Origin of the sequence: Longimicrobium sp., assembly GCA_036377595.1 — a bacterium.
Taxonomy (GTDB): Bacteria; Gemmatimonadota; Gemmatimonadetes; order Longimicrobiales; family Longimicrobiaceae; genus Longimicrobium.
In genome coordinates, this window is record DASUYB010000037.1 from 1 (window position 1) to 56859 (window position 56859).

Genomic DNA, 56859 nt, shown 5'->3' on the forward strand with positions numbered 1-56859 from the left:
GGTGAAGAAGGGGCGCTTCTCGGGGAAGAAGGTCTCGTACTGGCTGAGGTTGACCTGGCTGGGATCGGCCTCCACCTGCCCGAAGTCGGGGTTCACGGTGGCGTCGAGCGTCAGGTCGCTGGTGAGGCCGTACTTGAGGTCCAGCCCCATCGACCCGCGGAGGTCCGTCGCGCGGTAGAAGGGGTCGCCCCCGCTCCCCGGCGCGCGGGTGGCGCCGGTGACGGCGTAGGGGAGGAGTTCCAGGCGGCGCGGCGACGGAAGGCCCCGCATCCCCCGCAGCTCGCCGAAGCGGGCCACGGTGCGGCTGTCGTCCTTGCGCAGCGGCGCCCAGAAGCTCTGCTCGTTGGTGCGGGCGACGATCCGCGCCGCCTCGAAGCCCCACACCCCGTCGCCGCCCGGGGCGAAGCGGAGCGCGGAGAGGGGGATGCGGAACTCGGCGCTCCATCCCCGCTCGTCGCGGCTCACCGCCACGTCCCACACCGCGTCCCAGCCGGGATCGTCGTTGGAGCCGTCGGCGATGGTGAAGTCGCGCTTCACCCCCGCGGGGTTGACCTGGAAGGCGTAGCCGGTGCGCCGGTCGTGGCGCGAGTCGAAGGCCACCAGGAGCCAGTCCGACGGCGATTCCTCGTCACGCCGGGTCAGCTGGCTGGCGATGCGGGCGGGCTCGGGGTCGTACGCGCGCATGGCCACGTAGATGGCCCCATCGTCGAAGGCCAGGCGGACCACGGTGGGGTAGCGGGACGGCTTCCCCTCGTCCGGGTCGCGCTGCACGAAGCCGGTGGCCGAGTCGGCCGCGGCCCACACGGGGTCGTCGAGCCTGCCGTCGAGCGTGGGCGCGCCGACGGCGGCGGTCAGGCGGTAGGCGTCGAGGGCCTGCGTGGCGGCCTGGGTGGTGTCGGCCGCGAGGGTCGCGGAGAGGAAAAGCGCGGCGAGCATGGGTCCGTCGTTAGGTTCCGCGAAAGTGAAGGGGGAGGTGAGCCCGGCTCACCTCCCCCCGTACGCGGTCAGCGGCGGACGAGTTTCACGCTTCCGGAGAAGGTCTGCATCTTCACGGTGGCGTCGCCGGAGCCCAGGCGGATCCGGGCCGAGCGGCGCGACTCGCGCTCCACCCGCGCGCCGGGATAGTCGACGTCGATCGACCCGCTGAAGGTTCCCGCGTCGATGTCGGCCGAGGCGCCGGAGGAAAGCTGCAGCACCACGTTGCCGCTGTGGCTGTTCAGCTCCAGGTCGGCGTCGCGGTCCAGGTCGCCGGTGAGGATCACCGAGCCGGAGACGGTCTGGAACGAGCCGCTGAGGCCCCGCCCGGTCACCCGCACGTCGCCCGAGACGCTGTGCACCTCGGCGCGGCCGCGCATCGACGCGATCTCCACCGTTCCGCTGGTGGACCCGGCCTCGACCTGCCCCGCCTGGGCGGTGATGCGCACGCCGCCGCTCAGGCTGGTGGCCTCCACCCGGTCGCGCACCGTGCCGGCGACGGTGACGGAGCCGCTCAGCGAGGTGGCCTCCACGCGCTCGGCGTCGGCGTCCACGTCCACCGACCCGCTGCGCGAGGTGGCCATGATGGTGCGCGAGCGCCCGCCGGACACGCGCACGCCGCCGCTGTGCGAGGTGGCCTCCACCGTCCCGTCCATCCCCTCCACCGTCACGCTCCCGCTCATGGAGACGATCTCCACGTCCTTGCGCCGGGGGACGCGGATGGTGAGCGAGCCGCCGCGGTTGGAGCCGTGGCCCCCCGGGCGCTGCACGCGCACTTCCAGCCCCGCGTCGTCGTCCTCCAGCACCAGCCGCTCGCTGCTGGAGCCGAGCGTGCCGGTGACCTGCACCTGGTTCTGCCCCCACCCGATCACGTGGATGCTGCCGGAGGGGTTGTGGATCTCCACCCGGCCCGTGGAGCCGGTGGAGCGCGTGGCGTTGACCTGCTGCTGTGCCCGCGCCGTTCCGGCGCCCGCCGCGACCAGCGCGGCAGTGAGGGCGAGGGTTCCAACCCGCATGATGGGGCTCCCGTCGTGTGTCGGTCCGCGATCTAGGCTTCGGGTCCGCCGCTACAGCTCCACCGCCTGGCGGAGCATCTGGACCTTGGCGTCGTAGGTGGCCGAGAGCATCTGCGTCAGCTCGCGGCTGTTGGGGTCCTTCTCCAGCGCCGCACGCGACTCGGCGATGGCCGCGTCGATGATGCGGAGGTTGGTCTCCAGCGTGCGCACCGTCTCGGGCGCCAGCTGGCCGCGCTTCGTCTCCAGCACGCGAACCAGGTCGTCGATGGCGCGCTGGTAGTCCTGCTCCGCGGGGCGGAAGGCGGCGAACGCCGTCGTTGACCCCGCCCCCGCCTGCCCCGCCGTCGCCGGGTTGCTCCGCTGCGTCCCGGGATTCGCGTCCGCCGTCCCCCGCGGATCGCCCGCGTCCGCCGGCGGCGTGGCGTGGACCGTGGGGCCGAGGGCGACGGGACCGCTGGCCGGGCCCTGGCGGTCCTGCATCAGCCTGGCGGTGATGGCGCTGGACGAGGCGACCAGCACCACGGCGGCGGCGGCCTGCAGCGCCCACCGCGGCGGCTGCCACGGGCGGCGGCGCGGGGCCAGGGGGATCACCTTCGTCTCCTCCGCGGGAACCTCGGCCACCACGGCGCGGGGCTCCAGGCGGTCGGCGATCCCCGCCCACAGGTCGCGCCGCGGGGTGACGCCGGTGGGGAGCGCCGCCGTCATGGCCAGCAGCGAGCGGACGGCCTCCACCTCGGCGCGGCACTCGTCGCACCCGTCGACGTGCCGCTGCACGCGGACGCGGTCGATGTCGGAGAGCTCGCCCGAGGCGAAGTCGTCGAGCAGCTCGAAAGCCTGTTCGTGGGTCATCGTTCCAGTGCCTCTCTCAGCAGCCGGCGCGCCCGGTGGAGCTGCGCCTTGCAGGTGCCCACGGCCAGGCCGTGGAGCTCCGCGATCTCCTCGTGCTTGTAGCCTTCCACGTCGTGCAGCACGAACACCGTGCGCGCCCCCGGCGGCAGCGTGGCGATGGCGCGCTCCAGGTCCATCGCCTGCCCGGGATCCGCCGCCCGGCCGGGCGTCTCGAACGCCGCCGGGTCGTCGGTGCCGAACACCTTCCCCACGCGGATCCCCTCGGAGCGCCGGTCTCCCAGGACGACGTTGACCGCGAGCCGATGGAGCCAGGTGCTGAACGCGCTCTTCCCCTCGAACATCTCCAGCTTCTGCCAGGCGCGCACGAACACGTCCTGCGTCAGCTCCTCGGCCCGGCCCGCGTCGCCGCACATGCGCAGGCAGAGCGCGTAGACGCGGTCCAGGTTCTCGCGGTAGAGCTGCTCGAAGGCGGCGACGTCGCCCTGCTGCGCGCGGCGGACGGTCATGGCCGCCGCCGCGGGGGCTTCGTCTTCAACGAGCATGGTCGCCATCGAGTCCGGCCGTTGGAGGGTGCGCAGCTTTACCGCTGCCCCTCTGATGCACGGCGTTCCGGGTTGGTTTAAACGGTTGCGGAGATGGAGATTCCGCGACCCTGGGGCGCGCGTGCCAGTGCGCGGCCGGGGATGGGTACCGCATGGGTGATTCGGGACCGCGTGAGGGGGAGGGCTCCCCGGAAGGTGGTGCGGGAGAAGGGGATAAGATAACAGCGTGGAGGCGGTTGGGGGACAGGGAAGAGGGGATCGTCCCAGAAACGGAGACGGGAGAGAGGATGCCGGTTCTATTGGGGACGTCGCGGAAAGGGTCGCGAGGAAGGAGATGACGGTGGGATCTGGGCGGGGACGGGCGAATGGAATTCGCGGCAACAACGGCCCGAAGTCCGCCTTCGCGGACTCCCGGCCGATGCATCGGTGCGAGGTGGGATGCCCCGGCGCGGCCGCGGGCGGGCCCCCTCCCCCGGCCCCTCCCCCGCTGCGCAGGGGAGGGGAGAACTCAGCGCGGAGGCGAGTTCGTCGCGCAGGGGGAGGTGAGCGCGACCTGTCAGCTCACCGCAGGACGTCGCCGCGGCGGAGGAAGTTGTCGACGGTGGTGAAGAACGCCGCGGGCTGCTCCAGCCAGGGGAAGTGGCCGGCGTTCTCGATCGTCACCAGGCGCGCGTCGGACAGGTGCTGCGCGTAGTAGGCGGAGCTGGCGGCGGGAATCACGTCGGCCGAGCCGTGCACCACCAGCGTGGGCGCGGCGATCGCCTGCAGGTACGGCGCGGCGTCCCACGACGCGTCCAGCGCGCCCATCCCCACCAGCAGCGCGAACACGCTGTTGGCCGCCGCCGGCACCGGCACGTCGCAGAAGCGGATCCCGTCCACCTTCTGCGGGTCGGCGAAGTAGGGGCGGAAGATGCTGTGGAACAGCTCCTCGCACCCGGCCACCGGGTCAGCCACCTGGCCGCCCAGGAACAGGTTCATCAGCTCGATCTGCCGCGCCAGCTGCTCCGGCGCCGTACGCGCGATGCGGTTGGCGGTGAACTGCTCCACGAATGCGCCGGTGGCGGGCGCCGGGTCCAGCAGAACCAGCCGCTCCACGTTCTGCGGATGGCTGGCGGCGTAGAGCACGGCGAACACCGCGCCCGACGAGTGCCCGGCCAGCGCCATCTTCGCCAGCCCGAAGTGCCGGCGGACGGCCTCGATGTCGGCCACCTGGCGGTCCGGGCCGAGCTGCGCGGGGTCGGTGACGATGGTCGAGCGCCCGGAGCCGCGCTGGTCGAAGTAGATGACGGTGCGGCCGTGGGCCAGCGGCCCGAGGTCCGGCGCCATGTAGCGGTAGCTGAGGCCGGGACCGCCGCTCATCACCAGCACGGTGTCGGGGCCGCTGCCCTCGACGTGGTAGAACAGGGAGACGCCGTCGGCGCTGGGCACGAAGCCTTCGGCCGTGGTCGGCGCGGCGAACTGCATCTCGTGCCGCGGCGTGGCGGTGGTGGGGGCGAGCGGGGCGTCGGCGCGGTCGCACGCGGCGGCCAGCGGGAGGAGCACGAGCGAGGTACGGATCTTCACGGTGTGGTTCCGGTGTGTCGGGATGGGCAGATGTATGCCTTCAGCGCCGCGCCCCAGTGGCGCGGCACGCCCCATCATCGAGGCACGCCCGGTGCCGCGTCCCGGTGAGCAGGATTCATCAAATCCATCTGTTTGCGATCAAACATCTTCCATCTCACGCTTGACAAAATCTCCCAATTTTCCAAGCTGCGGCAATGATTCCCCGCTTGGGACAGCGCTGCCGCGCCACCCTGCCCCATCTCCAAAAAGATCGATCTCACGCGGAGACGCGGAGACGCGGAGAACTCATCCCGGGGGTGAGTTCTCCGCGCCTCCGCGTCTCCGCGTGAGGCCTCTTCAGGATATCAGCGAGGGCGCAGGGGGATGGGGATCGCGACATCGCCCCAGCGCATCTCCAGCACGGCGCTGTCGGGCGTGGCGACGGGGATGTCGTACGCGAGCGACTCGACGTACGGCGCGGGGCGCGGGCGAACGCTGATGCGCAGCGCGTCCTTCTCCGCGCCGGGATAGGGGACGTGGTAGGCGCCGGCATCGCGGCTGAAGATCAGCGTCCAGTCGCCCGCGGAGACGGGGATCATCCACAGGCTGTAGGCGCCCTTCGGCAGCGTCGCCGCGCCGATCGCCAGGTCGGCGCTGGTGGTGAGCTTCGTGGCCTCGTCGGCGCCGGGACACCAGACCGAGTCCCACGGCACGATCCCGCCGAACAGCCTGCGCCCGCGCGCCGACGGGCGGTTGTAGCGGACCGACACCTCCGTCGCGCCGATGCGCTGCACGAGGAGCGCGGGCTGGCTCTTCCGCTTCGCGCCGGACGGCACGCGGCCGCACGCCACAGCGACGAGCGCCAGCGCGAGCACGGCGGCCGCGCGTCTGGATCGGATCATGGCAAGGAGAGCGGGCGGGGGATGAAGGAACTGCCCGCCCGGAGTATACGCCCGCGCGCGCGGGCGCTCAATCGCCGCGTGTCAGGGCCGGCCGGCGCGCACGAACACGATGTAGACGATGAACGCGAGCGCCACGGCCAGGATCAGCAGCCCGGTCAGCATGCTCGGCATCCCCAGCCGCGACGTGGAGGAGTTGCCGAAGTCGCCGCGCGCGGTGTCGGGGTCCGGCGGGACGTCGCGGTTGGGATCAGGGCCGCCCGTCGACATCGTCGTCCCCGCCGTCGTGGTCGTGCGCGGTCGCGGGCTCGTTGGTGAGGTCGCGGTCCGCCAGCGTGCGCGCGGCCAGCTCGGCCTCGCGCCCGGTCATCTCGCGCGGCTCGGGGGCGGGGCTCGCGTCCGTCCCCGACTCCGCGCCCGCCACGTTGTCCCGCCGGTCGTCGCCCATCTCCATCTCCCTGGCTGTGGGTGCGACCGTGCGGCGAGCAAGAGGCGTGCGAACGCAGAATCGCCCCCGTCCGCGCGCGGCGAACGGGGGCGATTCTGCTGACGAACGACGGTGACGCTCAGCCCTGCATCGCGGGGCGGCGGCCGCCGCGGCGGCGACGGCGCTTGCCGGCGCCGGGCGCGCCATCCTGCCGCGGCGCGTCGTGCTGCCCGCGCGGCGCGAAGCCGTCGCGGCGCGGCTCGTTCGCCGGGCGGCGCGAATCGTCGTCGCGGCGGCGCGGCTGCATCGGCTGGCGCTGGCCACGGGTGGCCAGGCGCGCGGCCTCGTCGGCCTCGCGCTGGGCCTTGGCCTCGGCCTTCTGCTTGGCGCGCTCGCGCTCGGCGGCCTTCCGCGCGCGGATCTCCTTGATCCGCTCGCCGATCGGCACCTCGAAGCGCTCCGCCGCGCGGGCGTTGTAGTCGAACCCGGGCACCGTCACGCGGCGGATCGGCTTGCCGACCGCGCGCTCGATGTCGCGCAGGTCCTTCTCCTCCTCGGGAGAGACCAGCGTGTACGCCTCGCCCGTGGCCTCGGCGCGCGCGGTGCGGCCGACGCGGTGGATGTAGTCCTCGGGCTGGTGCGGCACGTCGAAGTTCACCACGTGCTCCAGCGCCTCCACGTCGATCCCGCGCGCGACGATGTCCGTCGCCACCAGGATGCGGTATCTCCCGCTCTTGAAGCCCGCCAGCGCCTCGGTGCGCGCGCTCTGGCTGCGGTTGCCGTGGATGCGCGCGACCGGGATCCCCGCCTGCTCCAGGATCTCGAACAGCCGGTTGGAGCGGTGCTTGGTGCGGCAGAACACGATGGCCTGCCCCACGTCGCCGCGGCGCAGCAGCTCCAGGAACAGCGCCGGCTTCAGGTCCTCCTTGACCGGATACAGCGCTTGGGTGATGCCCGTGGCGGGCGCCGCCTTGCGCTCGATGTTGATGGCCGCGGGCTGGCGCAGCATCTCCTTGGAGAGCTGCACGATCGGCGCGGGCATGGTGGCGCTGAAGAACAGCGTCTGCCGCTGCGTGGGCAGATGCCTGAGGACGCGGCGGATGTCCGGCAGGAAGCCCATGTCGAGCATCCGGTCGGCCTCGTCCAGCACCAGCACCTCGATCTGGTCCAGCTTCGCGTACGGATACTGGAGATGGTCCAGGAGGCGGCCCGGCGTGGCGACGATCAGGTCGACGCCGCGGCGGAAGGCCTGCTCCTGCGGCTGCATTCCCACGCCGCCGAACACCGCGGCCGCGCGCACGTCGGTGTGCCGCGCCAGCGCGGTGAAGTGCTCGTGGATCTGCGCCGCCAGCTCGCGCGTGGGCGAGAGGACCAGCGCGCGCGTGGTGCCGCGCGGCTTGTCGATCAGGCGGTTGAGGATGGGAAGGAGGAAGGCGGCGGTCTTGCCGCTGCCGGTCATGGCGCACGCCAGCAGGTCGCGCCCCTCCAGCGCGGGCGGGATGGCCTCCTGCTGGATGGGCGTGGGCTTCGTGAACTCCAGGTCGCGCACGGCGCGCAGGAGCGAGGGATGGATCGAGAGTGTATCGAAAGACATGGTGTTCCCATGGACCACGGGTAAATCCGCCTGTTTCAGGGCGGATGCCGCGTTCCGTGGCGTGGCACAAAAGAAGACGGCGGGCTCGCGGCTGAGTCCGCCGTCCAGCATTGGTGCATCCAATATAACCAATTTTGCCGAAAGATGTCAGTGCCGGGCGGAAATCTCGTTGAGAGGATGCGACTGAAGTCGCGGCTACGACGACACGCAGTCCGCCTTCGCGGACTTCCACCGGATGCAGGATTCCAGTCGAATCCACGCCTCCCCCGCTGACGTCATCCTGAGGCCGGACAGACCGTAATCGGCATCCGCGCAGTCGGTTGCAGGCCGAAGGATCTATCGCCGGACCCGCACGCGATTCGGCGGCGATGCACCAATTCCTCGACGGGACTCCCTGATCACCCCTTCCGCACAGTCCGATCGAGGTAGTCGCGGATGCGGGCGTGGGTCTCGGGGGCGGACCAGGCGGCCACCACCTGCTCGTCGTATGCAGCCGAGGCGGCGATGCGCTCCAGCGACGGGCCGCGGAGATACTGCTTCGTCAGCGCGAAGGCGGTCGGCGCGATGGCGGCCATCTGCGCGGCCACGTCCCGCGCGCGGTCGAGCAGACGATCCGCCGGCACCACCTCGTCCACCAGCCGCTCGGCGAGCGCGTCCCGCGGGGTGAAGGTGCGGCCGGTGAAGACGAGCGACTGGATGCGGTCACCCGGCACGGCGTAGCGCACCGCCTCGAGCGCCGCCGCGGGGAACGGGACGCCGACCAGCAGCTCGGGGACGCCGACCCGGCCGTTCCCCTCCGCCATCAGCCGGTAGTCGCCCGCCGCCACCATCACCCCCCCGCCGGCGATCGCGTGCCCGTTGGCGGCGACGACGACGGGCTTCGGGAGCGCGAACATCCGCGTCACGAAGTCGCGCAGCAGGGGGATGAAGCGTCGCACGTACGCCTCGCCGCCGTCCAGCAGGCGGAACAGGTCCACGCCCGCGGAGAAGATGGAGCCCGTGCCGGTGACCACCACCGCGCGCGCGTCATCCGCGGCGTCGAGCTCGCGGATGCAGGCCTCGAGCAGCTCCACGTCCATCGCGCTGGCCTTCCCGTGCGCCAGCCGCAGCGTCAGGATCCCGTCGCTCGTCTCACGTTCGATCATCGTCCCTATCCCCACCCAAAGTGATTCTCACGCGGAGCCGCGGAGACGCGGAGAACTGCCGGCGTTCACCTCCGCGTCTCCGCGTCTCCGCGTGAGGCCCGTAGTTCATCCATCCTTGCGGATCAGCGAGAGGCGGATCTTCTGCTCGCTGAGGGTGAGGACGAGGGTGTCGCCGTCGCGGAGCTGGGCGAGCGGCGCGGCGTCGATGAACTCGCACACCGGCTCGTCGCCCAGCTGCACGTCCGCGCGGAAGCCGCGGGCGAAGGCGACGCTCTCCGCCGCGCGCTTCCCGGCGTTGCTGCGCAGGTAGACGCCGCGGTCGTTCATCAGCCACAGTCCCGGCGGCGCGCCGGTGCCGGGATGATCGATCTCCTCCGGCGCCTCCGCGTCGGGCGAGCGGATGTCCACGCCGGCGGCCAGGTACCGCTGCGCCTCCGTCATCACCCGCTCCTTCGCGCCGTTCGTCTCCGCGAGCAGCGGCAGCACCTCGGCGCCTTCGAACTCGTATCGCCCTTCCATCACCCCCTCCCGTGAAAGCATTTCGGGTGGGGAGTATACGTCACGCGCGCCGATGCGTCACCGGGGCCCTCTCCCTGGCGCTTCGCGCCTGTCCCTCCCCCAAAACCGACTGGGGGAGGGACCTGGGGCGCTTCGCGCCGGTTACTCAGCGCGGGGAGCCATCTTCGTCACGATTCCACGTGTCCGTCACTCCGCGCGCTCCAGTTGGTGGAGAAGATCGAGCGCGTTGCGGGTTGCCGCTCCCGCCGCGGTGTTGTCGAAGATGCACCACGCCTCGCGCGCCGCCGCCGCGTCCGCGTGGAGATGTGCGGCCAAGGCGGCGATGTACGCGTCGTCATACGCCGAGTAGTACGTCCGCGGCGAGCCGTGCAGGCGGCGGTAGACGAGATCGCGCGCGCCGCCCGGCTCCGCGGCGGCGGGGACGCGCGCCGGATCCGCCGCCACCCGCGCGACGCCGAGCCCCGCCAGCAGCGCGTCCGCCTCTCCCGTGAACCAGCTCTCGTGCCGCGGCTCGCACGCGACCGCCGCGGCCGTCCGCGCCCGCAGCGCCGCGAAGAAGCGCTCCGCGACGGCCGCGTCCAGCGCCAGGCTGGGCGGAAGCTGCACGAGCAGGCACGCGAGCTTCTCCCCGAGCGCGCCCGCTTCGGCGAGGAAAGTCTCCAGCAGCGCCTCGGCGTCCGCGAGCCGGCGCTCGTGGGTGATGGTCTTCGGGAGCTTGGCGGAGAAGCGAAAGTGTGGCGGCGTCTCGTCCGCCCACCGCGCCCAGGTGGACGCGCGGTGCGGGCGGTGGAACGACGAGTTGATCTCCACCACGGGAAAGCGCGCCGCGTAGCGCGAAAGATGGCTCCCCTCCGGCGGAAACTCGGGCTGCTCCGCGCGCGGCAGCGTCCATCCCGCCGTGCCGACGAGGATGCGCGTCACCGCGCCGGCGGCTCGCTCGCGGCCAGGAGCTCGGCGAGGTACCGGCCCCACACGTCGGGGAGCGAGTGCGTGCCGTGGCCGCGCGTGGCGTCGCTGGTGGGGACGAGGATGTAGCGCCCACGCGGCACCTTGCGGATCTCGCGCTCCAGGATCCCCAGCTCCGGCGGGTTCACTTCGTCGTCCGCCGAGTTGACGGCGAAGAGCGGCGCGCGGATCTCGCCCAGGTGCGGCGACGGGTCGTACTCGCGCGACGCGTCGAACGCGTAGAGCATGTCGTTGGCATCCAGCGTCCGCGTGTACCGCGCGACGGAGGCGGCCAGCAGCGAGTCGGCGGCGTCGCGCGTGGGCGCCGTCTTCTGCTGCTGCAGCGGCACGCTGGTCATCAGCATCAGCACGTGGACGGCGTCCGCCAGGCCGCGCGGTGGCGACGCGTACTCGCCGCCGCGCCACTCGGGGTCGTTGCGAATGGCATCGGCGATCATGCGGCGCATCATGCGGTTGCGCCCGGCGATCTGCACCGGCGCGCTGGCCAGCGGCATCAGCGCGTCCATGAAGTCCGGATGCGTGTATCCCCACACCCAGCTGTGCATCCCGCCCATCGACGTCCCCATCACCAGCCGCAGGTGGTCCACGTGCAGCCCCTCGGTGACGAGGCGGTACTGCGCGCGCACCATGTCGTCGTAGGTGTAGCGCGGGAAGCGCATGTGCAGCCCCTCGGACGGCCGGCTGGAGCGCCCGTGCCCGATTCCGTCCGGCAGGATGATGAAGAAGCGCCGCGCATCCAGCAGCTGCCCCGGCCCGAACAGCCGCCCCGCAAAGGTGGGGGAGATGAAGTTGGCGCCGCTCCCCGTGGTCCCGTGCAGGATCAGCATGGCGTTGCGTACCCGCCCGCCCGCGTCGCGCTGCGGCGTGCCGACGGTGCGGTAGTGGATGCGCAGCTCCGGCAGCCGCTCCCCGCTCCCGAACGCGAAGTCGCGCATCACGAAGTCGCCCTCGACGGGCGCGGGATACGCGGCATCCTGTCCGCTCGCGAGCCGCGGCGCCGCAAACAGCAGCAGGGCGATGAAGATCGAGCGAGCGCGCATCGGCATCCTGGCGTTCATGTCGGCCGCGAGTGACGACACCACCCCTCGCGGCGTGACGATTGGCTGCAGCTCGGGGAATCTATCGCCGCGGGAGGAGCGAAACCCAGAGGTCGGCTCGGAAGCAGGCCACAGATTCCTCGGGAGCCGCTCGACATCGGCACGGACGAGAGTACCGCGCAGCGGCTCCGCTCGGAATGACAGATGTGTGGGAAGCGTGGCGGAGTGTTCCGCGCGCTGAGTAGCCGCGCGAAGCGCCCAGGTCCCTCCCCCAGTCGGTTTTGGGGGAGGGACAGGCGCGAAGCGCCAGGGAGAGGGCCCCGCGCCGACAGCCAGCGCGAGGGCTAATACCCCGGCCCGCTCATGAACCCCTCCATTGCCCCGCCATCCCCATCTCCCGACGACGAGGCAGAGGATGGCGCGCTCCCCGGGACGCCGCCGGCGCTCAGCCGCGCCTGCAGCTCGAAGTCCGACGGGTTGCTCGCCGCCGCGCGCGCCACGCCGAAGTCCACCATCCCCTGCCGCACCAGCTCGGCCAGGTGCTGGTCGAACGTCTGCATCTGGTACGTGTCGCGTCCCGCGGCGATGTAGTCCTTGATCTCCGCCGTCTTCGCCTCTTCGCGGATGCAGTCCTGGATGGCGCCGGTGCTGCGCATGATCTCCGCCGCCACCACCCGCCCCTTGCGGTCGCGCCGGGGGACGAGCCGCTGCGAGATCACCGCCTCCAGCGCGTCGGCCAGGCGGTAGCGGATGGTCTGCTGCTCCTCGGCCGGGAAGGCGGAGATGAGCCGCGCCACCGTGGACGTGGCGTCCTTGGTGTGCAGCGTGCTGATCACCAGGTGCCCCGTTTCCGCCGCCTTCAGCGCGATGTCGATGGTCTCCGCGTCGCGCATCTCGCCGATCTGGATCACGTCGGGGTCCTGCCGCAGCGCCGCGCGCAGGCCCTTGTAGAAGCTCTCCGTGTCGGACCCGATCTCGCGCTGCGAGATGGAGCACTGGTTGTCGCGGTGCAGGAACTCGATCGGGTCCTCGAGCGTGACGATGTGGCGGAACGAGTGGTTGTTCATGTGCTGGATCATGGCCGCCATCGTGCTGCTCTTCCCCGACCCGGTCACGCCGGTGACCAGGATCAGCCCCCGTTCCTCCTCGGCGATGGTGGCGAGCACGGCGGGAAGGCCCAGCCCCTCCAGCGTGGGCGCGTTGTAGGGGATCACGCGCAGGATCACGTTGAAGCTGCCGCGCTGCCGCATCACGTTCACGCGGAAGCGGGTGAGCCCGTCGATCCCCCACGAGCAGTCGTAGTCCTGCAGACTGTCGATCTGCCCGCGCACGCGGTCGTTGGGAAGCACGGTCAGCGCGAAGGCGCGCGCCTGGTCGGGGGTGAGCTTCTGCTTGGTCAGCGGCATCAGCTTGCCGGTGATGCGCGCGCGGACGAAGTCGCCGCCCTTCACGTGGATGTCGCTGGCCCCGCGCTCGACCGCCGCGCGGATCACGGGTTCCATCATCTGTTTACAGCGTCCTGCAACGGGTTTCGATAGATGCCGGTCCGGCGCTCGCTCGGCGCCGCTGCATTTTTCGGGGAAGCGGGAAAGATAGCCAAAAGCGGGGAAACAGACGAGTGCCGGCCCACAGCTTCGGGGCCGGCACTTGTTGTCTTCGTCGCTGAGACGCGTGGTTCAGCCCTCGACCGCGCCCTCGCGGAGATGATGATAGTTCACGACGTGAAGGTTCAATGCGGCGAGCCTCAGGTAGAGCTGCAGGTCGTCGGTGAGAACCATCACCCTCTCGCGCGCCGCGAGGAGCACGGAAATGTCGGCGAGGCCGAGCCGCACGAAATCGACCTCGCGGACGGCGTCACGGCTGGGGAAGTAGCGCTCCGCAGTCTGCGTCGCCAGGACCGCGAGAGAGGTGAACACCTCGCTGCGGAGCGGCTCGGCGAGCTGGCCGGCCAGGTTGCTCGCCTCCGTCAGCACGTTGGGCGTTACGACGAGCTCGCTGAACCCGCTGATGAAGTCCGTCAGGAGCTCGAAGTCGGCCGCGGAATAGGCGTGCGTGCGCTTGAATCGCTGGATGTGCGCGGGATCGCTCGCTCCAAGCAGCAGCACCAGGAGCACGTTCGTGTCCACCAGGAGTACGCGGGGGCGGATCTGCGGGCTGCGCCGGCGCATCAGTTCAGCTCCCGGATCTTCATCGCGCTCACCGTGCCCGTCTCCGCATCCACCTCGAAGAGCTTGTAGACGCGCGGAAGCCGGCGCAGTGTGCCGTTGATCATCAGGCCCGGCTTTGCGACGGCGGGCTCCACCCAGCCAAGCGTGACCTTCCACTGCCGGCCATCCTCCGACATCTCCACCTCTTCCAGCCGCAGGTGACGGAGATCGGCCTCATCGAACAGCTCGCGCGCGTAGTCCTCGGCTGATCGTACAGCCTGCTTCACGTCGATCATCATCGATTCCTCCGGTCACGCATCGCTTTCCAAACTGTACAGACGAATGTAATCAGCCTCGAAGACAGCGGTAGCCCGCGCCACAACACCGCCACCGGGAGTACAAATGCACGCGGGTGCCACAATCGTTCTGGCACCCGCGCGCACCTGCGGCTCCAACCGATCGCAATCCGCTCCTATCCGTTCGGTGACCCTTGCAGCAGCGGCTCCATGGGCTCGTTGCGGGGGCCGTTCTCGTCGCACACGGCGTAGCCGCCGGAGGAGGGGTAGAGGGTGACGCCGGCGTGCTCGCCGCGCGCGTTCAGCACGTAGAACTGGATGCCGAAGTTCGGCTGGCCGCGGCCGTTCAGCAGCCGCCGCTCCACCGTGTTGGCCACGATCCGCCGCAGCCCGTCCATCCCCGCGTCCTTCGGGCTCATCCCGCGCCGCAGGTTCTCCACGATCAGGTGCGAGGTCAGGTTGTAGAGGTTGGCCTCGCCGCGGCCGGTGGAGCCCGCCGCGCCCACCGCGCCGTCCACGTACAGCCCCGCGCCCAGGATCGGCGAGTCGCCCACACGCCCGGGGATCTTCCACGCCAGCCCGCTGGTGGTGGTCACGCCGCAGATGTCGCCGCGCGCGTTGATGCCGTTGCAGTTGATCGTCCCGAACACGTGCTCGAAGTCGACCAGCCCCTCGGCCACCATCTCCATGCGCGCGCGGTGGCCGGCGTCGGCGCGGGTGGCGGGATCCAGCCAGTGCTCGGGGTCGGAGCGGCGCTTCCACTCCAGCCAGAGCTGCCGCGAGCGCGGCGTGTTGAGGTCGTCCTCGACGGCGAACCCCATCTGCCGCGCGAAGCGCTGCGCGCCGGCGCCGACGAGCAGGTGGTGATCGGTGTGCTCCATCACCGCCTTCGCCACGAGCGACGGCGTGCGGATGCCCTCCAGCGCGGCCACGGCGCCGGCGCACTTCCTGGGCCCGTGCATCACCGACGAGTCGAGCTGCACCACGCCCTCGGCGTTCGGCAGGCCGCCGAAGCCCACGCTGACGTCGGCGGGGTCGAGCTCGTTCAGGTTCACGCCCGCGATCACCGCGTCGAGCACGTCGGCGCCCTGCGCGATCATGGTGAACGCCTTCTGCACGGCCGTCATGTCGCCGCCGTTGCGGAACTGGTTGCCGTTGCCTGAGGCGATCACCACCGGCCGCGCGGCGCCGCGCACGATCACCGCCGGCGCGCCCGCGAGCGGCTTGGGCAGCGCGGCGGCCACGGCGGCGCCCGCGCCCGTCAGCACGAAGTCGCGGCGGGAGATGGAGGAGCTCATCTGCGTCCTGGGAGAGATGGGGATCGGGGATGATGGAAGGGGACGCCGCATCTTGTCGCCACGCAGACGCTCGTGCAAGACAAACTCTGAAATGGCTCACGCAGAGTCAGCAGAGTCAGCAGTTAAACCGCAGTTCAACTGCTGACCCTGCTGACTCTGCGTGAGATAAAAGATCGCCTGTATCAGCCGCCGAGCCAGCCCTGCGCCACGTGCGGCAGGGCGACGAACGCACCGAAGCGGATCAGCCGCCCCGCGAGGCCGGCGACGAGGAAGAACGCGAAGTTCATCTCCACCGCCCCCGCGGCGATGGTGGTGACGTAGAACGGCGGCAGGCCGATGACCGCGCTGGCGAGGTAGATGAGCTTGCCGACGTGCGGCCGCGCCTCCATCCGCGCCTGCATCTTCGCCAGACCCTTCTGCATGCGGCCGGAGGGGAGCTTCACCAGCCCCCGCCCGCCGAAGTAGAGCAGCACCTTGGCCGCCATCGCCCCCACCGAGCCGGCCACCACCAGCGGCACCCACATCGCCCGCGGCATCAGCGCCGACGCGCCCACCAGGTAGATCTCCGTGTTGACGAACGGAAGGAGCGCCCCCGCGGCGCAAACGCCGAACGAGGTCAGGCAGAGGAGAAAGTACTCCATGCGGGCGGGGGATGCGGGGATCGGAGGGGGTAAGTGCGCCCTGAATCTACACTTCCGCGCGTGGGCGGACAACCCGCACGCAAACGTCCGGCGTCACGCCCGCGCGGCCGACGCGCCCACGAAGCGCCGCGCCAGCAGCGCCTCCGCCGCCTCGGCCTCCACCGGCGGCGAGAAGAGGTAGCCCTGCGCGTAGTCGGCGCCCAGCGCGCGGACGCGCTCCAGCTGCTCGGGGCGCTCCACCCCCTCCACCACCACGTCCATCCCCAGCCCGTGCGCCAGGGTGACCACGGCGCCCACGATGGCCAGGTTCCCCTCGCCCCCGCCGCTGAGGAACGAGCGGTCCACCTTCAGCGCGCTGATCGGCAGCCGGTGCAGGTAGCCCAGGCTGCTGTAGCCGGTGCCGAAGTCGTCGACCACCAGGTGGATGCCGCGGGCGCGCAGCTCGCCCAGCGCCGCCTCTTCCGCGCGCCCCACCAGCCCGTTCTCGGTGATCTCCAGCCGCATCCAGTCCACCTCCACCCCCGTTTCCGCGAAGGTGGCGGCCAGCCCGTCGGCCAGCCCCGGCTCGGCCAGCTGCCGCGCGGAGAGGTTCACCGTCATCCGCGGCTCCATCCCCGGGTGCCGCTGGCGCCACTCGCGGAGCCGCGCGCACGCCTCGCGCAGCACGCAGCGGTCGACCTGCACGATCAGCCCCGTCTCCTCGGCCACGTCGATGAAGCTCCCCGGCGCCAGCAGTCCGCGCTCGGGGTGCCGCCACCGCGCCAGCGCCTCGAATCCCACGATCTGCCCGTCGCCCACCGCGACGATGGGCTGATAGGCGGCGCAGAGCTCGCCGCGCTCCAGCGCGTGGCGCAGCTCCGTCTCCAGCCGCAGCCGCGAGAGCGCGCGGGCGTGCATGGCGCGGTCGTACACCTCGCAGCGCGACCCGCCGCGCTCCTTGGCGCGGTACATGGCCGTGTCGGCCTTGCGCAGCAGCTCCTCGGGATGCTCCGCGCCCTTCCGCCCCAGCGCGATGCCGATGCTGGGCGTCACCACCAGCTCGTGCCCCTCCAGGTCGAACGGCCGCGCTAGCTCGGCCTGGATGCGCTCGGCGCCGCGCAGCGCCTCGCCGGCGTCGGCCACGCCGTCCAGCAGCAGCGCGAACTCGTCGCCGCCGAAGCGCGCCACGGTGTCGCCGTCGCGCATCGCCGCGCGGAGCCGAAGCGCCACCGCCTCCATCAGCCGGTCGCCCGCAAGGTGGCCGAACGAGTCGTTCACCCGCTTGAAGCGGTCCAGGTCCAGCATCATCACCGCGAAGCCGCGGTCGGGATGGCGGCGCAGCAGGTCCAGCGCGTGGCGCAGCCGGTCCTCGAACAGCGCGCGGTTGGGAAGCCCGGTGAGCGCGTCGTGCAGGGCGTCGTGCACCAGCTGCTCCTCCATCCGCCTGCGCTCGGTCACGTCCTCCGTCACCCCGGCCACGCGGTAGATCGCGCCCCGGGCGTCGTACACGGGCACGGCGCGCGTCCGCACCCACCGCTCGCCCCCGTCCGGCGCGGCCAGACGATACGTCACCTCGGCCGGGCGGCCGCCGAACGCCTCGTCCAGGATCGCCCGCACCGAGGCGCGGGCTTCCGGACGCACCGGCCCGAACACCGCATCGGGGTCGGCGTACACGCGCTCGCGCGGCATCCCCCAGAGGCGCTCGAAGGCGGGGCTGAGATAGGCCACGCGCCCGTCCGCCTCCACCAGCCAGAACACCTCGCTGCTGTTCTCGGCGATCTGCCGCAGCCGCTCCTCGCTGTCGCGCAGCGCGGCGGTGCGCTCGGCCACCAGCTCCTCCAACCGGTCGCGGTGGCGGCGGAGCTCCTCCTGCGCGCGCCGCCGCTCGCCCACGTCGCGCATTACCACCACGCTTCCCCAGCGCTCGCCGCGGGGGCCGGCCAGCGGGTGCGCGCCCACCTCCGCCGGGTGCGGCACTGCGCCGGTCGTCTCCACCTCCAGCGCCTCCGCGCCGTCCGCCAGCCGGGCGACCGCGTCCGCGGGGAGCGGGAGCACCTCGGCGGCCGGGCGTCCCACCGGATCGCCGCCATCGGCGCAGGCGGCGCGCGCGGCGGGGTTCAGGTCCACCACGCGGCCGCGGGCGTCCAGCACGAACACGGCGTCGGCCAGGCTGTCCACCACCACGTGGCGGGCGATGGGCGTCACGTCGAACAGCCGGCGCCGGAACAGCCCCCACGCGATCACCAGGTTCCCCAGCGCAAAGGTGATCGGCGTCAGGTCGCGCTCCGCGAAGTCGGCCAGCACGGTGACGGTGAGCACCGAGCCGGCGACGGGGATCAGCACCCCCGCCAGCACCACGTTCACCTGCGCGCGGTAGAGGGGATGCGCGCGCATCCGCCCCGCCACCAGCACCGCGAAGGCGGCCAGCATCACCGCGTAGAGGTAGATGGCGATCGCGTCGACCAGCGGGGTGAAGCCGTAGATGAGCTGCGGGAAGGGGATGCCGGCCACGATGCGCGGGTCGCGCCGCACCAGCCCGTGCAGGGGGTCGGTGAACGCCAGCACCGCCAGGACGATCAGCGGCAGCGCGAGCAGCGAATGGACGAGGGCGGAATGCCGGAGACGGCGTCCGCCGAACCCGAGGGCGAACGCCAGGAAGCCGATGGCGATGGGCGGGATGGCCAGGAACTGGACGTTGTCCCAGAAGATCTTCCCGCGGAGCCCCGGGGCGAGCAGCTCGCAGACCAGCCCGGCCGTCCAGAACGCCTCCGCCAGCGCCACCACGGCGAAGGCCCCCACCCCCGGCCGCGAGCGCCGCACCCAGCAGTACGCCGCCACCCCCGCCGAGATCGCGGCGGAGGCCAGGTACGGCAGCACGTGCAGGAACGCGGAGGCAGCAGGCATCGTCGTGGCTCCGGCAGCGGGCGGGACGCCGTGTCCCGGCTCACATAGTGCCTGCCGCCACGGGGAGAACACAACTGTTTTGTCGCGCGCGCGGCGACAATCTCTGCCAATCCTCGCGGCGGAGGGATCAGTCCCGTCGCGAGGAAGCCGTCACGCCCGCGCGGGGTCGAGCGGGATCGGCGGCAGCACCTCGCGCTCCCACGCCGCCATCTTCCCCTGCAGCTGCCGGAAGACGGCGGAGTGCGCGGCCCTGAGGTCCTGCTTCTCGCCGGGATCGGACACGAGGTCGTACAGGAACTCGCCGTCCGCGGTCTGCAGGTACTTCCAGTCGCCGCTGCGCATCGCCTTCTCCTTGCGGCGCTGGAAGATGCGCCAGAACAGCTCGCGGCGGACGGACCCGCGCTCCCCGGTCAGCGCCGGCAGCAGGTCGATGCCGTCCAGCGGCGCGGCGGCCGCCGGCCGTGCCCCGGCCAGCGCCAGGAATGTGGCCGTGTAGTCCATCGTCACCGCCACCTGCTCCGTGCGGCTGCCGGCGGGGATCACGCCCGGCCAGCGCGCCATCGCCGCCACGCGGATGCCGCCTTCGTGCAGCGACATCTTCCGCGCGCTGAACGGCCCCATGTGCGAGTAGCGCTCGCCGCCGTTGTCGCTGGTGAAGACGACCAGCGTGTCGCGCTCCATCCCCCCGCGATGGATCGCCTCCAGCACGCGGCCGACGCCCGCGTCCATCCGCTCCATCATCCGCGCGAACGTCGCGGGCGAGCCGCCGCCGTCGGAGTCCGCCGAGTCGGGATACGGCGGGTCGCCCGGCCCCTGCCACGGCCAGTGCGGCGCGTTGTACTGGAGATTGAGGAAGAGCGGCCGCGTCCGCCTCCGCCGGACGATCCGCACCGCGCGCCCGGTGAAGAGATCCGTGAGGTACCCCGGCGTGGTGACGGTGCGCGTGCCGTCCTGGAACAGGTTCCGGTGCCACTCGGTGTCGACGTGGCTGGCATAGTCCGCCGCCGCGCCCAGGAAGCCGTAGAACTCGTCCCACCCGTGGCGCAGCGGGTGGAAGCGCGGCTCCGTCCCCAGGTGCCACTTCCCCACCATCGCCGTCTCGTAGCCTGCCGCCTTCATCCGCATCCCCAGTGTCGGCGGGCTCGTCTCCAGCCCCACGGGGTTCGTCGTCAGCGGCTCGTACAGCCCCACCGGCGAGCGCGCGGGATAGCGCCCCGTCATCAGCGCCACGCGCGTGGGGGTGCACACCGGCGCGGCCGTGTACGCCTGCGCCAGCTGCACGCCGTCACGCGCGAGCTGGTCCAGCACCGGCGTGCGGTAGTCGGTTCGCCCCGTGATCCCCAGGTCGCCGTAGCCCAGGTCGTCGGCCATGATCAGGACGATGTTCGGCCGCCGGCGCCGCGCCAGCCATGACGCGCTCGCCGCCAGCCGTGGCGTGGCGGCCACCGCCGCGGCCGCGCCGGCCAGGTCGATGAGGAAGCGCCTGCGGTCCATCGCCGGACTCCGTATTCGGGGGGATGATGGAGATCGGGGGGTCCCGCCAGTGTAATCGCCCGCGGCGCCGCGTCCAACGCTCTGCCTCGCGATGCGGATGAAGACGGCGGGCCGGGGAGCCCGCCGCCGCCGCGATCACGGCTCCGGCTCGTCGCGGATGTGGATCTGCATGCCGACGGAGATGCTCGGCCCGCTGAAGTCCAGCCCGCGCGGGATGAAGCCGGGGATGATCCCTCCCTCCCCCGCCGTCCAGTCGATGCTGGGGAAGCGCCGCAGGTTCAGCTGCCCCTCCACGAACAGGCTCACCGGCCCCGCCTCGGCCGCGATCCCCAGCGCGCCGCCCACCTGGAACACCTCGGCTGTCCCGGTCAGCGAGAGGGTCTCGTCGCCCTCGGTGGGGGTGAACACCTGCACGTCGCTCAGGCGGATCAGCCCCGAGCGCACGCCCAGGTACGGGCTCAGGTGCTGCAGCATCCCCGGCCCCTCCAGGCTGCCGTAGAACGCGATCGACGGCTGCTCGCGCACCGTGCCGCGCAGGTCGTACCGGTCATCCGCCGACTGGAAGCCGGAGAACTGGCTGTATCCCAGCGCCAGCTCGATCAGCAGCGTGTAGCCGGACGACTCCGCTTCCTCCTCCTTCATCACCAGCGTGGTGACGGTGTCGGGGCGGCCCTGGTGCACGGTGACGGTCTTCTGCTGCGGCACCCAGGTGGTGTCCACGCGCGGCGCGGCGCCCAGGTGGATGGTCTTCAGCGACCACAGCACCTCCACGCCGTAACCGTTGCGCCCGCCGGGGCAGTCCGAGCTGCGCAGCGACGCCGACTTCGTGGCCCAGCAGCTCGCCGACACGTCGATGTCGGTCACGCTCCCCAGCAGGTCCTCGATCCCGATCTGCGCCGCAGCACGGGATGGGGGGGCGACGAGCGAGAGCGAGATCAACGGGATCGCTAAAAGGGCGTGGCGGAAGAAGGGCATGGGGATCTCACGGGGAAGAGAGATGAGACCGCTGGGGGTGGGATGGGGTCCTACGCACTCACGCACTCACGCACTCGATCGACCTGTCGCGGAGCCGGCGCGAGGGCTCTCCCCGCGCCGGCCCCGCATCACCATCGATCACATCACCAGCCGACGGGCTTGCCGGCGTTCTGGCGGTCGAGCCACTCCTTGAGCGGGCCGAAGTACTCCAGCAGCGCCGTGCCGTCCATCTTCCGCTCCCCCGTCATCGCGAAGAGCGTCTCCTGCCACGGCCGGCTGGCCCCCGCCTCGAGCATCGCGTTGAACTTGCGCCCTGCCGCCTGGCTGCCGAAGAACGAGCAGCGGTACAGCGGCCCCGTGTACCCCGCCTCGCGGCAGAGCGCGCGGTAGAACTGGAACTGGAGCACGCGCGCCAGGAAGTAGCGCATGTACGGCGTGTTGGCGGGGATGTGGTACTTGGCGCCGGGGTCGAAGTCCGCCTCGCTGCGCGGCATGGGCGCGGACACGCCCTGGTAGCGGTTGCGCAGCGACCACCACGCGGCGTTGTAGTTCTGCGGCGTGATCTGCCCGCTGAACACCCCCCAGCGCCACTTGTCGACGAGGAGGCCGAAGGGAAGGAAGGCCACCTTGTCCAGCGCCTGCCGCAGCAGCAGCGCCGTGTCGGCGGCCGGCGGCGGGATCTCGTTCAGCAGCCCCACCTGCTTCAGGTAGTCGGGGGTGATCGAGAGCGCGATGGCGTCGCCGATGGCCTCGTGGAAGCCGTCGTTGGCGCCGTCCCTGAACAGGAACGGCTGGTCGCGGTACGCGCGCTGGTAGATGTTGTGCCCCATCTCGTGGTGCAGGGTCACGAAGTCCTCGCCCGTGATCTCCGTGCACATCTTGATGCGGAAGTCCTCGCGGTCGATGTCCCACGCGCTGGCGTGGCACACCACGTCGCGGTCGCGCGGCTTCACCAGCATCGAGCGCTCCCAGAAGGTCTGCGGCAGCGGCTGGAAGCCCAGCGAGGTGAAGAAGCGCTCCGCGTAGCGCGCCATCCCCGGCGCGTCGGTGTTCTTCGCCTTCAGCAGCTCGGTCAGGTCGTACCCCGGCCCCGCCGCGTTCCTCGGCGCCACGATGGGGTAGATGTTCCCCCACTCCTGCGCCCACATGTTCCCCAGCAGGTGCGCGGGGATCATCCCGTTGGGCGGCACCACCTGCGCCCCGTACTGCTCCACCAGCCGCGCGCGCACGTACGCGTGGAGAGCGATGTACAGCGGCCGCATCTGCTCCCACAGCCGGTCCACCTCGGCGGCGAACGAGTCCGCCGGCATGTCGTAGCGCGCCCGCCACATCGCGCCCGCGTCGGTGTAGCCCAGCTCGCGCACGCCCTTGTTGGAGAGCTCCACGAAGCGCGTGTAGCGCTGGCGCATGGGCGCGCCCACGCGGTGCCACCCCTGCCAGGCATCCAGCAGCTCGGCGGGGTCGTGGCTCGTGGCCAGGACTCGCGAGAGCGCGTTGATGTCCTGGCAGCTCCCCGGCGTCCTGCAGTACGAGCCGCGGCCGTAGTCGCCCACCATCCCGGCGCGGATGCGGGAGAGCTCCGCCGCCTCGTCCGCGTTCCCCGGCGGCGGCGCGGAGAGCGAGAGACGAAGGAGGCCGAACTTCCGCCGCAGCCCGGCCGGCAGCTGCACCCGGTCGAAGCGGCGCGCCGCCAGCGCCCGCCGCTGGATGGCCACCGCCAGGTTCTTCGACGCCTCGGCCGCCAGCTCCTCGGTGTCGTGGGTGATGTAGGTGGCCGCCACCCACCCCGCCTGGCCTTCGCGCCGGCCCAGCTCCGACAGCTCGCGCTCGGTGGAGTCCATGAACGCGGCGGCCTGCTGCACGGTGGGCGTCCGGCTCGTGGCCGCCGCGCGGGCCTGCGCGCCGGCGGCCGCGGGCACCAGCGCCGCCAGGCAGACGAGCGGAAGGATTCTTCTCTCCATGGGGACTTTCGGGTCAGGGTATCTCGATGAAGCGCGTGAGATTAAGGAGATCGCCACGCGCCGACAAGCGTCTCCGGGACCGGATCGTCGCAGAAGATGGTGATGAGGGATACTGCTCCCGTCCCCGGATCGCGATGGGTCTCCGTGGGCGGATCACCGTTCCCCACGACGAGCCCCGACCCGCCGTGATGAAGGGGGCGGCGACAACTCATCCCCCGATTCCAGCCATCCAACCCTTTCGGCGAACGATTCATCCCATCGTGTGGCGTCGTTTTCGGTGCGCGGCGTCCAACCCTGAAACCGCCGGAACACTCCGCACGTAAGAGCAGGCGTCCTCCCGCGTGGCGGCCTCTCCGCCGCCCGCATCACACCGCAGGAGGCTCTCCATGAACCGTCTCCGCGCCGTCCTCCGATCGGGCATCCGCAACCCCGTGCCTGCCATGAAAATCGCATCGTACGCAGCACTCGCGCTGGCGCTGCTGGCATCGCCGCTGGCCGCCCAGCAGCCGACCCCCGGCGCCGCCCGGCCTCCCGGCGCGCCCCCGGGCCAGCCGCCCGCCGCCGGCCCCGGCGAGATCCGCGGCACCGTGGTCGACGCCACCAGCAACGCGCCCGTCTCCGCCGCCTCCGTGGCAGTGTGGAGCCGGGCCGACTCGGCGCTGGTGGCCGGCGCCATCGCCCGCCCCGACGGCAGCTTCCGCATCGAGGGGCTGCGGCCGGGGAGCTACTACCTGAAGGTGAGCATGATGGGGTTCGAGTCGCGCACCACCCCCACGCTCACCATCGAGGCCGCGTCGCCGCGCGTGAACGCGGGCGCCATCCGGCTGGCCCGCGGCGCCGTGGCGCTGCAGGGGATCACCGCCACCGGCGAGCGCCAGGCCGTGGCCATCGCCCCCGACCGCAACACCTACTCCACGCGCCAGGTCGCGCCCGCGGCGACGACGGCGAGCGAGGTGCTCGAGGCCGTTCCCTCGGTGCAGGTGGACGCCGACGGCAAGGTCAGCCTGCGCGGCAACGAGAACGTGGTGGTGCAGATCAACGGCCGCCCGTCGCCGCTGCGCGGGACGCAGCTGGCCGGGTACCTCAAGCAGCTTCCCGCCAACACGCTGGAGCGGGTGGAGGTCATCCCCAACCCGTCGGCCCGGCAGGATCCCGAGGGGATGGCGGGGATCATCAACATCGTCCTCAAGCAGAACGTGGACCTGGGCGTGAGCGGCGGGATGACGCTGGCCGCGTCCACCGCCGACCGCTACACCGCCGCCGGGAACCTGGGCTACCAGGTCGGCAAGGTCACGCTCTTCGCCAGCTACGGCTTCAACACCGACGACCGCTCGATGGCGGGGATCAACGACCGCACGCGCCTGGCCTCCAGCACGCCGCTGAGCTACACCGAGCAGGACCTGAGCGGGTCCAACGGCAACTGGGGCCACAACTTCAACGGCACCCTGGACTACCGGCTGAGCCAGCGGAACTCGCTCTACACCGGCCTCCAGGTGAACGTCCGTGGAGCGACCGACGCCTCGCTCAGCGACTACGACGAGCTCGACGCCACCCACTCGCTGATCGACCAGTACCAGCGCATCCGCGACTCCAACGCGAACGGCCGGATGTTCGACTTCAACGCGGGCTTCCGCCGCACCCTGCAGCCGCAGCGGCACGAGCTCACGGCCGAGGTGCGCTTCAACCGCGCCGAGGACGAAGACCGCACGAACCTGTGGCGGCAGCCGTTCGCCAGCACCACCACCCTGCTCGACCGGGAGGTCGACCGCACCGACGCGGTCACGCAGCAGCTGACCGCGCAGCTCGACTACACGCGCATGCTCGGCGAGCACACCAAGCTGGAGACGGGCTACAAGGGATACGCCCGCTGGCACGACCGCGACTTCAACGTGCTGAAGGACTCGCTGGGGACGGGCAACTGGACGCCCAGCGACCTCAGCAACGAGCTGGCGCTCGACGAGCAGGTGAACGCCGTCTACGGCGTGGTGAGCCAGACCGCGGGCAAGTTCGAGCTGCAGGGCGGGCTGCGCGCCGAGTACGCCGGGCGCACCTTCTCGCTGGCCAGCACCGGCGAGGAGTTCCCGCACGACTACTGGAGCGTGTTCCCCAGCGGGCTGGTCGCCTGGAACTTCAGCCAGCACGACCAGGTCAAGCTGAGCTACTCGCGCCGCATCCGCCGTCCGGGCACGCAGGAACTGAACCCGTTCCCGGTGTTCTTCGACCTGCAGAACGTCTTCCTGGGCAACCCGCAGCTGAACCCCGAGTACACCGACGCCGTCGAGCTGGGCTTCCAGCACTCGGCGCGGATCGGCTCGCTGCAGTTCTCGCCCTTCTATCGCCGCACCACCGACGTCATCCGCTTCATCGTCAACACGGCCGACACGGTGGCGGGGCGCGAGGTCACGTCGGTGAGCTTCAAGAACCTCGACACGGGCACCTCGTGGGGCGCCGACCTGAACGGCTCGCTGCGCTACGGTCCGTTCAGCGGGCTGGCGGGGCTCAACGTCTTCACCATGGTGACGGAGGGCGGGAGCGGCGAGGCCGACCTGGCGTCGCGGGCGGTGGCCTGGTCGGGGCGGGTGAACGGCACCTTCAACCTGTCCCCGCGCACCTCGCTCACGGCGATGTACTTCTACCGCTCGCCGATGAACATCGAGCGCGGCCGGTTCGACGCCTTCGGCTTCGCCAACTTCTCGCTGCGCCAGAAGGTGTACGGCGACAAGGCCACCGTCACCCTGCGCGTGTCGGACCCGTTCAACCAGCAGCGCTTCCGCGTCCGCGCGGGCGACGACAACATCATCCAGCTCACGGAGCGCCAGTTCACCTCGCGCGCGGTGCACGTGACCTTCCAGTACAACTTCGGCCGCCCGCCGCGCGCGCGCCCGCAGCGCCCGCAGGAGCAGCAGCCCCAGCCCGCCACCCCCTTCGGCGGCAGCTGAGGCGGGACGGTGGAAGCAGGCGGAACGACGAAGGGCCCCTCGCGCGAGGGGCCCTTCGTCATCCTGCATCGCTCGACGTGCCCCGGGCAGACCCGCGTCGGTCAGCCGCTGGCAATCGCCATCACCCGGCGCGATGGACCTGCCGGGGGGAACCAGTCGGAGTCACCCCGCCCTGCTCAGCTCCTCGCGAACCACCCGCCGCAGAAGCTCCTCGAGCGAATGCCGCTCGATGTGCTCGCGCAACGCGTTGTTGATGAGCGTCTGGTAGTTGCCGCCGCCGGCGCGGTTCACCTGGTCGCGGAACCAGTCCAGCACCTCGTCGTCGAGGCGGATGGTGATGCGCGTTTTGCCTGGTGCCGTGGGGAACACTGCGCCACGGACACCCTTGGAGAGATCGTATTCGTCTTTCATGGCTCACCTGCGGCGTACAGCCGCGCTTCGGTGCGAGTGGCCTTGCGCGCGGAGATGATGCGAACGGCGTCTCCACGCCACGTATACGCAACACCAACCAGTCGGCCCAGCGCATCCATCCCGAACGTCACGTATCGTTCTTCTCCAGGATGATCGTCACCCAACGTAATCGCCCGAGGATCATCGAAGACGAACAGGGCATCGGCAATATCGACCCCGTGCTTCGCGAGGTTAACCGCCGCCTTCCCGTCGTCCCACTCGAATTCGGCCTCGCCAAATGTATGCACGATTGTACACCTCCGTCAAGGGTGGAGCACAACATGGGGAAAGGGCCCGACAAATCCTCCAAAACGCACCGGCCCCGCGCAGTGCGAGGCCGGTCGTTCGTTCGGCAGATCCGAGGGACGGTTCACTCCGCCCATTTCGCTGGGAAAACTTAAGCAGCTCCGGGGAACCGTCAATGCGACGGCCGGCCATCAACAGAACACGGCCAGGGCTCGTACACTCGTGCGCACCGGTGGCGCGTTCGTCACTTCGCCGCGGCAGGGATTGCCAACGGGGCATTTCCTCCGACGAACCAAAAAGCAGACCGGCCCCGCTCATCGCGGGGCCGGTCCCTTCCATCGAGGATGTGGTTGGCGTGAGCCTACTTCGCCGCGCGGGCAGTGCCGTAGAGGATGGCCTTCTTCACCTCGCCGATGGCCTTCGTGATCTTGATCTCGCGGGGGCAGGCCTCGGTGCAGTTGAAGATGGTGCGGCAGCGCCAGACACCCTCGCGGTCGTTCAGCCGCTCCAGCCGCTCCTGCGCCGCGTCGTCGCGGCTGTCGAAGATGAAGCGGTGCGCGTTCACGATCGCGGCCGGTCCCACGAACTCCTCGTTGGCCCAGAAGCTGGGGCAGCTGGTGGTGCACGCCGCGCAGAGGATGCACTTGGTGGTGTCGTCGAAGCGCTCGCGGTCTTCCACGCTCTGCAGGCGCTCGCGCTCGGGGGGGCGGGCGTCGTTGATGAAGAAGGGGAGCACGGAGCGGTACTGCGCGAAGAACGGCTCCATGTCCACCACCAGGTCCTTGATCACCCGGAAGCCCATCAGCGGCTCCACGGTCACGCGGTCGCCCACGTCGCGCACCAGCACCTTGCAGGCGAGCCGGTTCACGCCGTTGATGCGCATCGCGTCGGACCCGCAGATCCCGTGGGCGCAGCTGCGGCGGTAGGTCAGGGCGCCGTCCTGGTACCACTTGACCATGTTCAGCGCGTCGAGCACGCGGTCGGTGGGCTCCACCTCCACCACGTGCTCCCGGTAGTACGGGACCTCGTCGGTCTCGGGATTGTAGCGCAGGATGCGAAGCGTCAGCCGGCTCATCAGTACACCCGCTCCTTGGGCTGGAACTTCGTGATCACCACGGGCTTGTAGGTGATGGAGAGCGACCCGTCGTCGCCGCGCGTGACCAGCGTGTGCTTCAGCCAGTTCACGTCGTCGCGCTTCTCGTAGTCCTCGCGCATGTGGGCGCCGCGGCTCTCGGTGCGGTTCAGCGCGCCCAGCGTGGCCACCTCGGCCAGGTCGAGCAGGTTCCCCAGCTCCCACGCCTCCAGCAGGTCGGTGTTGAAGGCGCGCCCCGTGTCCATCACCCCCACCTTCTGGTAGCGCTCCTTCAGCTCGCGCACCTTCGCCAGCGCCTCCGTCATCCCCGGGCCGTTGCGGCTGATGCCGACGTCGTCCTGCATCACGTCCTGCATCTCCTCCCTCAGCTTCGCCGCCGGCTCGCCGCCCTGGTTGGAGAGGAGGCGGCCGAACTGCTCCTCCACCCGCGCCGTGGGGTCGGGCGGAAGCTCGGGCATGTCGGCCGTCTCGCAGAAGCGCGCCATCTCGATCCCCCCGCGCCGGCCGAAGACGACCAGGTCCAGCAGCGAGTTCGTCCCCAGGCGATTCGCCCCGTGCACGGAGACGCAGGCGCACTCCCCCGCGGCGAAGAGGCCGGGGAGGATGGTGTTCTCGGCGTCGATCACCGCGCGGCACCAGGCGTCGGTGGGGATGCCGCCCATCGCGTAGTGCGCGGTGGGCTGGATGGGCATCGGCTCCTTCACCGGGTCCACGCCGAGATACGTCCGGCAGAAGTCGGCGATGTCGGGGAGCTTGTTCTCGATCACGTCCGCACCGAGATGGGTCGCGTCGAGGTAGACGTACTTCTTCCCCCCGATCCCCCGCCCCTCGCGGATCTCCTTGTGAATCGCGCGGGCCACCACGTCGCGCGACGCGAGGTCCTTCATCGTCGGCGCGTAGCGCTCCATGAAGCGCTCGCCGTGGTCGTTGCGCAGCACGCCGCCCTCGCCGCGCACGCCCTCGGTGATCAGGATCCCCAGCCGGTAGATCCCCGTGGGGTGGAACTGGTAGAACTCCATGTCCTCCAGCGGCACCCCGGCGCGGAGCGCCACGGCCACCCCGTCGCCCGTGTTGGCGTGCGCGTTGGAGGTGATGGACCAGATGCGGCCGAATCCCCCCGTCGCGAACTCCACCGCCTTCGCGTGGAAGACGTGCAGGTCGCCGGTATGCACGTGCCAGGCGACCACGCCGGCGCAGCGGCCGTCGTGGATCAGCACGTCGACTACCTGGAACTCGTCGTAGAAGTCGACGCCGTTCTTGATGCAGTTCTGGTAGAGCGTCTGCAGGATCATGTGCCCGGTGCGGTCGGCCGCGTAGCACGACCGGCGCACCGGCCCCTGCCCGAAGTGGTGCGTGTGCCCGCCGAACGGCCGCTGGGCGATCTTCCCGTCCGCCGTCCGCGAGAAGGGGAGTCCCATGTGCTCCAGCTCGATGATGACGGGAACCGCCTCCTCGCACATGGTCTCGATGGCGTCCTGGTCGCCCAGGTAGTCCGACCCCTTCACGGTGTCGAACGCGTGCCACTCGGGGTGGTCTTCCTCGAGGTTCGCCAGCGCGGCGCAGATGCCGCCCTGCGCGGCCCCCGTGTGCGAGCGCGTGGGGTAGAGCTTGGAGATGACCGCCGTGCGGAGGTTCGGGTTGCGGGAGAGGTAGATGGCCGTCATCAGCCCCGCCCCGCCGCCGCCCACCACCAGGGCGTCGTAGGTGTGCGTGTGGATCATGCCGGGTGCGCGGGGACCGCGGGGTTGAACGTCAGCAGCGCGAAGATCCCCCAGGCCAGCGAGGCCAGGACGATCGCGTAGAGCACCACCTTGGTCGCCACGCGCGGGCCCGGGCGGCGGACGTAGTCCTCGATCGAGTACCGCAGCCCGTTCAGCCCGTGCAGCATGGCGAAGGTGATGAGCCCCACGTTGAACAGGCGCCAGAACGGGTTGGTCCAGCGCTCGCGGACCAGGTTCGAATCCAGGTGCTCCACGCCCACGACCAGGTTCCACCAGGTCAGGTGGTAGAGCGCCATGAACACCAGGACCAGCCCGCTGATGCGCATGAAGAACCACGCGTACAGCTCGAAGTTGCTGCGCTGGTCCCGCTTCGGGCGGTCGTAGCCGCCGCGCGGGTTGCGGACGAGCGAGCTCATGGCCGCACCTCCGTGGCCGGCGGGGTGGCGGCCGGCGGCTGGGCGGGGCCGCGGTAGTCGGAGATGTCGGGGTTGGCCGCCCGCATCCGCGCCTCGTGCCGCGCCGTCCCCGGCTCGTCGCGCAGGCCGAAGAGCGGGGCCAGCATGATCCAGGCGACGGGGAGGATCAGGATCACCGCCGCGCCGACCGCCGCCAGGGAGAGCCTGCGCTGGTGCAGCATGGTCGCCGGCCAGAAGTCCTGCACGATGATGCGCAGCCCGTTCAGCGCGTGGAAGAGCACGGAGAAGAAGATCAGCAGCTCGGCGACGCGGAACAGCGGGTTGCGGTAGATGTCCAGCGCGTGGTCGTACAGCCCCGGCCAGTAGATGACGATGGCCGTGTCGATCACGTGGATGATCAGGAAGAGGAGGATGCCCAGGCCGGTGGCCCGGTGCAGGAGCCAGGTCCACATCCCCTCGCGGCCGCGGTAGCGGAGCGCGGTCCACATCCCGCGGACCTTGTGCGCCGTGCCCATCGTATCGGTTCTCCGTGTGAACGGAAATTCGCCCCGGCCGCCATGGACAGACGCCGCGCACCCGGCCGTGCGGGGCGCGGCGCGCGTCCACCGGCGGCGCTCGTTACTGGACCAGCTTCATCGGCTCGAGGACCGCGTCGGCGCTGGCCTGGAGCGCGGCGCGCTCGTCGTCGGTCAGCTCCACCTCGATCACCTTCTCCACCCCGTTCCGGCCCAGGAGGACGGGGACGCCGAGGAACAGGTCGTTGAAGCCGTACTCGCCCTGCAGCCACGCGGCACAGGGGAGGATGCGCTTCTTGTCCTTGACGATGGCCTCGGCCATCTGCACCGCGCCGGCGCTGGGCGCGTAGTACGCCGACCCGGTCTTCAGGAAGCCCACGATCTCCGCGCCGCCGGTGCGGGTGCGCTGCACGATGGCATCCAGCTTGTCCTTCGCGATCAGCTGGGTGACGGGGATGCCGCTGACGGTGGTGTAGGAGATAAGCGGCACCATGGTGTCGCCGTGGCCGCCCAGCACCATGGCCTGGATGTCCTCGACGCTGACGCCGATCTCCATGGCCAGGAAGGCGCGGTAGCGGGCGGTGTCGAGCACTCCGGCCATCCCCACCACGCGCTCGCGGGGGAAGCCGCTGGCCTTCATCGCCACGTAGCACATCACGTCCAGCGGGTTGCTGACCATGATGATGATGGCGTTGGGGCTGACGCGGGCGATGTTCTCGCTGACCTGGCGGACGATGTTGGCGTTGGTGTTCAGCAGGTCGTCGCGGCTCATCCCCGGCTTCCGGGCGATGCCGGCGGTGACGATGTAGATGCCGCTCCCCGCGCTCTCCTCGTAGCCGTTGGTGCCGATCACGCGGCTGTCGAAGCCCTCGATGGGCGCCGACTGCCACTGGTCCAGTCCCTTCCCCTGCGGGATCCCCTCCACGACGTCGATCAGCACCACCTCGCGCGCCAGCTCCTTCTCGGCGACGCGCTGGGCGGCGGTGGCACCCACGTTCCCCGCCCCCACGACCGTAATCTTGTCCATGACCCGTTCTGGTTCTCTGTGCGTTTTTGGTGGCCCGCGCGCGCAAAGCGCCCTCGGGCGCGGGGAACATAGACCGCGCTCCGGGGCGTGTCAAACGCACTCGGGTATCACCGTCAACCGGGTACAACGAAGGGGGATCGGGGGGTGATGGTGGAGATTCGGGGCTGCTCGGAAGCAGGTGGCGAGGGGTGATTGGAATCGCTGCAACAACAGCCGAAGTCCGCCTTTGCGCACTCTCCGCAACGGGGAAATCTCCGCCCGCAACGCCTGGGTTCATGAACTGATTCATCACACGGAGGGAACGGAGGAAACGGAGGGAGATCGGCCCCGCACCATCACCCCTCCGTTTCCTCCGTTCCCTCCGTGTGATCCCCATCTTTTGAATTTCGGTTCCTCAGCGCGACACCTGCCGGATCGCCTCGTACAGCGCAATGCCGACGGCCGTGGCGAGGTTCAGCGAGCGAGCGCCGTCGCGCATGGGGATGCGCAGGCAGCGGGACGGGTCGCGCGCGAGCAGGTCGTCGGGGAGGCCGCGCGACTCGGGGCCGAAGAGGAGCGCGTCGCCGGGCGCGAAGTCGGCGTTCCACAGCGTGCGCTCGGCCTTCGTGGACAGCATCCACACGCGCCGGCCGGCGACCGCCTGCTCGAAGTCCACCCAGGCGACGTGGTGCGTGTAGTCCACCTCGTCCCAATAATCCATCACCGCGCGTTTCGCCTTCGGGTGATGGAAGGAGAAGCCGAGGCGGCCGATCAGGTGCAGCGGCGTGCCCGTGGCCCCGCAGAGGCGCGCGACGTTGCCGGCGTTCGGCGGGATCTCGGGCTCGTACAGGGCGACGTGCAGCGGATCGGCGAGCGGAAGGAGCGGCATCGGCGCACGAGGGTTCGGGTGATCGCGCCGACAATCTGCCATGCCTCGCCCGTTGTCGCATCCTGCTGCCGCGTTTAGCTTTCCGCGCCCCGTCACCCTCGATCGAATCACCGACATCCGATCTCCGATCCCGCGATGAAGATCCTCTCGATTCTCCTGGCGCTCGTCGCGGCCGCTCCGCTCGCGGCGCAGCAGCCGGCGCTGCCGAACAACGGCCCGTTCACCCAGCCGCCGCAGTTGCTGAACCGCGACGAGGTGCAGCGGCTGGCGGAAGCCAGCTACCCGGCGGAGCTCAAGGCGCAGGGGTTCGGCGGCACGCCCACCGTGCGCCTGTTCGTGGATGCGGACGGAACGGTGAAGCAGGTCCGGCTGGACCGCTCCAGCGCCCTGCCGCCGCTGGATTCGGCGGCGCTGAAGGTGGCGGAGGCGATGCGCTTTGCCCCCGCGCGCGACGGCGACCGCCCGGTGCACCTGTGGATCACGCTGCCGGTGGAGTTCAGCCTGAACCTTCCCACGCCCACCGCGGTTGCCACGCCGCCGCGGACCGCCAACCTGTACGACGTGGAGCGCGAGATCGGGCGCGTTCTGAACGACCGCCAGCTCCGGCACGACCGCAACCCCATCGTCCGCATCTACGTGGGCGCCGACGGGGTGCCGCAGGCATTCGACCTGGCCGAGCCCAGCGGCGACCGCGGGCTGGACTACGCCGCCCTGCGCGCCGCCATGAAGGCGCGCTTCGAGCCGGCCCGCGACGCCGCCGGCCAGCCCGTCGCCGTGTGGGTGCGCGTCGAAGTCCGCCCGCACCGCTGACGCACCCGGCGAGCACGACGCAGCCCCTCCGCGACTCGGATCTCGGAGGGGCTGCTGGTTTTGTGGAGATGGCGATCCGTCGCGTCAGCCGATCGCGCGGCGGTGGAAGGTGCGCAGGCCGATGGCGCCGAAGCCGGCGGTGAGCACCAGCAGCATCGCCATCACCACCGCGAGCGGCATGTGCGGCGCCGACGGGGTGAGCGAGGCGCGCATCCCCTCGGAGACGTAGACCAGCGGGTTGACCAGCACGAGGTACTTGACCACGGGGACGGCGTCGAGCCCGCGCCACGGGTAGTAGGTGCAGCCGAAGAAGATCATCGGCGCCACGATCATGCTGAACATCAGCCCGATGTGCTGCGGCTGCACCGCCGTCCCCAGCAGCAGCCCCATCGACGAGAACGCCGCCGCGCCGAGCGTGGCCACCGCGACGACCTCGCCCGCGTGCGACAACGTGAGCCCGGGGATCGACCCCATGATCAGCCGCGCCACGGGGAGGACGAAGAGCGCGGAGACCAGCCCCTGCAGCACCCCCGCGACGATCTTCTCCACCGCCACCAGCCACGTGGGGATGGGCGCCAGCAGCCGGTCCTCGATCTCCCTGGTGGCGGCGAAGTCCACCACCATCGGCAGGGAGACGGCCTGTACCGCGGCCATCGCCAGGCTCACCGCCAGCACGCCGGGCAGCAGCGTGGCCGTGTAGCCGCGGTTGGTGAAGCCCATCTTCGGCAGCATCCACCCGAACACGGTGACGAACAGGATCGGCTGCAGCGCCGTTCGCGCCAGGAACGCCGGCAATTCCTTCCGGGCCACGCGCAGGTCGCGCCGGAGCAGCGCGCCGAACACCCGCAGCGGGCTCACGCGGGGCGCGTGGTGCGGCGCGTCCGCGGCCATGGCGAGTGTCGTCATGCCAGCTTCCTTCCGGTCAGGGAGATGAACAGCGTCTCGAGCGACGGCCGCTGCAGCTGGATGTCGCGCACCGCGCGCCCACCCGACTCCGCCGATGCGATCAGCGCGGGGATCATCTCGCCGCCCCGCGGGCTGAACACGCGCAGCACCGGCCCGCGCGCCTCCGCCCGGTCCACGCCGGCGACGGCGGATGCCGCGTCGACCAGGTCGGACGCATCCCCGTCCACCGTCAGCTCGACGAGCGTGCCGCCGGGCGCCTGGCCGCGGAGCGCGGCGGGCGTGTCGAGCGCCAGCAGCTTCCCCTGGTCGATGATGGCGATGCGGTCGCAGAGCTGGTCGGCCTCCTCCATGTAGTGCGTGGTCATCACGATGGTGCGCCCCTGCGCGTGCAGCTCGCGCAGAATCTCCCACAGCCCCAGCCGCGCGGCGGGGTCGAGCCCCACCGTGGGCTCGTCGAGGAAGACGACCTTCGGCTCGTGCACCAGCGCCCGCGCGATCATCAGCCGCTGCTGCTGCCCGCCGGAAAGCGCGTCCACCTTCGCCCCCGCCTTGTCCGCGAAGCCGAGGCGCTCCATCAGCCCCATCGCCCGCGGCAGCGCCACGGCGCGCGGGATGCCGAAGTACGAGGCGTGGAAAAGCAGGTTCTCCAGCACGTTGAGCGCGCGGTCGGGGTTGGGCCGCTGCGGCACCACCCCGATCCGCCGCCGCACCTCCACCGGGTGCGCGGAGACTTCGACGCCGTCCACGCGCGCCTGTCCCCCGCTCGGCCGCACGCGCGTGGTGAGGATGCCGATCGTCGTCGTCTTCCCCGCCCCGTTCGGCCCCAGCATCCCGAAGAACTCGCCGTGCCCCACGCGCAGGTCCAGCCCGTCGAGCGCCAGCACGCCGGGCGACGTCGGCGCCTTGGCCCGCCGCTGCCCCGGCACCTTCGGCGCGGGATACACCTTCCGCAGCCCCACCGTCTCGATCGCCGCGTCCATGCTCTCTCGTGGAAGTAATTGAGATAGTGGGAGTTAGATGTCATCGTGAGGCTTGGCCCCACCGAAGCCGCGTCGCACGAGCGGTTCAGGCCGAACGGTCGACCGCCTCACTCCGTACAACAAACTCGCCGTCGCGACTGAGGAAGTCTCCCGGCGATGACCGGCCGTTATGCTTGCATCTCCATCCGGCCACGAGCAGATTGCGAACATGGATTCGCATCCCACCATACGCGAATCTAGATTCACATTTCTGCCGGGTCAAGTCTCTTGTCGGATCTCGATCCCGAATCCGCATCTCCCCCGATCCACGTTCCGCGGCAGGCGCGCAGCCGCGAGACGCTCTCGCGCCTGCTCGACGCCGCCGAGGCGGTGCTGGCGGAGGGCGGGCTGGATGCGGCCACGGTGCCGGGCATCGCCCAGCGCGCGGGGCTGTCGGTGGGCGCGGTGTATCGCCGCTTCGCGGACAAGGACGCGCTGCTGCGCGCGGTCTACTTCCGCATGTTCGAGCGGATGCGCGAGCAGAACGAGACGACGATGGACCCGGAGCTGTTCCGCGACGTGCCGCTGGAGACGGTGCTGCCGGCGATCGTGCGGGGGATCGTGCAGCACTACCGCCAGCACCGCACGCTGATGCAGGCGCTGATGCAGTACGCCGACACGCACGCCGACGCCGAGTTCCGCCGCCGCGCCGCCGAGCTGAACGGCGCCGCGCTCTCGCGCCTGGCCGCCATCGTCACCTCGAAGCGCGACCAGATGCGCCACCCGGACCCGGAAGGCGCGGTGCGCTTCGCGCTGCTGACGGTGGGGCTGGTGCTGCGCGGCGTGCTGCTGAGCGACCAGGCGCCGCCCGGCTTCCTGCTCGGCGGGGACGTCAGCATCGAGGACGAGCTGACGCGGATGGTGATGGGCTATCTGGGGGTGGAGGGCGGGTCGAAATCCAGCCAGGGATTGCAGCCGGGCTGACACTCTTCCCACGCATCACCCGTGAATTCCCGGCCAACGGGTGGACCCCAGTCGATCTCGCCGTGGCGGTTCTCGGGCGTGACGAGCGCGATCATCTCATCCAACGAGAGCTTGCGTTCGACGATGAGCTGGCCGTTCGCAACGCTCAACTCGACCTCGCCGCCGTCCTTCAGTCCAACCGCCTCCGCAATCTCGTCAGGGATGCGGATCGCGAGGCTGTCACCCCACTTCACGATTCTTTCACGCATCGGCGCTCTCCAGTGCACGTGAACCGCAACAATAATGTACGAAGGGTAAAGTGGTCGATCTGTCCAGTCAACCGTACCGGACAGGTGCAAAAAGGCAGGCTGTCGTTTGGGGGAGATTATAGATCCTTCGGCCGCCGCAAGAGATCGGTGCGGAGGAGATTACGGTGCAGCGGCGGCGCTCAGGATGACGTCTTCGTAGAGGCAGGACCCGGATCGGCAATCAGCCGCCCACCTGCGACAGCGCCAGCAGCCCGCCGCTACCCTCGTCACTGCCCTGGACGAGCCAGTGGCGCTCGGGCTTGATGCGCAGCGTGTGGCGGACGAGCGGCTCGATGGGCTCGCCGCGGCGGAGAGGGTCGCGGAGGTTGGTCTGGATGGAGCCGAACAGGCACGGGCGCAGCTGCCCGTCGGCCGTCAGGCGCATGCGGTTGCACGTGCCGCAGTAATTGTGGCTCATCGGGGTGATCACGCCCACCGTCCCCGCCGCGCCGGGGAAGGCGAAGTAGCGCGCCGGCCCGTTCCCCGGCGGCCCGGCGACGGGCTCCAGCGCGCCGATGCCGCGCACCCGCTCCAGGACCTCGTCCGACGAGACGAACTCGTCGCGCGAGACGCCCAGGTTGTCGCCGGTGGGCATCACCTCGATGAAGCGCACGTGCCAGGGCCGCTCGCGCGTGACCGCGGCGAAATCCGCCACCTCGTCGTCGTTGCGGCCCCGCATCACCACGCAGTTGATCTTGATGGGCGCGAACCCCGCGCGCTCGGCGGCGTCCAGCCCGCGCAGGATGGCCTCCGCGCTCCCCGGCCGCCGGGCGATGGCGTCGATGCGCTCGGGCCGCAGCGAGTCGAGCGACACGTTCAGCCGGTCCACCCCGGCCGCGCGCAGCTCGTCCGCCATCTCCGTCAGCAGCACCGCGTTGGTGGAGAGGGCCACGTCCACGATCCCGTCCACCGCGCGGATCTGGCGGACCAGCGACGGGAGGTCGCGGCGCACCAGCGGCTCGCCGCCGGTGATGCGCACCTTGCGCAGCCCCATCCCCGCCATCACCCGCACCACCTCCGCGATCTCCTCGTAGCTCAGCAGCTGGTCGCGCCGCAGCCAGGGGAGCCCCTCCTCGGGCATGCAGTAGACGCAGCGCAGGTTGCACTTGTCGGTGACGGAGATGCGCAGGTACTCGATGCGCCGCCCGAAGCCGTCGTGCATGGGCCCGCTCCCGGGCACCTCGCGCTCCGCGGCGATGGGGATGCCGCCGCCGATCTGCACCAGCGCGCTCACAGCGGCCTCCCGCCCAGCCCGGCCTCGGGCGCGAAGCCGGCCACCCAGTCGCTGTCGCCGTCGGTGTAGCCCTCGCGCTTCCAGATGGGCACGCGCTTCTTCAGCTCCTCGATCACGTAGCGGCTGGCCTCGTACGCCTCCCCGCGGTGCGGCGCGGCCACGCAGATGGCCACGCTCGCCTCGCCGATCGCCAGGCGGCCGACGCGGTGCACCACGCGCACGTCGCCCACGCCGAAGCGCGAGATGGCTTCCTCCGCGATGCGGTGCATCATGCGCTCGGCCATGTCGGCATAGGCGTGGTACTCCAGGTGGCTCACCGGACGGCCGTCGTTCTCGTTGCGGACGACGCCCCAGAACAGCAGCGCCGCGCCGTCATCGGGCGACACGCCGTCGGCCAGGAGGCGCGCGGCGTCGAGCGGCTGGTCGGTGACGGCGGCGTACGCGGCGGCCACGCTCACCCCCCCGCGACGGGCGGGATGAACGCTACCTCGTCGCCGTCGCGGAGCGGCGTGTCGCCGGGCGCGTAGTCCATGTTCACCGCGACGACGGGAGATGCGGGAAGCTTCGACAGACCGTTGCCGCCCGCGCGCAGCCGCGCCACCAGGTCCGCCACGCGCGCGCCGTCCGGGAGCTCGACGGAGAGCTCATCGGCGCCGGCGAAGTCGCGGTACTGGGCGAAGAAGAGCGAGCGGACGATCATCGGCGGTGCGGCTCGGTCAGGGACGGGTGATTGGAAGACGATAACCAAGGGGAGGTTACACCGCCACCGAAGCGGGGTTCGGCGGCGGATGCGCTCGAACCGGAAAACCCACGGCAACGGTGGAAGGATGGAGATCGGGCGGCGGCCGGCCTTCCCGCCGCCCTCGTTCGTCTCAGCACGTCGTGTTGCAGGATTCGTTGCAGGTCGGATATCCCCACGGGCAGGTGGGGTTGTCGGAGCAGACGTACGGATCGCACGTGGGCGCGCATGGCTGCGTGTACGTTTCGGAGCAGGCAATCACCATGCTGTTGCAATCGTGCGAGCAGCCGAAATCCGACGTGTTCGCGTACCCCCGCACCGTCCGCCTCTGCGCTTCCGCCGCCGACGTGACGAACGAATCGACCCGGAGATCCTCGAGCTTCAGCTTCTTCATGCCGCTCTCCATCGTAAAGGAAACGTCGCACAAGAAATGGTCACAGAAACAGTATGTCCCGAATCGCGCGGCAATCAAGGTTTTTCATCGCGCGCGCCACGGCGAATGAACTCAGCCGACAGATGCGGTCTCCCGGCGCGCCTTCTCGGCCAGGCGCTCGCGGATGCTGGCGGCGATGACCTCGATGCCGGCGGTGTTCTGGCCGCCGCGCGGGAGGATGACGTCGGCGTAGCGCTTGGTGGGCTCCACGAACTCGAAGTGCATGGGGCGCACGGTCTTGAGATACTGGTCGATCACCGACTCCAGCGCCCGCCCGCGCTCCTCCAGGTCACGCCGCAGCCGGCGGATGAAGCGCACGTCGGCCTCGGTGTCGACGAAGATCTTCAGGTCGAACATCTCCCGCAGCCGCGCATCAGCGAACAGGAGGATGCCGTCGACCAGGATCACGTCGCGCGGCTGCACGCGGATGCTCTCGGGCGCGCGCGTGTGGCGGGTGAAGTCGTACACCGGCTTCTCGATGGCCTCGCCCGCGATGAGCCGCTCGAGGTGGTGGATGAGGAGCGCGGTGTCGAGCGAGTCCGGGTGGTCGAAGTTGATGCGCTGCCGCTCTTCGATCGAAAGATCGCCGAGCTCCTTGTAGTACGAGTCGTAGTCCAGGAACACGGCCGAGTCCAGGTGCAGCGACTGGTAGATCCGCCGCGCCACGGTGGTCTTCCCCGAGCCGGTGCCCCCGGCGATGCCGATCAGGAACGGTTTCATCCGAACGAAAGTGCTGAGTGCTGAGTCACGGCTGCGCGGCGGGAACTTGCCGGGGAGGAGGGGATGGAGCAAGGCTGGGGGATGGAGATGGAGCAGTCGGCTGGGAGATATGGCGATGGCGCGGCCGCGGTGCGGAGGCCCTCTCCCCCCGACCCCCTCCCCCAAAACAGCCTGGGGGAGGGCGAGACCTCAGGTCGGAGAGAACGTTCGGTTCGGGTAGGATGGATCGGCCGGCAGTTACAACAGCAGAAGGCCCGCGAACCGTTGCCGGTTCGCGGGCCTTCGATTGTCCAGTTGGAAAACGTCAGGCGGTGAAGGAGCTGCCGCAGCCGCAGCCGCCGGTGGCGTTCGGGTTGTTGAAGGTGAAGCCGCTCCCCTGGAAGGTCGACACGTAGTCGATCTCCGTGCCCTGCAGGTACTGCAGGGAGAACGGGTCCACGAACAGGCGGATCCCCTGCGACTCGAAGGTCATGTCGTCGTCGCCGGGCTCGTCCTCGATGTTCAGGCCGTACTGGAAGCCCGAGCACCCGCCCGGCAGAACGCCCACCCGCAGCCCCGCGTTCTCGGCGGCGCCCTGCTCCTCGATGTATCGGCGAACCTCGCTGGCCGCCAGCGGCGTCAGGAGGACGGGGCTCGCCGGCGCCTCGGTGTTGACCGCCGTCACGCTCTCAGTCTGCATCGCTGCCCCCGGTTTTCTGAAGTTCAGGCGGAACCCAAGTCCCGCTCCATCAACAACTTGTACCCTCCGGAGACCCGCAGGTTTCGCGCCGCGAAGGCGCCCCGGAAGAGTTGGTTCACCCGTGAAGTATGTCGCAGCCCCGCGGGCGCGTCAATCCTCGCGCAAGCGGCGCGGCGCCGACCCGTTTGGGCGCCCCGGTAGCGCCGCATCCCGCCCGCCGATCCCCACCCGCGGGGCAGACGCGGCTTCATCTCCGGCGCGGAGCGCGTTAGGTTGCGTCGATCCCTCTACACGCTTCCCCTCGCCCCACGGCCGCATGCGGCGAAGCTTCCTGGGCCCGTTCCTGCTCGGCGCGCTCACCATGCTCCTGCTGGTGATTTTGGTCGTCTGGGCCGTGCCGGGGTGGCTTCCCCGCGGCGGGATCGTGATCCGCATCGGCCCGGCCGCGCCTTCCGCCCCCGCCCCGGCCGCCGCCCCGCGGCCGCCCGAGCGCCCGGCTCCGACGCCCGCGCCGGTCGCCGCACCGCCCGTCCCACCCGCCGCGCCGCCCGTCCAGCCCGCCGCTCCGGCCGACACCGCGGCGCCTCCCCGCGCGGCGGCGCCGGGACAGCTCCTGGTGCCCGTGCAGGGGGTGAAGCCGTCGCAGCTCACCGACACCTACACGCAGGCGCGCGGGCAGGGGCGCGTGCACGACGCCATCGACATCCGCGCGGCGCGGGGAACGCCGGTGCTGGCGGCGGCCGACGGCACGGTGCTCAAGCTCTTCAACAGCGAGCGCGGCGGGATCACCCTGTACGAGCTGGGACCCGACGGGCACACGATCTACTACTACGCGCACCTGGACCGCTACGCGCCCGGCATGGACGAGGGGAGAAGGCTGCGCCAGGGCGACGTGATCGGATACGTGGGGCACAGCGGGAACGCCGGCGCCGGAAACGACCACCTGCACTTCGAGATCACCACCGCCGCCGACCCCCGGCGGTGGTGGGCCGGTACGCCGCAGAACCCGTATCCGCTGCTGCGGCGCGGCATCAGCCGCTGATCGCCCCGTCCGACGGCCTCCTCTCCCACCGTCCCTCCGTACCCGCCCCGCCTCCCGCGCACGGTGCATTTCCCTACCGCGCGCCCCATGGGCTGCCCCACAAGAATCTCCCGACACACCCGACTTACGCGCCCCCCTCCCGGCGGTATCCTCGACGCGAACGCTGCGACTGCACGGAGGAGGCGACGATGACACGCATGGACGGACCGATCCGCATCGCGGGGCTCTCGCTGGCACTGGCGGCGCTGGCGGGCTCCGCGATGGCCCAGGCGCCGCGCGGCGCGTTCCCTTTCGCGCCCGGCGAGGCGTGCACCTACCGCGGCAGCGGGCCGCTGGGGCGCATGGGAAGCGGCACCTTCGCGGTGGACCCCGAGCAGGTGGACGGGCGCGGGGTGTACCTGCTGCGCTTCGACTTCCGCGGCCGCATGGGGATCTTCGGGGTGGAGAACCACACCCGCAGCTGGTTCGATCCGGCCGAGACGGCGTCGTTCCACTTCACCAAGATGGAGCGCTCGCCGGTGTCCACGAAGCGCCAGGACGTGCGCATGGACGCGCAGGCGCGACGCTGGACCGGCGGCCAGCGCGAGGGCGGCGAGATGCCCACGGGCGCGCCGCTGGACGAGCTGTCGTTCGTCTACTTCCTGCGCACGCTGCGGCTGGAGGAGGGAGACAGCTACACCTTCACCCGCCACTACGACACCGCGCGCAACCCGGTGCGCGTGCGGGTGATCGGCCGCGGGCGGATCCGCGTGCCGGCGGGCGAGTTCACCGCCGTGGAGGTGGAGATGCGGGTGCGCGACGCGAACCACTACGGCCGCGAAGGGGTGATCCAGTTCCACTTCACCGACGACGCGCGGCGCATCCCCATCCGCATGGAGTCGCAGATCCCCGTGGCGGGGCGGATGGTGCTGTCGCTCGAGGCCATCACGCCGACCTGCGGCGGGGCGACGACAGCGGCGAGACCGGCGGATTGAACTGAAGAGCTGAGTGCTGAGTGCGGGGGATGGAACGCACTCTGACGTGCAATCGAGCGGAGCCGGCGGAGAACACCTCCATTGGCTCCGCTGGCGTTGTGGCATCGGGCGGAGATCGGGACGGGCGGGTAAACCCGCGGCTGGAACATTGGAAAGCCTCGCAAACTGCGCGAGGCTTCAACTGCTCGCGGACGCAATGGCGGCGCGGATGGCCGCTCACCTCACACGGCAGCCGACCCACAGCCTGCGCAGCAGGCTTCCCAATGTTCCAGCCGCGGGTTTACCCGCCCGACCCGGCCCCGCGTAAGGAAATTCCCCGCCACCCCCTCGCAGATCCCTTCCACAGCCCCGAACCCGGTAGTCCCCCGCCCCACCGCACGTTCGGCCCTTCGCCCCGCAAGGGATGCGGTTGCACGCCGACAAATGGGCACCCCGGCGAGGGCTAGACTTCTCGCCAGTTGGAAGCGCGAGGCCAACGGTGGCCGGCGCCAGTGGTGAAACCGGAAGGAGACTGAACGATGCGCAAGAGCCTTGTCGTGGGAACCCTGCTGGCGGTGCCGGCTCTCGCCGCGGCGGCGCTGGCTCCCCTTTCCCTGCAGCCCGGCAGCCGCGTGTGGGTGGACGGGACCTCCACCGCGCGCTCCTGGCACTGCGAGTCGACCCAGGCGGTGGGCAGCGCCGCGGCCAGCACCACCGAGCTGGCGCAGCTGGCCAACGTCGGCAGCGCCTCGGTGACGGTGCCGGTGGCCTCGCTCGACTGCCGCAACGGCACGATGAACGGCCACATGCGCACCGCGCTGAAGGCCCAGCAGGCCCCCGAGCTCCGCTTCCGCGCCACCTCGGTGCAGGTGACGCCCACCGGCGCCGACGCCGGGACGGTGGAGATGCAGGGCACGCTGTCCATCGCCGGCGCCGAGCGCCCGGTGACGATCAACGGCACGGTGGCGCGCGAGAACGGCCAGATCCGCGTCCGCGGGACCAAGCGGATCACCATGACGGAGTGGGGCGTCCGCCCGCCCTCGCTGATGCTGGGCGCGATGAAGGTGGCGCCGGCAGCCACGGTGGGGTTCGACGTGGTGCTGAAGCCCTGACGGTTGTAGACGGGCGGCGGAGCTGAACCGCCGCGCACGCAGTCCCGGGGGCGCACGTCCGCGCCCCCGAAGACCCGAGGCTCCCTGAGTGGAGACGGTACGATGAGAACCACGAATCGTGTGCTGCTTCCGGCCCTGCTGGCCGCCTTCGCGGCCGCGCCGGTTGCCGCGCAGTCCGAGACTCCCGGCGGCGGCACGCAGCCGGTTCCGAGCGAGTCCACCAAGGTCGAGACGACGCGCACCTTCGGCACCGCGCAGACCATCCCGATCCAGCACTTCCGCCCGATCGACAAGCGCGGGCTGAACATGTTCGAGGCGCCCAAGAACGACGCCGTGCAGTACGACGGGTTCAAGCTGATGCTGGGCGGCGCGTTCACCCAGGACTTCCAGACCATCAGCCACAGCAACACCGCCACGCCGAACGTGGTCAACAACGTCAACACCAACCAGCTGGCCGACATCGGCCCCGGCTTCAACAACGCGGTGGCCAACCTGTACCTGACGGCGCAGCTCGCCCGCGGCATCAGCGTGCACATGACGAGCTACCTGTCGAGCCGCCACCACAGCGAGACCTGGGTGAAGGACGGCTACCTGCAGATCGACGACTCGCCCATCGACGTGCCGCTGCTGAACAACATCATGCGGTACACCACGCTGAAGATCGGCGAGATGGAGGTGAACTACGGCGACTCGCACTTCCGCCGCACCGACAACGGGCTGGGGATGTACAACCCCTTCGTCGGCAACCTGATCATGGACGCCTTCACCACCGAGGCCGGCGGCGAGGTGTACGTGCAGCACAACGGGCTGCTGGGGATGTTCGGCGTGACGGCCGGCCAGCTGCACCCGGCGGTGACCAACCCGGGCGGCCGTACCCCCTCGTTCCTGGGCAAGGTGGGCTTCGACCGGCAGCTGACGCCCGACCTGCGGGTGCGCCTGACGGGCTCGGTGTACACCAACCGGCACTCGACCGAGCAGAACCTGTTCACGGGTGACCGCAGCGGCAGCAAGTACTACTTCGTGATGGAGAACACCGCGGCGACGGAGACTGGCAACTTCCGCTCGGGGATGCTGGGGCCCGGCATGAGCCACAAGATGACGTCGTGGGTGGTGAACCCCTTCGTGAAGTTCAACGGGCTGGAGCTGTTCGGGCTGATCGAGCAGGCCAAGGGCCGCACCAAGACCGAGACGGCCGAGCGCACCTGGAACCAGTTCGCCATCGACGGCACCTACCGGTTCCTCCCCGGCGAGCCCCTGTACGTGGCCGCCCGGTACAACACGGTGAGCGGGCCGCTGGCCGGCACGACGACGGACGTGGGCGCGGACCGCTGGCAGTTCGCGGCGGGGTGGTACGTGACGGACAACATCCTGCTGAAGGGTGAGTACATCACGCAGACCTACAACGGCTACGCGCCGACGCACATCCTGAACGGCGGCAAGTTCCACGGCTTCATCTTCGAGGGCGCGGTGGCCTTCTGATCGAAGCACCGACAGAACGAACTCACGCACAGGTGTGAAGCGGAGCGGGGGTCCCGATCGGGGCCCCCGCTCCGCTTTTTGTCTCACGCAGAGGCCGCAGAGGCCGCAGAGGGTTCGCGCCCGAATTCCTCTGCGACCTCTGCGGCCTCTGCGTGAGATTTCTTTATGGATGCCCGATCCGCCCCACCGCTTCGGCGAGCGATGGGACGATTGGGATGCCGAGCCGGCCCGCCTCCTCCACCTCTGTCTGCGGGCTGTGGACGAGGAGGGCGGACGCGCCCAGCTCGCGCGCGGGGATGGCGTCGCGCACCCGGTCGCCGACGAGCCAGGAGCGGGCGAGGTCGATGCCGTGCTCCGCGGCGGCGCGGCGGTACATCCCCGCGCCGGGCTTGCGCATGTGGTGGGGATCGGGATCGCCGGGCGCGAGCGGGCAGTGGTACTCGGCGTCCAGCCGCGCCCCTTTCGTCGCGAGCAGCTCGACCAGGCGGCGGTGGACGGCGGCGTAGTCATCTTCCCCGAACATCCCGCGACCGATGCCGGACTGGTTCGTCACCAGCACGGCCAGCCATCCGCGCTCGTTCAGCCGCCGTACCGCCTCCGCCGCGCTGGGGAGGAGCACGACACCCGCGGGATCGGAGAGATAGTGGCGGTCCTCGATCAGCGTGCCGTCGCGGTCCAGGAACACGGCGGCGCGCATCGCGGCGGGAGCGAGCATCGATCTCGGGAGAAGATGCGGCGGGGAGAAGGCGGGCGCGCTGCGCGCGAGGCCCCTCATCCCCCCGACCCCCTTCTCCCAAACTGCGGGAGAAGGGGGAGAACTAAACGCAACGCGAGTTTGCTGTTACCTCTCCCAGGCTGTTTTGGGAGAGGTCGGAAAAACGAGCCGTGACAGCAGTACCGTCACGGCTCGTTTTTCCGGGTGAGGGCCTTTCGGGCGAGGACCGGGAAGACCTGCTGTCCCCTGTAACCTGTCCCCTAGCCGGCCGTGATGTTGAACCCGGCGTCCACGTACATCGTCTCGCCGGTGATGCCGCTGGAGAGGTCCGAGGCCAGGAACAGCGTCGCCCGGCCGACCTCCTCCACCTCCACCGTGCGCTTCAGCGGCGCGCGCTCGCCGGTGATCTTCATCAGGTCGCGGAAGTGCGCCACGCCGCGCGCCGCCAGCGTGTTGATGGCGCCCGCACTCACCGCGTTCACCCGCACGCCGCGCGGCCCCAGGTCCACCGCCAGGTACCGCACCGACGCCTCGAGCGCCGCCTTGGCCACGCCCATCACGTTGTAGCCCGGCACCGCCTTCTGCGAGCCGTAGTAGCTCATGGTGACGATGCTGCCGCCGTTCTCCATCAGCGGCGAGAAGCGTCGCGTGAGCGCGACCAGCGAGTATGCGCTGATGTCCATCGCGGTGGCCCAGTCGGCGCGCTGCGTCTCGATGAAGGCGTTGCTCATCGCCGTGCTGGGCGCGAAGGCGACCGAGTGGAGGAGGAAGTCGAGACGGCCACCGCACCACTTCTCGACCTCGTCGTGGACGGCGTCGATCTGCTCGTCGTGGGTGACGTCCAGGTCGAAGAGGGGCACCTCGCCCATCTCCGCCGTGGTCTTCACGACGCGGTCGCGCATCACCTCGCCCTGGTAGGTGAAGGCGAGCTGCATCCCCGCCTCGTCCAGGACGCGGGCGCACGCCCAGGCGATGGAGTTGCGGTTGGCGACGCCGACGATCAGGCCCTTCCTGCCGGCGAGCAGTCCCGCGAGCGGCGAGCTTTCGGCCATAAGTCCGGTTTCGGGCAAAAGGATGAAGAAGCTGGAGCTTCGTCGATTACGATCTCACCGCCGCCCGCGCGGCGGCGCGGCCACCGGCGCGGGCGAGGTCTGCGGCCGCGGCGGGGGCGGCGCCGGCGGCTGCCCGCCGGGACGCGTCGGCGCGGGGCGCACGCTGTCCGATCGCGTCGGAGCGGGCGGCGGCGGCGCGGGCGCGGCACGCGCCGTCCGCAGCTCCACCTGCCCCCCGCCGGCGAGGCCCACGAGGTTGCGCGCGTTGACCACCGTCACCGTATAGCGCGTGTCCGGCGCCAGCGGCTGCGCGGTGCGCACGAACAGCGACTGCGAGGGCACCGGCTCCGCGTTCCGGGCCGCGGCCGCCGCCGCGGCAGCGGCGGCCCGGATGCTGTCCCGCCGGGCGGCGGCGGCGCGGCCGGTGTCCTGAGCGGCGCTGTCGGCGCGCGCGGCGGTGTCGGGAAACGGGCCCACCCGCACTTCGCGCACCGCCACCGCGGCCCCGCCCGCGGCGGTGACGGTCACCTGCGCGGCCGTCGGCGGCTGCGCCGGGTCCAGGAAGTCGTCGAACTTCACCTCGATCACGTCGCCCTCGCCCGTGGCCGAACCCGGCTTGGGCGCGCTGGTGTCGGGCGCCAGCAGGGCCAGCCGGCGCGCGCGGGCGGTGTCGGTGCGCACCACGCGGACGAACGTGGTGTCGAACGCCTCGTACGGCTGCAGCTGGTCGTCGTGGTTCGTGTCGTTGTACGCGCGGACGCGGTAGTCGCCCTCGGGGAGATACATCACCACCCACCGGCCCGCGGAGTCGGGCCTGGTCTCGTACAGCACCGAGTCGGGCTGGTGGATCAGCTCCACCCGCGCGCCGCGCGCCGCCTCGAGCGTGGTCCGCAGCACCACGCGGCCCGTCGCCACGGTGGGCACGATCTCCGGGCCGGTGGAGAAGACCAGCGTCTGCGCCTCTTTCGTCGTGTTTCCGAACAGGTCCGTCAGCCCCGGATGCACCGTCACCTGGTACACGCGGTTCGGCTCCCATCCCCGCCGCAGCGACACGCTGATGCGGCTGCCGCTCTTGTCGACCGCCACGCTGCTGGTGCGCGGGCTCACCGTCACCAGCGTGTCGACGCCGCGCTCCGACAGCCCCTCGTCGTACTGGAAGACCACCGCGCCCAGGTACGAGCGCAGGCGCGCGAAGGTGTCGGGGCGCGTGCTCTCCAGCCGCGGCGCGGCGCTGTCGGGCACGCCGCCCGGGGGCGCCTCGACGTGCGCGCATCCCCCCGAAGCCGCGAGCCCCGCCGCGGCCAGCGCGGCGGCGGCGCCGTAGAGCGCGACGAAGGCGCCCCTCACGCCGCGCCCTCCAGCGCGGCCAGCTTGGCGCGCAGCTTCTGCAGCTGGTCGCGGTAGCCGGCCAGCTTCTCGCGCTCGCGCTCCACCACCTCGGCGGGCGCCTTGGCCACGAATCCCTCGTTCGCCAGCTTCTTCTCCGTCCCCGCCGCCAGGTTCTCGATCCGCGCCGCCTCGTCGCGCAGGCGGCCGCGCTCGCGCTCCAGGTCGATCACCCCGGCCAGGGGAAGGAAGAGCTCGGTGCCCGAGGGGAGGACGGCGCTGGCGCCCACGCCGCCATTCCCCGTGCCGAAGCCCAGGTCGTCCACGCGCGCCAGGTCCAGCAGCGCGCGGCGGCCGGCCTCCAGCGTGGCCCGCACCGCGTCGTTCGCGGGGACGGCGCGCAGCGGAACGCGCACGCCGGGCTGGATCCCGTACTCCTGCCGCATCCGCCGCACCTCGACGACCACCTCCTGCAGCTCGGCGAAGGCGGCCTCGGCGGCGGCGTCTTCCCACGCCTCCACCGGCTCGGGCCACTGCGCCACCATCAGCGACGGCGCCTCCACCGGCGCGTGCGGCAGGCGCTGCCAGACCACCTCGGTGATGAAGGGCATGATCGGGTGCAGCAGCCGCATCGCCCGGTCCAGCACCTCGGCGAGGACGGCCTGCGCGGCGCGGCGGCTGGCGTCGCCCGCGTCGCCGTACAGGCGCGGCTTGGCCATCTCCAGGTACCAGTCCGCCAGGTCGCCCCAGAACACGTCGTAGGCGCGCTGGCTGGCGTCCTGGAAGCGGAAGCGCTCCATCGCCCCCGTCACCTCGCGCGTCGCGCGGGAGATGCGGGAAAGGATCCAGCGGTCGGAGAGCTCGAGCGCGTCGGCCACCTCGTCGACGGGGACGCGCTCGCCCTCGCCCAGCGTCATCAGGGCGAAGCGGCCGGCGTTCCAGAGCTTGTTGGCGAAGTTGCGCCCGGGCCCGAAGGCCAGCTCCAGGTCCTGGTAGTTGAGATACTGGTCCATCCCCGGCCCGGCGCCGGTGATCACCGTGAAGCGCAGCGCGTCGGCGCCGAAGCGCTCCACCACCTCGATGGGATCGATCCCGTTCCCCAGCGACTTCGACATCTTCCGGCCCAGGTGGTCGCGCACCATCCCCGTGAGGTAGACGTCGCGGAACGGCACCTCGCCCATGAACTCGATCCCCGCCATCACCATGCGGGCGATCCAGAAGAAGATGATGTCCTGCCCGGAGACGAGGGTCGAGTTCGGGTAGAAGCGCTCCAGGTCGGCCGTCCGCTCCGGCCAGCCGAGGGTGGAGAAGGGCCACAGCCACGAGCTGAACCAGGTGTCCAGCACGTCCTCGTCCTGCCGCAGCTCCCCCCCGCACTTCGGACACGCGGACGGATCTTCGCGCGCAACGACCATCTCCCCGCACCCGGGCGCCTGGCAGTACCAGACGGGGATGCGGTGGCCCCACCAGAGCTGACGGGAGATGCACCAGTCGCGGATGTTCTCCATCCAGTGCTCGTACGTCCGCCCGAAGCGCTCGGGGTGGAAGCGCACCCTGCCGTCGCGCCAGGCCTGCAGCGCGGGCGCGGCCAGCGGCGCCATCCGCACGAACCACTGGTCGCTCAGCCGCGGCTCCACCACGGTCCCGCAGCGGTAGCAGTGGGGGACGGCGTGCGCGTGCTCCTCCGTCTTCTCCAACAGCCCCAGCCCGGCGAACGCGGCGACCACGGCGCGGCGCGCCTCGAAGCGGTCCATCCCGCGGAACGCCTCGGGCGCGGCGTCGCTCATCACCGCGTCGGGCGTCATCACGTCGAGCGCGGGGGCGCCCACGCGCTGGGCCACCTCGAAGTCGTTGGGGTCGTGCGCGGGGGTGATCTTCACCGCGCCCGACCCGAACTCCGGGTCCACGTAGCTGTCGGCGACCACGGGGATGCGGCGGCCGGTGAGGGGGAGGTCCACCTCCTTCCCCACGATCGCCCGGTACCGCTCGTCGTCCGGGTGCACGGCGACGCACGTATCCCCCAGCATCGTCTCCGGCCGGGTCGTCGCCACGACGATGTACGGACGGCCGTCCGTCAGGCGCGGGAAGCCCGGCGCGTCGACGCCCTCGGCCAGCGGGTAGCGGAGATGCCAGAGCTTCCCCTGCGTCTCCTCGGGCTCGGCCTCCTCGTCGCTGAGGGCGGTCAGGCAGCGCGGGCACCAGTTGATGATGCGGTGGCCGCGGTAGACCAGGTCCTTCTCGTACAGGCGGACGAACACCTCGCGCACCGCGCTCGACAGCCCCGGGTCGAGGGTGAAGCGCGCGCGCGGCCAGTCGAGCGACGAGCCGATGGCGCGCAGCTGGTCGTAGATCCGCCCGCCCGTCTCGTGCACGAACTCCCACACGCGCCCCACGAAGGCCTCGCGCCCCAGGTCGTCGCGCGTCAGCCCGTCCCTGGCGATCACCCGCTCCACCACGTTCTGCGTGGCGATGCCGGCGTGGTCGCTGCCGGGGATCCAGAGCGCCTCCCACCCCTGCATGCGGCGCCAGCGGACCAGCGCGTCCTGGATGGTGTTGTTCAGCCCGTGCCCCATGTGCAGGGGCGCGGTCACGTTGGGCGGGGGGATGGGGATGACGTACGCGGTGCGGCCCGAGGCCTCGTCGGCGTGGAAGTAGCCGGCCTCCTCCCACTGGCGGTAGAGGGACGCTTCGTTCTCCCTGGGGTCGTAGGTGGGGGGCAGCGCCTCGGCCACGTTCGCACAGCTCCGGTGAAAAACGAGGCCGCGAAAGCCCCGTGGAATGGCAACAACTGGAAGCCCGGAATGTTACCGGGGGGTGGGGAAGCGGTCAAGCGAGGGAGGGCGGTTCGGAGACGTGTTTCATCGCGCGATAAGGATGGGGGAGACGGCTGTGGATGACGGACGAACATGCAGCGAGGAAAGCTTCGGTGCGGCGGGGAGAGATCGTGCTCGCCCGGCGCGGAGGCCCTCTCCCCCCGCCCCCTCCCCCAAAACCGACTGGGGGAGGGGGAGACCTCAGCGCGGGGATAGGTGCGGCGCCGGTGGGGAAGCATTCAGCTGGCCACAGCTGAGGCGAAGCTCAGCGCGGAAGCCTGATCCGGTGCTGAGTTCTCCCCCGCCCCTGCGAAGCGGGGGAGGGGGCCGGGGGGAGGGGGCCCGCCCGCGGCCGCACGGAAGCCGGTTCCCGGAGCCGAGCCTCACCCCGGACATTTCCCGCGATTCACCCCTCCGGCGCCTCGGTCTCCGGCGCGATGAAGACTTTGTTGCGGATCTTCTGCAGGATATGTTCGTACATTCGTTTGCCCTTCTCGGTGGTGGCGTGCGACGGCTCGCCGACCACGCCCGGGCTCTCGTCGGGAAGGGCGCGCCCGGCGGGCGACATGCACCGCTTCACGAGCTCCGGCGCCAGCTGGAAGTCGCGCGCGCGGTCCATCCGCACCACGCCCGGGCGCAGGTGCAGCAGGAGCGAGGTCAGCGCCTCGCCCGCGTGCTCGGGCCCCTTCTCCCCGTCCAGGAATTGCGCGAGATCGACCGACAGCGCCTGCACCACGCGCACCCGCGCGCCCTCCGCCCGCACCGTGGCCACGGCCTCCACGTGCGGGTCGTGCGTGCTGGCGGTGATGAAGATGAACTCGCTCACCCCCTGGCACGCCCAGTCGCTCACCAGCTCGTTCAGCCCGCGGTGCAGCGTCTTGCCGCTGAACCCCGCCGCGCCCGCGTAGTCGCGCTCGGAGAGCGGGTTCACGCCGTAGTGCAGCGTGGGCGCGCGCAGCACCCCGAACTCGCGCGACAGGTCGGCGGCCAGCGCCTCGGCCAGCGCCGTGGCCGCGCCGACGGGGAGATGCGGCCCCTGCTGCTCGCACGAGCCCACGGGCACGATCAGCCGGCGGTCGGTGGCCAGGTGCGCGGCCACCTCGGTCCACGGCAGGTCGGCGATGGCGTACGACCGCGGGGGCTGCGTGGCTGACGTCATGGACGCTCCGGCTCGGTCGGGTCCGTCCCGCCGCATCGCCCCGCGCCCCGTGCTGGCGTGGATCGGGGGATGGACGGCGGTGCTCGCGATGGCGGCGTGGATGCTCCGCCTCTCCCCCGTCCCGCTGGTGGTCGCGGGCGCGGGAACGCTGGCGTGGGCGCTGTGGGCCGACGGCAGCAGGGGGCGCGTGGCCGGCGCCGCCGCGCTGGTGGCCGCCGTGAGTATAGGGGGCGCGGTGCAGTTTCGCCTCCATCGCATCTCCGTGCACTGGGACGCGGTGCGCTTCGCGGCCGAGGAGCGCGCCGGCGCCGAGCTGAACCAGGGGCTGGCCGACATCTTCGTCTACGGCTTCCAGGCGGTGGACAGCGCCGCCGCCTACGACAGCGCGGCGACGGCGCGGGGCCGTCCCCCGCGCGCGACCGTGGGCTACTTCCGGCAGATGGAGGAGCAGCGGCGCCGCGCCGGCGTCACCGCGCTGGCCGTCTACCTCCCCGACGGATCGCCGCTGGCGTGGGCGGGCGAGCACAGGGGGAACGTCCCCGACTCGGTGAGCAGCGGTTACCTCGACTCGTCGTTCTCTTCCGGTCCCCTCTTCGGCTACCTCTACTTCACCCGCCTTCTCTCCGGCGGGCGCGTCGCCGTCGCGGCCGTGCTGCTGGAGGCGCACGTGGCCGTGGGCGAGGGGACGCGGCCGTACGCGGAACGCTTCGCCAGGCGCTTCGGGGTCACGCCGCGCTTCACCACGCCCGAACGCGCGCAGGGGCGGGTGTGGGACTGGTCCACGCCGCCGCCGAACCCCCGCAAGATCCTGAGCGCGGTCTTCGCCACCATCACCCAGGAGCACTGGCGCGACCGCGTCGCCCGGCGGGGGCGCGCCGCGTCGGGGATCGCCCTGGCGGCGGCCGCGCTGGTCCTGGCCATCGCCTGGTACCGCAAGCGCGCAGGGCCGTCGGGGATCCCCGTGGGCGCCATCACCCTGGCGCTCCTCCTGGTCACCTCGGGGCGGATGACAGGCGGCGAGGGCGCGTTCTCGCCTCTCTCCTTCGTCCTCCCGCTCCCCGGCGACGTCAACCTCGGCCAGCTGCTGATCGTCCTCTGCGGCGCCGCGGTCTGGCTCCTGTCGCGGCGGAGGACGCCCAGGGCCGTGGCCATCCTCCCCTTCCCCGTGCGCGTGGCCGCGGCGGCGGGCGCGCTCGTGCTCGCCGTCTGGCTCGTCCGCGAATCCGCTGCGCCGGGGGTGCTGGCGGCGCGCGCGGCGGGCGGGCCGGCGCTGTTCATCGCCCTCTCTCTGCTCTGCGCGCTCCCCCTCCTCGCGCTCCTCGGCCGCCCCGAGCGCGCGCCGCGGGTGCGGACCCGCGCCGCCCTCGTCATCCTGGCGTTCGCCACGGCGACGGCGCTGGCGGTGGGGCTCTGGCTCTGGTGGCAGCCGGGGCGCCAGGCGCCGGTGTGGACGCCGGCGCTCTGGGCCGTCCCCTTCGCCCTTGCCGCCGCGGCCATGACGCGCTCGCAGGTCAGCCGCGGCGCGCTGCTGCCGTGGATCGCCGTGGGCTGGATCGGCGCGTCGCTCTCCCTCTCGCAGCTGTGGACTCTGCACCAGAACGCGCGGCTGCAGCAGGCGGACACGGAGCTCGCGCGGCTCGGCGTGCAGCCGGACCCGTTCCTCGACTTCCTCCTCCGCCAGTTCGCCGAGAAGGTGCTCTTCTACGCGGCGGAGGGGCGCGATGGCGTGAGCCTCCTCTACCAGGCGTGGGTGGAGGGGGGATTGGCGAAGGAGGGATACGAGGCGCGCATCACGTTGTGGGACCGCAACAACGCCGCGGCCGAGCTGCGGCTGTCGGACGCGGAGATCCCGCCCGAGCGGGTGGACGAGGTGCTGCAGTCGGCCCGCGCCTCGGAGGAGCCCATCGTCCAGCGCTTCACCGACCTGGATCAGCTCCACTACCTCCTCGTGGTCCCCCTGCCTGGGGGACGGACGGTGACGGTGGCGGTGCCGCCGCGGCGCCACCTGGGCCGGTCGACGGCGCTGGCGCGCTTCCTGGACCCCGCGGCGGAGACGGAGGGCGACGAGGGCGCCGCCACGCTCTCCCTGGTCCCCGCGGCGGGGACGCACGCGCCGGGGTGGGTGCGGACGGAGAACGGGTGGCGGAGCGAGGCCGTGGTCCGCTTCCCCAGTGGCCCGATGCACGCGCACCTGGAGGTGCCCACGCCGTCGCGGGGGATCCTGCTCGCCCGCGCGCTGCTGGCGCTGTTGCTGACGCTGGGGGTGATGACGGTGCTCTGGGCCCTCGCCCGCACCCTCTGCGGCGAGCCGCTGGGGCTCGCCTCGGGACAGTGGGGATGGTTCTGGACCTTCCGGGGACGGCTGACGCTGGCGCTGTTCGTCTTCTTCCTCCTGCCGATGGCGGCGTTCGGCGAGACGGCGTACCGCGCGCTGAGCCGCGAGGTGGTGCGCACCGCCGCCGCGCTGGCCGACCGCGCGCTGGCGCAGGCCGCCGAGGAGGTCAACGGCGCCTCCATCGGCGAGCTGGCCCAGCACTTCGGGGCCGACTACCTCCTCTACCACCGCGGCGTGCTGGCCGAGGCGGCCACGCCCGAGGTGATCGATCTGGGGCTGTACCACGCCTGGCTCCCGACCCACACCTATCTCGCCTTCACCGTGGACGAGGCGGCGCAGGCGCACGAGGAGCGGCAGCTGGCCGGGCGCGAGTACCTCGTCGCCTACCGCCGCGTGGGCGACCAGGACGTGCTCGCATCCCCCACCCCTCTGGCGACGGGGGAGATCGCGCGGCGGCAGCGCGAGCTGGCCGACGTCATCCTCCTGGCCGTCCTCTTCGGTGCGGGAACGTCGATCGTCCTCTCCCTCCTGGTCGGCCGCGCGCTCTCGCGCCCGATCGAGGCGATGAGCGCCGCCTCGGCCTCCGTGGGCGAGGGCGACCTGCGCGTGCGCCTTCCCGCGCAGCGCCGCGACGAGTTCGGCGGGCTGTACCGCGCCTTCAACCGCATGGTGCGCCGCCTCCGCCACGCGCAGTCGGCGCTGGTGCGCGAGACGCGGCGCACGGAGGCGATCGTCGCGGAAGCGGGGACGGGCGTCGTCGCGCTGGACTCGAGCGGCCGCGTGGCGCTGATCAACCCGCGCGCGGGGCAGATCCTGGGCGCGGAGTTGGAGCCCGGCGACCGCATCCCCGAGGACCGCCCCCTCCCCGCCGCGGTGGCCGCGACGGTGCGCGCCTTCCTCGCCAGCGGGCCGCGGGAGCTGACGGAGGAGCGCGAGGTGGACGGTCGGGTCGTGCGTCTCCGTCTCCGCCGACTGCCGGTGGAGGAGGGCGCGCGCGGCGCGGTGCTGGTGGTGGAGGACGTGACGGCGGAGATCCGCTCGGCGCGCGTGCTGGCGTGGGGCGAGATGGCGCGGCAGGTGGCGCACGAGATCAAGAACCCGCTGACGCCCATCAAGCTGGCCGTGCAGCACGTGCGCCGCGCCTGGGCCGACGGGCGCGACGACTTCGGGGCGATCCTGGACCGCAACGTCGACGCGGTGCTGCGCGAAATCGACCGCCTGGGCGAGATCGCGCGCGCGTTCAGCCGCTTCGGCACACCCTCGGAAGGCGGCGAGGCGCTGGAGCCGGTGGACGTGCGGCGCGTGGCCGAGGACACGCTCGCCCTCTACCGCGGTGGCGACGACGGGATCGACTACGCGCTGGAGATGGAGGATGGCGCGCCGCCGGCGCTGGCGCGCGAGGGCGAGCTGCGCGAGGTGCTGGTAAACCTGCTGGAGAACGCCCGTGCCGCGCTCGACGGGCACGGCCAGGTGCGGATCAGCGCCGCGCCGGCGGGCGGGGGGGCGTGGGTGCACGTCGACGTGGCCGACACCGGCGAGGGGATCGGCCCCGAGCAGCTGCCCCGCATCTTCGAGCCGCGCTTCAGCACGCGCAGCAGCGGCACGGGGCTGGGCCTGGCCATCGTCCGCCGCATGGTCGAGTCCTGGGGCGCCGAGATCACCGTCGACTCCGCCGTAGGCCGCGGCACCACCGTGCACCTCCGCCTCCGCGCGGCGAACGGCGCGGGCGTGGGGGCGTAAGCCGCGATCGCGATTTCAACCGCATTGTGGGAGGATCGTACGCGTGCGCGGGACGGTTGGGCGCGACCGCCGGGTCAGGAGCGAGTGGACTCGCGGCTGCAACGGCACCCGGTCCGCCTTCGCGGACTTCGACGGAGCGAGGCCGGCCCCGCAAGGTGAGCCGGCCTCGTATGTCATGGAAGCCGTTCGAGGAGCTTCTCCGCCGCGGATCGCGTGTCCTCCTGGCCGGTGTGCTCCGCGGCCTCGAGCGCGGGGACCAGAAGCTCCTCCGCGTCGGACCATCGCCGCAGCATCGACGCGCCGAGCCCGGCGGTGTACAGCGCCTGCGCCACCAGCGGCGAGGGGCCGGCCGGCTCGCGCAGATCGGCGAATTCCGGCAGCAGCCGGTCGAACAGTCGACGATCTCCACATCCTGCCGCAGCGCGCAGCGCCGAACCAAATGCCAGCAGCCGCACAGACGCATCCTCGTGGAAGTGTCGATCCAGCAACGGACTCAGCATACCGAGAGCGCGCTCGTAATCCCCGCGATCCGCCCAGTAAACCGCGAGGTCGTGGGAGAAGTACGGGTAGCGCGGGTGATCGGGCCCATAGGCGCTCGCGACGATCCTGCTGTGCTTGGCAACGCGGGTGAAGTCCCTCATCGCGACCGCTGCATCGAACAGGTGGTGGTGTGCCTCCATCCTGCGGTCCTCCAGTCGAAACCGCTCGGCCACAAGTAGCGCCCGCTCGAAATACTCGCGCGCTTCCCGGTATTTCCCCACGGTCAGGAGCATGCGCCCGCTCGACATCAGCGATCGTGCCCGAACATCCCAGTCATGGCTGCGCATGGCCAGACGATGTGCTTTCTGGAACCATCCCTCTGACTGCAGGACTCGCCCGTTCTCGCGGTGAAGCATCCCGG

At 71.1% G+C, this 56859-nt stretch carries 53 protein-coding genes (1 of these 53 only partly in view); 9 read left to right on the forward strand and 44 right to left on the reverse strand.

Going from position 1 to position 56859, the window contains the following annotated elements; genetic code table 11:
* From VF092_05975 to VF092_06080, 22 genes are all read right to left on the reverse strand, one after another.
* Positions 1-936: DUF5916 domain-containing protein (locus tag VF092_05975; protein HEX6746826.1), on the reverse strand; the 936-nt coding region annotated here is incomplete at its 3' end.
* Positions 937-1004: 68 nt separating this feature from the next.
* Complete coding sequence (locus VF092_05980) at positions 1005-1991, reverse strand: DUF4097 family beta strand repeat-containing protein (GenBank protein HEX6746827.1); 987 nt, start codon at positions 1989-1991, stop codon at positions 1005-1007.
* A gap of 51 nt (positions 1992-2042) precedes the next feature.
* Entirely contained in the window at positions 2043-2840 is a 798-nt protein-coding gene (locus VF092_05985; protein ID HEX6746828.1) for a zf-HC2 domain-containing protein, read from the reverse strand.
* A complete protein-coding gene (locus tag VF092_05990) occupies positions 2837-3391 on the reverse strand; it encodes an RNA polymerase sigma factor (protein ID HEX6746829.1) in 555 nt (184 codons plus the stop codon). Before VF092_05990 ends, VF092_05985 begins: the two co-directional genes overlap by 4 nt.
* A 552-nt stretch (positions 3392-3943) precedes the next feature.
* Entirely contained in the window at positions 3944-4945 is a 1002-nt protein-coding gene (locus tag VF092_05995; protein HEX6746830.1) for an alpha/beta hydrolase, read from the reverse strand.
* A 344-nt stretch (positions 4946-5289) separates the two neighbouring features.
* Positions 5290-5826 carry a DUF2911 domain-containing protein gene (locus VF092_06000; protein ID HEX6746831.1) on the reverse strand — a complete coding sequence of 179 codons (537 nt, stop codon included), beginning with the start codon at positions 5824-5826 and terminating at the stop codon, positions 5290-5292.
* A gap of 81 nt (positions 5827-5907) precedes the next feature.
* Positions 5908-6093 (reverse strand): hypothetical protein, encoded by a 186-nt coding sequence (locus VF092_06005; GenBank protein ID HEX6746832.1) that lies wholly within the window; start codon positions 6091-6093, stop codon positions 5908-5910.
* The gene (locus VF092_06010) at positions 6074-6271 is read right to left on the reverse strand and encodes a hypothetical protein (protein HEX6746833.1); all 198 of its coding nucleotides are present in this window, start codon (positions 6269-6271) and stop codon (positions 6074-6076) included. The genes VF092_06005 and VF092_06010 overlap by 20 nt, the downstream gene beginning before the upstream one ends.
* Positions 6272-6389: 118 nt before the next feature.
* Positions 6390-7844: a DEAD/DEAH box helicase gene (locus tag VF092_06015; GenBank protein ID HEX6746834.1), complete on the reverse strand. Its 1455-nt coding sequence runs from the start codon at positions 7842-7844 to the stop codon at positions 6390-6392.
* Between the two features lie 398 nt (positions 7845-8242).
* Complete coding sequence (locus tag VF092_06020; protein HEX6746835.1) at positions 8243-8989, reverse strand: enoyl-CoA hydratase/isomerase family protein; 747 nt, start codon at positions 8987-8989, stop codon at positions 8243-8245.
* A 105-nt stretch (positions 8990-9094) separates the two neighbouring features.
* The gene (locus tag VF092_06025) at positions 9095-9508 is read right to left on the reverse strand and encodes a hypothetical protein (GenBank protein ID HEX6746836.1); all 414 of its coding nucleotides are present in this window, start codon (positions 9506-9508) and stop codon (positions 9095-9097) included.
* Positions 9509-9694: 186 nt separating this feature from the next.
* Positions 9695-10429, reverse strand: coding sequence for a DUF72 domain-containing protein (locus VF092_06030; protein HEX6746837.1), 735 nt, complete (start codon positions 10427-10429; stop codon positions 9695-9697).
* Positions 10426-11514 (reverse strand): alpha/beta fold hydrolase, encoded by a 1089-nt coding sequence (locus tag VF092_06035; protein ID HEX6746838.1) that lies wholly within the window; start codon positions 11512-11514, stop codon positions 10426-10428. Before VF092_06035 ends, VF092_06030 begins: the two co-directional genes overlap by 4 nt.
* 341 nt (positions 11515-11855) lie before the next feature.
* Positions 11856-13013: a PilT/PilU family type 4a pilus ATPase gene (locus VF092_06040; GenBank protein ID HEX6746839.1), complete on the reverse strand. Its 1158-nt coding sequence runs from the start codon at positions 13011-13013 to the stop codon at positions 11856-11858.
* Positions 13014-13187: 174 nt separating this feature from the next.
* On the reverse strand, positions 13188-13679 hold the full coding sequence (locus VF092_06045; GenBank protein HEX6746840.1) for a PIN domain-containing protein: 492 nt from the start codon (positions 13677-13679) through the stop codon (positions 13188-13190).
* Positions 13679-13954, reverse strand: a complete 276-nt coding sequence (locus VF092_06050; protein HEX6746841.1) for a hypothetical protein — start codon at positions 13952-13954, stop codon at positions 13679-13681. The genes VF092_06045 and VF092_06050 overlap by 1 nt, the downstream gene beginning before the upstream one ends.
* A 176-nt stretch (positions 13955-14130) precedes the next feature.
* A complete protein-coding gene (locus VF092_06055; protein ID HEX6746842.1) occupies positions 14131-15252 on the reverse strand; it encodes a N(4)-(beta-N-acetylglucosaminyl)-L-asparaginase in 1122 nt (373 codons plus the stop codon).
* 182 nt (positions 15253-15434) lie between these two features.
* A complete protein-coding gene (locus VF092_06060) occupies positions 15435-15893 on the reverse strand; it encodes a hypothetical protein (GenBank protein HEX6746843.1) in 459 nt (152 codons plus the stop codon).
* A gap of 93 nt (positions 15894-15986) precedes the next feature.
* Positions 15987-18776, reverse strand: coding sequence for an EAL domain-containing protein (locus VF092_06065; GenBank protein HEX6746844.1), 2790 nt, complete (start codon positions 18774-18776; stop codon positions 15987-15989).
* Positions 18777-18926: 150 nt separating this feature from the next.
* Positions 18927-20270 (reverse strand): sulfatase-like hydrolase/transferase, encoded by a 1344-nt coding sequence (locus VF092_06070; protein ID HEX6746845.1) that lies wholly within the window; start codon positions 20268-20270, stop codon positions 18927-18929.
* A 135-nt stretch (positions 20271-20405) separates the two neighbouring features.
* Complete coding sequence (locus VF092_06075) at positions 20406-21245, reverse strand: hypothetical protein (protein ID HEX6746846.1); 840 nt, start codon at positions 21243-21245, stop codon at positions 20406-20408.
* A gap of 143 nt (positions 21246-21388) precedes the next feature.
* Entirely contained in the window at positions 21389-23206 is a 1818-nt protein-coding gene (locus VF092_06080) for a M2 family metallopeptidase (protein HEX6746847.1), read from the reverse strand.
* 440 nt (positions 23207-23646) lie between these two features.
* Here VF092_06080 and VF092_06085 point away from each other — a divergent pair, with 440 nt between their 5' ends.
* Positions 23647-26145, forward strand: a complete 2499-nt coding sequence (locus VF092_06085; GenBank protein ID HEX6746848.1) for a TonB-dependent receptor — start codon at positions 23647-23649, stop codon at positions 26143-26145.
* A 162-nt stretch (positions 26146-26307) separates the two neighbouring features.
* On the opposite strand, the gene VF092_06090 is transcribed toward VF092_06085, so the two are convergent.
* The 8 genes from VF092_06090 to VF092_06125 all read right to left on the reverse strand — a co-directional run bounded on the left by VF092_06090 (position 26308) and on the right by VF092_06125 (position 32481).
* Positions 26308-26556, reverse strand: coding sequence for a BrnA antitoxin family protein (locus VF092_06090; protein HEX6746849.1), 249 nt, complete (start codon positions 26554-26556; stop codon positions 26308-26310).
* On the reverse strand, positions 26553-26843 hold the full coding sequence (locus VF092_06095) for a BrnT family toxin (GenBank protein ID HEX6746850.1): 291 nt from the start codon (positions 26841-26843) through the stop codon (positions 26553-26555). Before VF092_06095 ends, VF092_06090 begins: the two co-directional genes overlap by 4 nt.
* 359 nt (positions 26844-27202) lie before the next feature.
* On the reverse strand, positions 27203-27916 hold the full coding sequence (locus VF092_06100; protein HEX6746851.1) for a succinate dehydrogenase iron-sulfur subunit: 714 nt from the start codon (positions 27914-27916) through the stop codon (positions 27203-27205).
* On the reverse strand, positions 27916-29655 hold the full coding sequence (sdhA, locus tag VF092_06105; GenBank protein HEX6746852.1) for a succinate dehydrogenase flavoprotein subunit: 1740 nt from the start codon (positions 29653-29655) through the stop codon (positions 27916-27918). Before sdhA ends, VF092_06100 begins: the two co-directional genes overlap by 1 nt.
* On the reverse strand, positions 29652-30071 hold the full coding sequence (locus VF092_06110; GenBank protein ID HEX6746853.1) for a hypothetical protein: 420 nt from the start codon (positions 30069-30071) through the stop codon (positions 29652-29654). Before VF092_06110 ends, sdhA begins: the two co-directional genes overlap by 4 nt.
* The gene (gene sdhC / locus VF092_06115; GenBank protein ID HEX6746854.1) at positions 30068-30586 is read right to left on the reverse strand and encodes a succinate dehydrogenase, cytochrome b556 subunit; all 519 of its coding nucleotides are present in this window, start codon (positions 30584-30586) and stop codon (positions 30068-30070) included. The genes VF092_06110 and sdhC overlap by 4 nt, the downstream gene beginning before the upstream one ends.
* Before the next feature lie 103 nt (positions 30587-30689).
* Positions 30690-31613 (reverse strand): malate dehydrogenase, encoded by a 924-nt coding sequence (gene mdh, locus VF092_06120; protein HEX6746855.1) that lies wholly within the window; start codon positions 31611-31613, stop codon positions 30690-30692.
* A 394-nt stretch (positions 31614-32007) separates the two neighbouring features.
* Positions 32008-32481 carry a tRNA (cytidine(34)-2'-O)-methyltransferase gene (locus VF092_06125; protein HEX6746856.1) on the reverse strand — a complete coding sequence of 158 codons (474 nt, stop codon included), beginning with the start codon at positions 32479-32481 and terminating at the stop codon, positions 32008-32010.
* A 135-nt stretch (positions 32482-32616) separates the two neighbouring features.
* On the opposite strand from VF092_06125, the gene VF092_06130 reads away from it, so the two are divergent.
* The gene (locus VF092_06130) at positions 32617-33291 is read left to right on the forward strand and encodes a TonB family protein (protein ID HEX6746857.1); all 675 of its coding nucleotides are present in this window, start codon (positions 32617-32619) and stop codon (positions 33289-33291) included.
* A gap of 84 nt (positions 33292-33375) precedes the next feature.
* Here VF092_06130 and VF092_06135 read toward each other — a convergent pair whose 3' ends face one another.
* Positions 33376-34197 carry an ABC transporter permease gene (locus VF092_06135; protein HEX6746858.1) on the reverse strand — a complete coding sequence of 274 codons (822 nt, stop codon included), beginning with the start codon at positions 34195-34197 and terminating at the stop codon, positions 33376-33378.
* Entirely contained in the window at positions 34194-35177 is a 984-nt protein-coding gene (locus tag VF092_06140) for an ABC transporter ATP-binding protein (GenBank protein HEX6746859.1), read from the reverse strand. Before VF092_06140 ends, VF092_06135 begins: the two co-directional genes overlap by 4 nt.
* Before the next feature lie 267 nt (positions 35178-35444).
* Between VF092_06140 and VF092_06145 the strand changes: the two genes are divergently transcribed.
* Entirely contained in the window at positions 35445-36140 is a 696-nt protein-coding gene (locus VF092_06145) for a TetR/AcrR family transcriptional regulator (GenBank protein ID HEX6746860.1), read from the forward strand.
* On the opposite strand, the gene VF092_06150 is transcribed toward VF092_06145, so the two are convergent.
* From VF092_06150 to moaD, 4 genes are all read right to left on the reverse strand, one after another.
* Complete coding sequence (locus VF092_06150; GenBank protein ID HEX6746861.1) at positions 36086-36388, reverse strand: AbrB/MazE/SpoVT family DNA-binding domain-containing protein; 303 nt, start codon at positions 36386-36388, stop codon at positions 36086-36088. The two genes, VF092_06145 and VF092_06150, sit on opposite strands and share 55 nt — an antisense overlap.
* 220 nt (positions 36389-36608) lie before the next feature.
* Positions 36609-37661, reverse strand: coding sequence for a GTP 3',8-cyclase MoaA (gene moaA / locus VF092_06155; GenBank protein HEX6746862.1), 1053 nt, complete (start codon positions 37659-37661; stop codon positions 36609-36611).
* Positions 37658-38119, reverse strand: a complete 462-nt coding sequence (locus VF092_06160) for a molybdenum cofactor biosynthesis protein MoaE (protein ID HEX6746863.1) — start codon at positions 38117-38119, stop codon at positions 37658-37660. The genes moaA and VF092_06160 overlap by 4 nt, the downstream gene beginning before the upstream one ends.
* The gene (moaD, locus tag VF092_06165) at positions 38116-38361 is read right to left on the reverse strand and encodes a molybdopterin converting factor subunit 1 (GenBank protein HEX6746864.1); all 246 of its coding nucleotides are present in this window, start codon (positions 38359-38361) and stop codon (positions 38116-38118) included. The genes VF092_06160 and moaD overlap by 4 nt, the downstream gene beginning before the upstream one ends.
* A gap of 230 nt (positions 38362-38591) precedes the next feature.
* Between moaD and VF092_06170 the strand changes: the two genes are divergently transcribed.
* Positions 38592-38903, forward strand: a complete 312-nt coding sequence (locus VF092_06170; protein HEX6746865.1) for a hypothetical protein — start codon at positions 38592-38594, stop codon at positions 38901-38903.
* Positions 38904-38905: 2 nt separating this feature from the next.
* Here the strand turns inward: VF092_06170 and udk are convergent, their stop codons facing one another.
* Both udk and erpA read right to left on the reverse strand, forming a co-directional pair.
* On the reverse strand, positions 38906-39553 hold the full coding sequence (udk, locus tag VF092_06175) for a uridine kinase (GenBank protein ID HEX6746866.1): 648 nt from the start codon (positions 39551-39553) through the stop codon (positions 38906-38908).
* A 304-nt stretch (positions 39554-39857) separates the two neighbouring features.
* Entirely contained in the window at positions 39858-40232 is a 375-nt protein-coding gene (gene erpA, locus VF092_06180; protein HEX6746867.1) for an iron-sulfur cluster insertion protein ErpA, read from the reverse strand.
* A 316-nt stretch (positions 40233-40548) separates the two neighbouring features.
* Between erpA and VF092_06185 the strand changes: the two genes are divergently transcribed.
* From VF092_06185 to VF092_06200, 4 genes are all read left to right on the forward strand, one after another.
* Positions 40549-41274, forward strand: coding sequence for a M23 family metallopeptidase (locus VF092_06185; GenBank protein ID HEX6746868.1), 726 nt, complete (start codon positions 40549-40551; stop codon positions 41272-41274).
* Positions 41275-41462: 188 nt separating this feature from the next.
* A complete protein-coding gene (locus VF092_06190; GenBank protein ID HEX6746869.1) occupies positions 41463-42248 on the forward strand; it encodes a DUF3108 domain-containing protein in 786 nt (261 codons plus the stop codon).
* A gap of 518 nt (positions 42249-42766) precedes the next feature.
* Complete coding sequence (locus VF092_06195; protein ID HEX6746870.1) at positions 42767-43339, forward strand: YceI family protein; 573 nt, start codon at positions 42767-42769, stop codon at positions 43337-43339.
* 102 nt (positions 43340-43441) lie between these two features.
* A complete protein-coding gene (locus tag VF092_06200) occupies positions 43442-44818 on the forward strand; it encodes a hypothetical protein (protein ID HEX6746871.1) in 1377 nt (458 codons plus the stop codon).
* A gap of 163 nt (positions 44819-44981) precedes the next feature.
* On the opposite strand, the gene VF092_06205 is transcribed toward VF092_06200, so the two are convergent.
* The 5 genes from VF092_06205 to VF092_06225 all read right to left on the reverse strand — a co-directional run bounded on the left by VF092_06205 (position 44982) and on the right by VF092_06225 (position 51883).
* Entirely contained in the window at positions 44982-45533 is a 552-nt protein-coding gene (locus tag VF092_06205; GenBank protein ID HEX6746872.1) for an HAD family hydrolase, read from the reverse strand.
* 260 nt (positions 45534-45793) lie between these two features.
* Positions 45794-46585 (reverse strand): enoyl-ACP reductase, encoded by a 792-nt coding sequence (locus VF092_06210; protein ID HEX6746873.1) that lies wholly within the window; start codon positions 46583-46585, stop codon positions 45794-45796.
* A 54-nt stretch (positions 46586-46639) separates the two neighbouring features.
* Positions 46640-47932 (reverse strand): Ig-like domain-containing protein, encoded by a 1293-nt coding sequence (locus tag VF092_06215; protein HEX6746874.1) that lies wholly within the window; start codon positions 47930-47932, stop codon positions 46640-46642.
* Positions 47929-50643: a valine--tRNA ligase gene (locus tag VF092_06220; protein HEX6746875.1), complete on the reverse strand. Its 2715-nt coding sequence runs from the start codon at positions 50641-50643 to the stop codon at positions 47929-47931. The genes VF092_06215 and VF092_06220 overlap by 4 nt, the downstream gene beginning before the upstream one ends.
* Positions 50644-51130: 487 nt before the next feature.
* The gene (locus VF092_06225) at positions 51131-51883 is read right to left on the reverse strand and encodes a creatininase family protein (protein ID HEX6746876.1); all 753 of its coding nucleotides are present in this window, start codon (positions 51881-51883) and stop codon (positions 51131-51133) included.
* Here VF092_06225 and VF092_06230 point away from each other — a divergent pair.
* On the forward strand, positions 51882-55958 hold the full coding sequence (locus tag VF092_06230; GenBank protein ID HEX6746877.1) for an ATP-binding protein: 4077 nt from the start codon (positions 51882-51884) through the stop codon (positions 55956-55958). The genes VF092_06225 and VF092_06230 overlap by 2 nt on opposite strands.
* A 173-nt stretch (positions 55959-56131) precedes the next feature.
* Here VF092_06230 and VF092_06235 read toward each other — a convergent pair whose 3' ends face one another.
* Positions 56132-56859, reverse strand: the 3' portion of a protein-coding gene (locus VF092_06235; GenBank protein ID HEX6746878.1) for a tetratricopeptide repeat protein. Its footprint extends 358 nt past the window's final position; the window shows 728 of its 1086 coding nt (coding positions 359-1086); its start codon lies off the right edge, out of view — the gene reads right to left on this strand; its stop codon occupies positions 56132-56134.

Bases quoted from the DNA above. Each gene is read 5' to 3' on its own strand.
- VF092_05980 (HEX6746827.1), bottom strand. From the start codon at position 1,991: ATGCGGGTTGGAACCCTCGCCCTCACTGCCGCGCTGGTCGCGGCGGGC.
- VF092_05985 (HEX6746828.1), bottom strand. From the start codon at position 2,840: ATGACCCACGAACAGGCTTTCGAGCTGCTCGACGACTTCGCCTCGGGC.
- VF092_05990 (HEX6746829.1), bottom strand. From the start codon at position 3,391: ATGGCGACCATGCTCGTTGAAGACGAAGCCCCCGCGGCGGCGGCCATG.
- VF092_06000 (HEX6746831.1), bottom strand. From the start codon at position 5,826: ATGATCCGATCCAGACGCGCGGCCGCCGTGCTCGCGCTGGCGCTCGTC.
- VF092_06005 (HEX6746832.1), bottom strand. From the start codon at position 6,093: ATGTCGACGGGCGGCCCTGATCCCAACCGCGACGTCCCGCCGGACCCC.
- VF092_06010 (HEX6746833.1), bottom strand. From the start codon at position 6,271: ATGGGCGACGACCGGCGGGACAACGTGGCGGGCGCGGAGTCGGGGACG.
- VF092_06015 (HEX6746834.1), bottom strand. From the start codon at position 7,844: ATGTCTTTCGATACACTCTCGATCCATCCCTCGCTCCTGCGCGCCGTG.
- VF092_06020 (HEX6746835.1), bottom strand. From the start codon at position 8,989: ATGATCGAACGTGAGACGAGCGACGGGATCCTGACGCTGCGGCTGGCG.
- VF092_06025 (HEX6746836.1), bottom strand. From the start codon at position 9,508: ATGGAAGGGCGATACGAGTTCGAAGGCGCCGAGGTGCTGCCGCTGCTC.
- VF092_06035 (HEX6746838.1), bottom strand. From the start codon at position 11,514: ATGCGCGCTCGCTCGATCTTCATCGCCCTGCTGCTGTTTGCGGCGCCG.
- VF092_06040 (HEX6746839.1), bottom strand. From the start codon at position 13,013: ATGGAACCCGTGATCCGCGCGGCGGTCGAGCGCGGGGCCAGCGACATC.
- VF092_06045 (HEX6746840.1), bottom strand. From the start codon at position 13,679: ATGCGCCGGCGCAGCCCGCAGATCCGCCCCCGCGTACTCCTGGTGGAC.
- VF092_06050 (HEX6746841.1), bottom strand. From the start codon at position 13,954: ATGATCGACGTGAAGCAGGCTGTACGATCAGCCGAGGACTACGCGCGC.
- VF092_06055 (HEX6746842.1), bottom strand. From the start codon at position 15,252: ATGAGCTCCTCCATCTCCCGCCGCGACTTCGTGCTGACGGGCGCGGGC.
- VF092_06060 (HEX6746843.1), bottom strand. From the start codon at position 15,893: ATGGAGTACTTTCTCCTCTGCCTGACCTCGTTCGGCGTTTGCGCCGCG.
- VF092_06065 (HEX6746844.1), bottom strand. From the start codon at position 18,776: ATGCCTGCTGCCTCCGCGTTCCTGCACGTGCTGCCGTACCTGGCCTCC.
- VF092_06070 (HEX6746845.1), bottom strand. From the start codon at position 20,270: ATGGACCGCAGGCGCTTCCTCATCGACCTGGCCGGCGCGGCCGCGGCG.
- VF092_06075 (HEX6746846.1), bottom strand. From the start codon at position 21,245: ATGCCCTTCTTCCGCCACGCCCTTTTAGCGATCCCGTTGATCTCGCTC.
- VF092_06080 (HEX6746847.1), bottom strand. From the start codon at position 23,206: ATGGAGAGAAGAATCCTTCCGCTCGTCTGCCTGGCGGCGCTGGTGCCC.
- VF092_06085 (HEX6746848.1), top strand. From the start codon at position 23,647: ATGAAAATCGCATCGTACGCAGCACTCGCGCTGGCGCTGCTGGCATCG.
- VF092_06090 (HEX6746849.1), bottom strand. From the start codon at position 26,556: ATGAAAGACGAATACGATCTCTCCAAGGGTGTCCGTGGCGCAGTGTTC.
- VF092_06100 (HEX6746851.1), bottom strand. From the start codon at position 27,916: ATGAGCCGGCTGACGCTTCGCATCCTGCGCTACAATCCCGAGACCGAC.
- sdhA (HEX6746852.1), bottom strand. From the start codon at position 29,655: ATGATCCACACGCACACCTACGACGCCCTGGTGGTGGGCGGCGGCGGG.
- VF092_06110 (HEX6746853.1), bottom strand. From the start codon at position 30,071: ATGAGCTCGCTCGTCCGCAACCCGCGCGGCGGCTACGACCGCCCGAAG.
- sdhC (HEX6746854.1), bottom strand. From the start codon at position 30,586: ATGGGCACGGCGCACAAGGTCCGCGGGATGTGGACCGCGCTCCGCTAC.
- mdh (HEX6746855.1), bottom strand. From the start codon at position 31,613: ATGGACAAGATTACGGTCGTGGGGGCGGGGAACGTGGGTGCCACCGCC.
- VF092_06125 (HEX6746856.1), bottom strand. From the start codon at position 32,481: ATGCCGCTCCTTCCGCTCGCCGATCCGCTGCACGTCGCCCTGTACGAG.
- VF092_06130 (HEX6746857.1), top strand. From the start codon at position 32,617: ATGAAGATCCTCTCGATTCTCCTGGCGCTCGTCGCGGCCGCTCCGCTC.
- VF092_06135 (HEX6746858.1), bottom strand. From the start codon at position 34,197: ATGACGACACTCGCCATGGCCGCGGACGCGCCGCACCACGCGCCCCGC.
- VF092_06140 (HEX6746859.1), bottom strand. From the start codon at position 35,177: ATGGACGCGGCGATCGAGACGGTGGGGCTGCGGAAGGTGTATCCCGCG.
- VF092_06150 (HEX6746861.1), bottom strand. From the start codon at position 36,388: ATGCGTGAAAGAATCGTGAAGTGGGGTGACAGCCTCGCGATCCGCATC.
- moaD (HEX6746864.1), bottom strand. From the start codon at position 38,361: ATGATCGTCCGCTCGCTCTTCTTCGCCCAGTACCGCGACTTCGCCGGC.
- udk (HEX6746866.1), bottom strand. From the start codon at position 39,553: ATGAAACCGTTCCTGATCGGCATCGCCGGGGGCACCGGCTCGGGGAAG.
- erpA (HEX6746867.1), bottom strand. From the start codon at position 40,232: ATGCAGACTGAGAGCGTGACGGCGGTCAACACCGAGGCGCCGGCGAGC.
- VF092_06185 (HEX6746868.1), top strand. From the start codon at position 40,549: ATGCGGCGAAGCTTCCTGGGCCCGTTCCTGCTCGGCGCGCTCACCATG.
- VF092_06190 (HEX6746869.1), top strand. From the start codon at position 41,463: ATGACACGCATGGACGGACCGATCCGCATCGCGGGGCTCTCGCTGGCA.
- VF092_06195 (HEX6746870.1), top strand. From the start codon at position 42,767: ATGCGCAAGAGCCTTGTCGTGGGAACCCTGCTGGCGGTGCCGGCTCTC.
- VF092_06200 (HEX6746871.1), top strand. From the start codon at position 43,442: ATGAGAACCACGAATCGTGTGCTGCTTCCGGCCCTGCTGGCCGCCTTC.
- VF092_06205 (HEX6746872.1), bottom strand. From the start codon at position 45,533: ATGCTCGCTCCCGCCGCGATGCGCGCCGCCGTGTTCCTGGACCGCGAC.
- VF092_06210 (HEX6746873.1), bottom strand. From the start codon at position 46,585: ATGGCCGAAAGCTCGCCGCTCGCGGGACTGCTCGCCGGCAGGAAGGGC.
- VF092_06230 (HEX6746877.1), top strand. From the start codon at position 51,882: ATGGACGCTCCGGCTCGGTCGGGTCCGTCCCGCCGCATCGCCCCGCGC.
- VF092_06225 (HEX6746876.1), bottom strand. From the start codon at position 51,883: ATGACGTCAGCCACGCAGCCCCCGCGGTCGTACGCCATCGCCGACCTG.